Source organism: Streptococcus parasanguinis, assembly GCF_040908565.1.
Lineage (GTDB): Bacteria > Bacillota > Bacilli > Lactobacillales > Streptococcaceae > Streptococcus > Streptococcus parasanguinis_AC.
Map to the genome: position 1 here is coordinate 1 of NZ_JBDGEA010000016.1, position 57,671 is coordinate 57,671.

56 protein-coding genes, 2 tRNA genes and 1 pseudogene (1 of these 59 running past the window's edge) are annotated in these 57,671 nt (G+C 42.5%); 56 read left to right on the forward strand and 3 right to left on the reverse strand.

The features are described from left to right. Positions 1-218 precede the first annotated feature (218 nt). The 43 genes and pseudogenes from AB5Y61_RS08135 (at position 219) to AB5Y61_RS08345 (ending at position 37,838) form a co-directional block, all read left to right on the forward strand. Positions 219-485: an ACT domain-containing protein gene (locus AB5Y61_RS08135; protein WP_003004214.1), complete on the forward strand. Its 267-nt coding sequence runs from the start codon at positions 219-221 to the stop codon at positions 483-485. An 18-nt stretch (positions 486-503) separates the two neighbouring features. Beyond that, positions 504-1,841, forward strand: a complete 1,338-nt coding sequence (locus tag AB5Y61_RS08140) for a PFL family protein (RefSeq protein WP_347089481.1) — start codon at positions 504-506, stop codon at positions 1,839-1,841. A gap of 81 nt (positions 1,842-1,922) precedes the next feature. Beyond that, positions 1,923-2,612, forward strand: coding sequence for a histidine phosphatase family protein (locus AB5Y61_RS08145; protein WP_368403810.1), 690 nt, complete (start codon positions 1,923-1,925; stop codon positions 2,610-2,612). Positions 2,613-2,735: 123 nt separating this feature from the next. Further along, the gene (locus AB5Y61_RS08150) at positions 2,736-3,437 is read left to right on the forward strand and encodes a histidine phosphatase family protein (protein ID WP_368403811.1); all 702 of its coding nucleotides are present in this window, start codon (positions 2,736-2,738) and stop codon (positions 3,435-3,437) included. Continuing rightward, positions 3,421-4,200 (forward strand): M15 family metallopeptidase, encoded by a 780-nt coding sequence (locus AB5Y61_RS08155; RefSeq protein ID WP_368403812.1) that lies wholly within the window; start codon positions 3,421-3,423, stop codon positions 4,198-4,200. Before AB5Y61_RS08150 ends, AB5Y61_RS08155 begins: the two co-directional genes overlap by 17 nt. A 167-nt stretch (positions 4,201-4,367) precedes the next feature. Beyond that, complete coding sequence (hrcA, locus tag AB5Y61_RS08160) at positions 4,368-5,402, forward strand: heat-inducible transcriptional repressor HrcA (protein WP_003004578.1); 1,035 nt, start codon at positions 4,368-4,370, stop codon at positions 5,400-5,402. Between the two features lie 24 nt (positions 5,403-5,426). Beyond that, complete coding sequence (gene grpE / locus AB5Y61_RS08165; RefSeq protein WP_368403838.1) at positions 5,427-5,951, forward strand: nucleotide exchange factor GrpE; 525 nt, start codon at positions 5,427-5,429, stop codon at positions 5,949-5,951. A gap of 381 nt (positions 5,952-6,332) precedes the next feature. Next, positions 6,333-8,156 carry a molecular chaperone DnaK gene (gene dnaK, locus AB5Y61_RS08170; protein ID WP_368403813.1) on the forward strand — a complete coding sequence of 608 codons (1,824 nt, stop codon included), beginning with the start codon at positions 6,333-6,335 and terminating at the stop codon, positions 8,154-8,156. Positions 8,157-8,484: 328 nt separating this feature from the next. Beyond that, positions 8,485-9,627 (forward strand): molecular chaperone DnaJ, encoded by a 1,143-nt coding sequence (dnaJ, locus tag AB5Y61_RS08175; RefSeq protein WP_368403814.1) that lies wholly within the window; start codon positions 8,485-8,487, stop codon positions 9,625-9,627. Positions 9,628-9,772: 145 nt separating this feature from the next. Next, positions 9,773-10,519: a tRNA pseudouridine(38-40) synthase TruA gene (truA, locus tag AB5Y61_RS08180; RefSeq protein ID WP_368403815.1), complete on the forward strand. Its 747-nt coding sequence runs from the start codon at positions 9,773-9,775 to the stop codon at positions 10,517-10,519. After that, the gene (locus AB5Y61_RS08185) at positions 10,512-11,273 is read left to right on the forward strand and encodes a bifunctional hydroxymethylpyrimidine kinase/phosphomethylpyrimidine kinase (RefSeq protein WP_368403816.1); all 762 of its coding nucleotides are present in this window, start codon (positions 10,512-10,514) and stop codon (positions 11,271-11,273) included. The genes truA and AB5Y61_RS08185 overlap by 8 nt, the downstream gene beginning before the upstream one ends. After that, positions 11,263-11,733 carry an ECF transporter S component gene (locus AB5Y61_RS08190; RefSeq protein WP_049514887.1) on the forward strand — a complete coding sequence of 157 codons (471 nt, stop codon included), beginning with the start codon at positions 11,263-11,265 and terminating at the stop codon, positions 11,731-11,733. Before AB5Y61_RS08185 ends, AB5Y61_RS08190 begins: the two co-directional genes overlap by 11 nt. A 3-nt stretch (positions 11,734-11,736) precedes the next feature. Then, entirely contained in the window at positions 11,737-12,300 is a 564-nt protein-coding gene (locus AB5Y61_RS08195; RefSeq protein WP_368403817.1) for a TIGR01440 family protein, read from the forward strand. A gap of 128 nt (positions 12,301-12,428) precedes the next feature. Next, positions 12,429-13,712 (forward strand): trigger factor, encoded by a 1,284-nt coding sequence (tig, locus tag AB5Y61_RS08200; RefSeq protein ID WP_021154454.1) that lies wholly within the window; start codon positions 12,429-12,431, stop codon positions 13,710-13,712. Positions 13,713-13,938: 226 nt separating this feature from the next. Next, positions 13,939-14,523 (forward strand): DNA-directed RNA polymerase subunit delta, encoded by a 585-nt coding sequence (gene rpoE / locus AB5Y61_RS08205; RefSeq protein ID WP_003010182.1) that lies wholly within the window; start codon positions 13,939-13,941, stop codon positions 14,521-14,523. 109 nt (positions 14,524-14,632) lie between these two features. Beyond that, positions 14,633-15,328 (forward strand): B3/4 domain-containing protein, encoded by a 696-nt coding sequence (locus AB5Y61_RS08210; RefSeq protein ID WP_368403818.1) that lies wholly within the window; start codon positions 14,633-14,635, stop codon positions 15,326-15,328. Between the two features lie 173 nt (positions 15,329-15,501). Then, positions 15,502-17,115: a CTP synthase gene (locus AB5Y61_RS08215; protein WP_368403819.1), complete on the forward strand. Its 1,614-nt coding sequence runs from the start codon at positions 15,502-15,504 to the stop codon at positions 17,113-17,115. A gap of 277 nt (positions 17,116-17,392) precedes the next feature. Then, positions 17,393-17,478, forward strand: a tRNA-Leu gene (locus AB5Y61_RS08220). An 81-nt stretch (positions 17,479-17,559) separates the two neighbouring features. Beyond that, a complete protein-coding gene (locus tag AB5Y61_RS08225; RefSeq protein WP_368403820.1) occupies positions 17,560-18,012 on the forward strand; it encodes a hypothetical protein in 453 nt (150 codons plus the stop codon). A 195-nt stretch (positions 18,013-18,207) separates the two neighbouring features. Next, positions 18,208-19,089, forward strand: a complete 882-nt coding sequence (locus AB5Y61_RS08230; protein WP_009732231.1) for a class II fructose-bisphosphate aldolase — start codon at positions 18,208-18,210, stop codon at positions 19,087-19,089. 279 nt (positions 19,090-19,368) lie between these two features. Then, positions 19,369-20,361 (forward strand): ATP-binding cassette domain-containing protein, encoded by a 993-nt coding sequence (locus tag AB5Y61_RS08235; RefSeq protein ID WP_368403821.1) that lies wholly within the window; start codon positions 19,369-19,371, stop codon positions 20,359-20,361. 1 nt (position 20,362) lies between these two features. Further along, positions 20,363-21,181: an ABC transporter permease gene (locus AB5Y61_RS08240; RefSeq protein ID WP_368403822.1), complete on the forward strand. Its 819-nt coding sequence runs from the start codon at positions 20,363-20,365 to the stop codon at positions 21,179-21,181. A 1-nt stretch (position 21,182) separates the two neighbouring features. Next, entirely contained in the window at positions 21,183-21,968 is a 786-nt protein-coding gene (locus AB5Y61_RS08245; RefSeq protein WP_368403823.1) for an ABC transporter permease, read from the forward strand. A gap of 21 nt (positions 21,969-21,989) precedes the next feature. Then, a pseudogene (locus tag AB5Y61_RS08250) lies at positions 21,990-22,301 on the forward strand (GNAT family N-acetyltransferase); the annotation flags it as partial. A 46-nt stretch (positions 22,302-22,347) separates the two neighbouring features. Then, positions 22,348-22,420 (forward strand) — tRNA-Thr (locus AB5Y61_RS08255). A gap of 199 nt (positions 22,421-22,619) precedes the next feature. Beyond that, positions 22,620-22,931 (forward strand): LiaF transmembrane domain-containing protein, encoded by a 312-nt coding sequence (locus tag AB5Y61_RS08260; protein WP_368403839.1) that lies wholly within the window; start codon positions 22,620-22,622, stop codon positions 22,929-22,931. A gap of 299 nt (positions 22,932-23,230) precedes the next feature. Next, complete coding sequence (locus AB5Y61_RS08265) at positions 23,231-23,677, forward strand: LytTR family DNA-binding domain-containing protein (RefSeq protein WP_003004160.1); 447 nt, start codon at positions 23,231-23,233, stop codon at positions 23,675-23,677. A 4-nt stretch (positions 23,678-23,681) separates the two neighbouring features. Continuing rightward, positions 23,682-24,377, forward strand: a complete 696-nt coding sequence (locus AB5Y61_RS08270) for a LiaF transmembrane domain-containing protein (RefSeq protein ID WP_049515809.1) — start codon at positions 23,682-23,684, stop codon at positions 24,375-24,377. Positions 24,378-24,495: 118 nt separating this feature from the next. Next, complete coding sequence (gene rpmB / locus AB5Y61_RS08275; protein WP_001140948.1) at positions 24,496-24,684, forward strand: 50S ribosomal protein L28; 189 nt, start codon at positions 24,496-24,498, stop codon at positions 24,682-24,684. 311 nt (positions 24,685-24,995) lie between these two features. Continuing rightward, positions 24,996-25,361 carry an Asp23/Gls24 family envelope stress response protein gene (locus tag AB5Y61_RS08280; RefSeq protein WP_003004393.1) on the forward strand — a complete coding sequence of 122 codons (366 nt, stop codon included), beginning with the start codon at positions 24,996-24,998 and terminating at the stop codon, positions 25,359-25,361. Between the two features lie 2 nt (positions 25,362-25,363). Then, the gene (locus AB5Y61_RS08285) at positions 25,364-27,028 is read left to right on the forward strand and encodes a DAK2 domain-containing protein (protein WP_013904691.1); all 1,665 of its coding nucleotides are present in this window, start codon (positions 25,364-25,366) and stop codon (positions 27,026-27,028) included. Positions 27,029-27,312: 284 nt separating this feature from the next. Continuing rightward, positions 27,313-27,867: an SP0191 family lipoprotein gene (locus AB5Y61_RS08290; protein ID WP_155169286.1), complete on the forward strand. Its 555-nt coding sequence runs from the start codon at positions 27,313-27,315 to the stop codon at positions 27,865-27,867. Between the two features lie 131 nt (positions 27,868-27,998). Continuing rightward, on the forward strand, positions 27,999-28,190 hold the full coding sequence (locus tag AB5Y61_RS08295) for a hypothetical protein (protein WP_368403824.1): 192 nt from the start codon (positions 27,999-28,001) through the stop codon (positions 28,188-28,190). A 72-nt stretch (positions 28,191-28,262) separates the two neighbouring features. Continuing rightward, positions 28,263-29,180: an ABC transporter ATP-binding protein gene (locus tag AB5Y61_RS08300; RefSeq protein WP_368403825.1), complete on the forward strand. Its 918-nt coding sequence runs from the start codon at positions 28,263-28,265 to the stop codon at positions 29,178-29,180. Continuing rightward, positions 29,149-29,889, forward strand: coding sequence for an ABC transporter permease (locus AB5Y61_RS08305; RefSeq protein ID WP_368403826.1), 741 nt, complete (start codon positions 29,149-29,151; stop codon positions 29,887-29,889). Before AB5Y61_RS08300 ends, AB5Y61_RS08305 begins: the two co-directional genes overlap by 32 nt. Further along, positions 29,886-30,983, forward strand: a complete 1,098-nt coding sequence (locus AB5Y61_RS08310; RefSeq protein ID WP_368403827.1) for a sensor histidine kinase — start codon at positions 29,886-29,888, stop codon at positions 30,981-30,983. The genes AB5Y61_RS08305 and AB5Y61_RS08310 overlap by 4 nt, the downstream gene beginning before the upstream one ends. Position 30,984: 1 nt before the next feature. Further along, the gene (locus AB5Y61_RS08315) at positions 30,985-31,584 is read left to right on the forward strand and encodes a response regulator transcription factor (RefSeq protein WP_368403828.1); all 600 of its coding nucleotides are present in this window, start codon (positions 30,985-30,987) and stop codon (positions 31,582-31,584) included. Between the two features lie 340 nt (positions 31,585-31,924). After that, positions 31,925-33,625, forward strand: a complete 1,701-nt coding sequence (locus AB5Y61_RS08320) for an acetolactate synthase large subunit (protein ID WP_368403829.1) — start codon at positions 31,925-31,927, stop codon at positions 33,623-33,625. Continuing rightward, positions 33,618-34,094: an acetolactate synthase small subunit gene (gene ilvN, locus AB5Y61_RS08325; RefSeq protein WP_302692605.1), complete on the forward strand. Its 477-nt coding sequence runs from the start codon at positions 33,618-33,620 to the stop codon at positions 34,092-34,094. Before AB5Y61_RS08320 ends, ilvN begins: the two co-directional genes overlap by 8 nt. A gap of 66 nt (positions 34,095-34,160) precedes the next feature. Continuing rightward, on the forward strand, positions 34,161-35,183 hold the full coding sequence (gene ilvC, locus AB5Y61_RS08330; RefSeq protein ID WP_195487449.1) for a ketol-acid reductoisomerase: 1,023 nt from the start codon (positions 34,161-34,163) through the stop codon (positions 35,181-35,183). Between the two features lie 76 nt (positions 35,184-35,259). Then, complete coding sequence (ilvA, locus tag AB5Y61_RS08335) at positions 35,260-36,510, forward strand: threonine ammonia-lyase IlvA (RefSeq protein WP_368403830.1); 1,251 nt, start codon at positions 35,260-35,262, stop codon at positions 36,508-36,510. A 110-nt stretch (positions 36,511-36,620) separates the two neighbouring features. After that, positions 36,621-37,514 carry an SPFH domain-containing protein gene (locus AB5Y61_RS08340; protein ID WP_368403831.1) on the forward strand — a complete coding sequence of 298 codons (894 nt, stop codon included), beginning with the start codon at positions 36,621-36,623 and terminating at the stop codon, positions 37,512-37,514. 108 nt (positions 37,515-37,622) lie between these two features. After that, entirely contained in the window at positions 37,623-37,838 is a 216-nt protein-coding gene (locus AB5Y61_RS08345) for a capsule biosynthesis transcriptional regulator (RefSeq protein ID WP_003004771.1), read from the forward strand. 119 nt (positions 37,839-37,957) lie between these two features. Here AB5Y61_RS08345 and AB5Y61_RS08350 read toward each other — a convergent pair whose 3' ends face one another. After that, on the reverse strand, positions 37,958-38,698 hold the full coding sequence (locus AB5Y61_RS08350; RefSeq protein WP_003010256.1) for an amino acid ABC transporter ATP-binding protein: 741 nt from the start codon (positions 38,696-38,698) through the stop codon (positions 37,958-37,960). Next, complete coding sequence (locus AB5Y61_RS08355) at positions 38,698-40,272, reverse strand: ABC transporter substrate-binding protein/permease (RefSeq protein ID WP_368403832.1); 1,575 nt, start codon at positions 40,270-40,272, stop codon at positions 38,698-38,700. Before AB5Y61_RS08355 ends, AB5Y61_RS08350 begins: the two co-directional genes overlap by 1 nt. Before the next feature lie 117 nt (positions 40,273-40,389). On the opposite strand from AB5Y61_RS08355, the gene AB5Y61_RS08360 reads away from it, so the two are divergent. The 9 genes from AB5Y61_RS08360 to sufB all read left to right on the forward strand — a co-directional run bounded on the left by AB5Y61_RS08360 (position 40,390) and on the right by sufB (position 50,606). Next, positions 40,390-42,297, forward strand: coding sequence for a DUF2207 family protein (locus AB5Y61_RS08360; RefSeq protein ID WP_368403833.1), 1,908 nt, complete (start codon positions 40,390-40,392; stop codon positions 42,295-42,297). Positions 42,298-42,405: 108 nt separating this feature from the next. Further along, on the forward strand, positions 42,406-43,242 hold the full coding sequence (locus AB5Y61_RS08365; protein ID WP_118397423.1) for an undecaprenyl-diphosphate phosphatase: 837 nt from the start codon (positions 42,406-42,408) through the stop codon (positions 43,240-43,242). Between the two features lie 135 nt (positions 43,243-43,377). After that, positions 43,378-44,115: an adaptor protein MecA gene (mecA, locus tag AB5Y61_RS08370; protein ID WP_003004768.1), complete on the forward strand. Its 738-nt coding sequence runs from the start codon at positions 43,378-43,380 to the stop codon at positions 44,113-44,115. Beyond that, on the forward strand, positions 44,112-45,269 hold the full coding sequence (locus AB5Y61_RS08375; protein WP_023919310.1) for a glycosyltransferase family 4 protein: 1,158 nt from the start codon (positions 44,112-44,114) through the stop codon (positions 45,267-45,269). Before mecA ends, AB5Y61_RS08375 begins: the two co-directional genes overlap by 4 nt. A 135-nt stretch (positions 45,270-45,404) precedes the next feature. After that, on the forward strand, positions 45,405-46,175 hold the full coding sequence (gene sufC / locus AB5Y61_RS08380) for a Fe-S cluster assembly ATPase SufC (RefSeq protein ID WP_003004238.1): 771 nt from the start codon (positions 45,405-45,407) through the stop codon (positions 46,173-46,175). Between the two features lie 66 nt (positions 46,176-46,241). Continuing rightward, positions 46,242-47,504, forward strand: a complete 1,263-nt coding sequence (sufD, locus tag AB5Y61_RS08385) for a Fe-S cluster assembly protein SufD (protein ID WP_049485794.1) — start codon at positions 46,242-46,244, stop codon at positions 47,502-47,504. A gap of 9 nt (positions 47,505-47,513) precedes the next feature. Beyond that, positions 47,514-48,740 (forward strand): cysteine desulfurase, encoded by a 1,227-nt coding sequence (locus tag AB5Y61_RS08390; protein ID WP_049485795.1) that lies wholly within the window; start codon positions 47,514-47,516, stop codon positions 48,738-48,740. Further along, positions 48,727-49,161: a Fe-S cluster assembly sulfur transfer protein SufU gene (gene sufU / locus AB5Y61_RS08395; RefSeq protein ID WP_003010276.1), complete on the forward strand. Its 435-nt coding sequence runs from the start codon at positions 48,727-48,729 to the stop codon at positions 49,159-49,161. Before AB5Y61_RS08390 ends, sufU begins: the two co-directional genes overlap by 14 nt. A 32-nt stretch (positions 49,162-49,193) precedes the next feature. Next, positions 49,194-50,606, forward strand: a complete 1,413-nt coding sequence (gene sufB, locus AB5Y61_RS08400; RefSeq protein ID WP_003010279.1) for a Fe-S cluster assembly protein SufB — start codon at positions 49,194-49,196, stop codon at positions 50,604-50,606. Positions 50,607-50,662: 56 nt separating this feature from the next. Here the strand turns inward: sufB and AB5Y61_RS08405 are convergent, their stop codons facing one another. Further along, positions 50,663-51,904 carry a serine hydrolase gene (locus AB5Y61_RS08405; RefSeq protein ID WP_368403834.1) on the reverse strand — a complete coding sequence of 414 codons (1,242 nt, stop codon included), beginning with the start codon at positions 51,902-51,904 and terminating at the stop codon, positions 50,663-50,665. 205 nt (positions 51,905-52,109) lie between these two features. On the opposite strand from AB5Y61_RS08405, the gene AB5Y61_RS08410 reads away from it, so the two are divergent. The 4 genes from AB5Y61_RS08410 to AB5Y61_RS08425 all read left to right on the forward strand — a co-directional run. Beyond that, the gene (locus tag AB5Y61_RS08410; RefSeq protein ID WP_021154492.1) at positions 52,110-54,095 is read left to right on the forward strand and encodes a peptide ABC transporter substrate-binding protein; all 1,986 of its coding nucleotides are present in this window, start codon (positions 52,110-52,112) and stop codon (positions 54,093-54,095) included. A 73-nt stretch (positions 54,096-54,168) separates the two neighbouring features. Then, positions 54,169-55,668 carry an ABC transporter permease gene (locus tag AB5Y61_RS08415; RefSeq protein WP_023919303.1) on the forward strand — a complete coding sequence of 500 codons (1,500 nt, stop codon included), beginning with the start codon at positions 54,169-54,171 and terminating at the stop codon, positions 55,666-55,668. Then, positions 55,668-56,594: an oligopeptide ABC transporter permease OppC gene (oppC, locus tag AB5Y61_RS08420; RefSeq protein ID WP_368403835.1), complete on the forward strand. Its 927-nt coding sequence runs from the start codon at positions 55,668-55,670 to the stop codon at positions 56,592-56,594. The genes AB5Y61_RS08415 and oppC overlap by 1 nt, the downstream gene beginning before the upstream one ends. A gap of 11 nt (positions 56,595-56,605) precedes the next feature. Then, positions 56,606-57,671, forward strand: the 5' portion of a protein-coding gene (locus AB5Y61_RS08425; RefSeq protein ID WP_368403836.1) for an ABC transporter ATP-binding protein. 2 nt of this gene lie beyond the right edge of the window; only the first 1,066 of its 1,068 coding nucleotides appear in the window; the start codon lies at positions 56,606-56,608; its stop codon straddles the right edge of the window (only 1 of its three bases is visible, at position 57,671).

Genomic DNA, 57,671 nt, shown 5'->3' on the forward strand with positions numbered 1-57,671 from the left:
GAGTAGGGCTGTGAAAGTTGATGAAATCAGCGTAGTAGAGCCCACTCAACCACTGCGTCTTGCTCGACAATCCAAAACAATAAAGAGGCTAGGACTTTTGTCCCAGCCTCTTTATTGTTTTATACACATTTAAAATATCCGAACGTTCCTAGTTGAGAAGGGCGATTTTAAGGGGAATGTGCTACAATGGAAGCAAATAGATAGAATGGAGCAGTGAAATGAAAGCAATTATTACAGTCGTTGGAAAAGACCAAAAAGGAATCGTAGCCGGTGTCGCAACGAAAGTGGCAGAATTGGGACTCAATATCGACGATATCTCTCAAACGGTATTGGATGAATACTTTACCATGATGGCGGTCGTATCATCGGATGAGAAAAAGGATTTCACGCAGCTTCGTTCAGAGTTGGAAGAATTCGGTCAGTCTCTTCATGTCAAAATCAATATCCAAAGCGCTGCGATTTTTGATGCCATGCACAATTTGTAAGATAGGGGTTGAGAATTTATGGACATTAGACAGGTAACAGAAACCATTGCCATGATTGAGGAGCAGAACTTTGACGTTCGGACCATCACCATGGGGATTTCGCTTCTAGATTGTATTGATCCAGATATCGATAAGGCAGCAGAAAAAGTCTACAATAAGATTGTGACAAAGGCCAAGGATCTTGTGGCTGTTGGAGATGAGATTGCGGCAGAACTGGGTATTCCTATTGTCAACAAGCGGGTTTCGGTCACTCCGATTTCTATTATCGGGGCAGCAACCAATGCGACAGATTATGTACCCTTTGCCAAGGCGTTAGATCGTGCGGCGAAAGAGATCGGAATTAACTTTATCGGTGGCTTCTCAGCCCTAGTTCAAAAAGGCTACCAAAAGGGGGATGAAATCCTCATCAATTCCATTCCTCGCGCTCTTGCAGAGACCGATTTTGTCTGCTCTTCAGTCAATATTGGATCGACTAAGACGGGGATCAATATGACCGCTGTCCGAGACATGGGCCGTATCATTAAAGAAGCTTCCCAAGCGGATCCAATGGGACCAGGGAAACTGGTGGTCTTTGCTAATGCTGTAGAAGATAATCCTTTTATGGCGGGTGCCTTCCACGGTGTCGGTGAAGCGGATGTTGTCATCAACGTCGGCGTTTCCGGTCCTGGTGTTGTCCAACGGGCCATTGAAAAAGTTCCTGGTGCAAGCTTTGATGTCTTGGCTGAAACAGTCAAGAAGACAGCCTTCAAAATCACTCGTGTCGGACAATTAGTGGGTCAAATGGCTAGTGAACGTCTCGGTGTGGAGTTTGGAATTGTAGACTTGTCCCTTGCGCCAACACCGGCTGTTGGGGATTCGGTTGCCCGTGTCCTCGAAGCCATGGGGCTTGAAGTAGTTGGAACCCATGGAACTACAGCAGCGCTAGCTCTGCTCAATGACCAAGTGAAAAAAGGCGGCATTATGGCTTGTAACCAAGTCGGTGGGTTGTCAGGTGCCTTCATTCCGGTCTCAGAAGATGAAGGAATGATTGCGGCAGTCCAGTCAGGTCATATCAACCTGGAAAAATTGGAAGCCATGACAGCTATCTGCTCCGTCGGTCTGGATATGATTGCCATCCCAGCTGATACTCCAGATACGACCATTGCAGCCATGATCGCAGATGAAGCAGCTATCGGGGTCATCAACCAAAAGACAACGGCGGTTCGGATTATTCCTTATGGAAAAGAAGGCGATATGTTAGAACTTGGAGGACTTCTTGGGTCTGCTCCGGTAATGAAGGTCAACAAAGCTTCGTCAGCTGATTTCATTGCCCGTGGTGGTCAAATTCCGGCTCCGGTTCATAGCTTTAAAAACTAAGAGAAATCTAGTATAATAGTAGAAAATAGAAAAGTCTGTGATGATGAAACTCCAGACTTTTTTCTTGCAAAAGGAGACAAGATGGCTAAAACAAGATTATTTGTGATTCGTCATGGGAGAACCATGTTTAATACCATTGGCCGTGCTCAAGGCTGGTCTGATACACCCTTGACAGCAGAAGGAGAAAAAGGCATTGAGGCTCTAGGGATCGGCTTGCGTGAGTCTGGTTTGGAGTTTACTCGAGCATACTCCAGTGATTCAGGTCGTGCCATTCAAACCATGGGGATCATACTTGATCAATTGGGGTTAAAAGAAAAAATTCCTTATCGCTTTGACAAGCGGATTCGCGAGTGGTGTTTCGGAAGCTTTGATGGAGCCTACGGTGGGGAGCTCTTTCATGGTGTCGTGCCGCGTGTGCTAGATGTAGAAGATTATAAGACCTTGACCTTGGAAGACTTGGCCAATGGCATCTGCCAAGTGGACACAGCGAATTGGGCTGAACCTTGGGAAGTTTTGAAAGGCCGAATCTTAGAAGGTTTTGAAGCTATTGCCAAAGAAGTAGAAGAAAATGGAGGAGGCAATGCCTTGGTGGTCAGCCATAGTTGGACCATTCAGACCTTGGTCTGCCTAATTGAAGGAAAACCAAATCTCAATCTGCCTCTTTCAAATGGTAGTGTTACCCTTGTAGAATATGAAGATGGCGCATTGATGGTAAAGGTGTTTGGAGATAGCAGTTACCGTGAAGTCGGTGAAAGCTTGCAAGAATCCTAGTCCGTCGTAAAAGGCTGACCTTTTGGTCATAGCCTTTTCTTTCTCTCAAAACTTGTAAGAGCTTTCCTACTTTCTTTTTGCAAAAAATGATATAATGAAAGAGATACATACGGAGGTAATACAATGACAAAAACCAGATTATATATTGCTCGTCATGGAAAAACCATGTTTAATACCATTGGGCGAGCACAGGGCTGGTCAGACACTCCGCTGACAGAAGCAGGAGAGCGTGGGATTCGAGAATTAGGGCTTGGCCTTAAGGAAGCAGGTCTTTCTTTTAAAGAGGCTGTTTCGAGTGATTCTGGTCGAACTATTCAAACCATGGGAATTGTTCTTCAAGAGCTTGGTTTGACAGGTCAGATTCCTTATCGCTATGATAAACGCATTCGTGAGTGGTGTTTTGGTAGCTTCGACGGTGCCTATGATGGCGAGCTCTTTATGGGGGTTTTACCCCGTGTTTTTAAGGTCGAGGATTTTCATCAGTTGAGCTTGATGGAGTTGGCCGAAGGGATCGTTGAAGTCGACACCACTGGTTGGGCTGAATCTTGGGGTGCCTTGAGTGGTCGGATCAAAGAAGGGTTTGAAGCCATAGCAAAAGAGGTAGAAGCAGCTGGCGGTGGAAATGCGATGGTTGTCAGCCACGGTATGACCATTACGACCTTGATTTATCTCATTGATCCGAAAGCTGTCGAAGAATTGGTCTTGGACAACGGAAGTGTAACGGTTTTGGCCTATGAGGATGGCGCCTTTCAGATTGAAAAGATTGGAGACATGTCCTATCGTAAGGTTGGAGCGAAACTCTTAGAGGATGGCCATGACAAATAAGTATAGACGCGCAAGAAAAAAACGTAAGAAATGGTGGCCTTACCTATTGGGTTTCTTTCTTCTTGTGGTCCTTGGATCAGGAATTGGTGCTTACTTGGCTAAGCCAAGCTTGTTTTCAGGGCTTCAGTTTTGGAAGGCAAAAAAAACAGCTGTAACGACTCCCTCTTCTTCTAAGAAAAAGAAAGAAAAATCAGATTTACCAGCTGTTTCGACAAAAGACTGGCAGTTGATCTTGGTCAATCGTGACAATGTGAAGCCAGAGTTGAACCCACAATTGACAGATGTAGATGCTATCAAAGTGGATAGTCGGATTGTAGAGCCAACTCGTCAATTTCTAGAGGCGGCTCGAAAAATTGCCCCAGAAGAAACCTTGATATCGGGTTATCGAAGCGTGGCGGAACAAACAGAGCTCTATAATGAGCGTGTTGCGCAATTAGAGGCCAGTGGTCTTTCGCACGAGGAAGCTGAAAAGCAGGTACAGACCCAGGTACAGGTTCCTGGTGCTAGTGAACACCAGACGGGGCTTGCGATCGATATGAGTGTCGAAGCTGGTCAAAGTGATGAGTTGGGCATGCAGCTGGCTGCCATCGCACCGCAATATGGCTTTGTCCTTCGCTACCCAGATGGGAAGAGCAACATCACGGGTGTGAATTTTGAGAATTGGCATTTCCGTTATGTTGGCGTAGAAAACGCCCAGTATATGGCCAAACATCAGCTAGTATTGGAAGAATATATTCAACTATTGAAAAAGGCTGGAAAATAGGAGGAGATTCACTTCTCTAGGTCTTCAGAATGATTTTTAGCACTCTTAAAAAAAGAGTGCTAATTTTTTGGATTTTTCTCTTGACTTTCTTTTGGATGGGTGTATAATAGAATCATGGTTTAGCACTTGAGTGTTTAGAGTGCTAAATATGAAAGAGAGGTGAGGTCATGGTTACAGAACGTCAAAATGAGATTCTAAATCTTGTTGTCGATATCTTTACCAAGACCCACGAACCAGTCGGTTCAAAAGCACTGCAAGATGTCATTCAATCCAGTAGTGCGACGATCCGAAACGACATGGCTGCCCTCGAAAAACAAGGCTTACTAGAAAAGGCTCACACTTCGAGTGGCCGAATGCCTAGCCGGGCTGGTTTTCAATATTTTGTTCAGAACTCGCTGGATCTAGAGTTGATTGATGAACAAGATGTCTACCAGGTGGTGAAAGCCTTTGATTTCGAAGCCTTTAAGTTAGACGATATCTTGGATGCTACAGCCAAGTTATTGGCCCAGATGACGGGCTACACCGCAGTCATTCAGGATGTTGAGCCGACGCGGCAGCGCTTGACTGGTTTTGAGATTGTTCCCTTATCCAATCACGATGCTTTAGCGGTTCTGACCTTGGATGAATCAAAGCCTGTCACTGTACAATTTGCCATTCCAAAGAATTTCTTAACCAGTGACTTGGAAATCTTCCATCAGCTGGTTCAAGAACGCTTCATTGGAAATACAGTCTTGGATATCCATTACCGCCTGCGGACGGAGATCCCACAGATTGTCCAGCGCTATTTTAAGACGACAGACAATGTCTTGGATCTGTTTGATTACGTCTTCTCGCAACTGTTTCAAGAACTAGTCTTTGTAGAAGGAAAGGTTTCATCCTTAACCTACGCCGATCTCCAGACTTATCAGTTCTTAGATAACCCCCAACACGTAGCTCTCGAGTTGCGAGGGGGAATGCCAGAGGACCAAATGACCCAGATCCTGGTTGCAGAATCCCAAGAGAAGGCCTTGAAAAATGTGACGGTGATTAGTCACAAGTTCTTAGTTCCTTATCGTGGGATGGCCCTCATGCATGTGATTGGTCCTGTAGAGATGGATTATAGGCGTGTGATTAGCCTGGTCAATGTTATCGGCCGGGTACTGGTCATGAAGTTAACGGATTACTACCGTTACCTCAACAGCAACCATTATGAAGTAAATTAAGACCAAATGAAAGGGGTGTATGCCTTGACAGAAGATATCAAAAAAGAAGACGTGAAAGAAGAGGAAGTTGCCCAAACAACTGAAGAAGTTGTAGAGGAAACCAACCAACCTTCTGAATTAGAAGAAGCACAAGCGCGTGCCGAGGAATTTGAAAACAAATACCTTCGTGCTCATGCAGAAATGCAAAACATTCAGCGCCGTGCCAATGAAGAACGTCAACAATTACAAAAATACCGTAGCCAAGATTTGGCAAAAGCGATCTTACCATCACTTGACAACCTCGAACGTGCCCTTGCCGTTGAAGGCTTGACAGATGATGTGAAGAAGGGCTTGGAAATGGTCCAAGAAAGTTTGGTACATGCTCTGAAAGAAGAAGGAATCGAAGAAATTCTAGCGGACGGATCCTTTGACCATAACTACCATATGGCCATCCAAACCTTACCTGCAGATGACGAACATCCAGCAGATACCATCGCACAAGTCTTCCAAAAAGGTTACAAACTCCATGACCGCATCCTAAGACCGGCTATGGTCGTTGTTTACAACTAGGCGGTAAGTCAGAAATCTGTGATTTCGTTGACGCACCCCCGCAAGGCTGATTAGGCTGGTCACGAGCGTTTGCGAAGTGAACTGCCAATCAGCTACTGCGCACGATTTCGACTCCTCATGTCGTAACATTCATAATAGATAACTTGTCCGAAACGACACTAAACTATGAAAGAAAGATTAACATTGGTTCGGCTTTGCCAATAGTGAGCGAAGCGAACCAAAGACGATACTCTTCGCCGTGGCGCTATTTGCGCAAACTTTGAGACCTTAGGCTCAAAGTTTAGTCAAAGAGATTGACGAAGTCAAGCTCTGACGGCGTCGCCACTTAAGAAGAGTATCAAAAAGAAAAAAAGAAGAAAAAATCAACAAGGAGAAAAACACATGTCTAAAATTATCGGTATTGACTTAGGTACAACAAACTCAGCCGTGGCAGTTCTTGAAGGAACTGAAAGCAAAATCATCGCAAACCCAGAAGGAAACCGCACGACTCCATCTGTTGTGTCATTCAAAAATGGTGAAATCATCGTTGGTGACGCTGCAAAACGTCAAGCAGTTACAAATCCAGATACAGTCATTTCTATCAAATCTAAGATGGGGACTTCTGAAAAAGTTTCTGCTAACGGCAAAGAATACACACCACAAGAAATCTCAGCTATGATCCTTCAATACTTGAAAGGCTACGCTGAAGATTATCTTGGTGAAAAAGTAACGAAAGCAGTTATCACAGTTCCAGCTTACTTCAACGATGCTCAACGTCAAGCAACGAAAGACGCTGGTAAAATCGCTGGTCTTGAAGTAGAACGTATTGTCAACGAACCAACTGCAGCAGCCCTTGCTTATGGTTTGGATAAGACTGATAAAGAAGAAAAAATCTTGGTATTCGACCTTGGTGGTGGTACATTCGACGTATCTATCCTCGAACTCGGTGATGGTGTCTTCGATGTATTGGCAACTGCAGGGGATAACAAACTCGGTGGTGACGACTTTGACCAAAAAATCATCGACCACTTGGTAGCAGAATTCAAGAAAGAAAATGGTATCGACTTGTCAACAGACAAGATGGCTCTTCAACGTTTGAAAGATGCAGCTGAAAAAGCGAAGAAAGACCTTTCTGGTGTCACTTCAACTCAAATCAGCTTGCCATTCATCACTGCAGGAGCTGCTGGACCTCTTCACTTGGAAATGACCTTGACTCGTGCGAAATTCGACGATTTGACTCGTGACCTTGTAGAACGTACGAAAACTCCCGTTCGTCAAGCCCTTTCAGATGCAGGTTTGAGCTTGTCAGAAATCGACGAAGTCATCCTTGTCGGTGGTTCAACTCGTATTCCTGCCGTTGTAGAAGCTGTTAAAGCTGAAACTGGTAAAGAACCAAACAAATCAGTGAACCCTGATGAAGTTGTGGCTATGGGTGCTGCCATCCAAGGTGGTGTCATCACTGGTGATGTGAAAGACGTTGTCCTTCTTGACGTAACACCATTGTCACTTGGTATTGAAACAATGGGTGGTGTCTTCACAAAACTCATCGACCGCAACACTACGATTCCAACATCTAAATCACAAGTCTTCTCAACTGCAGCAGACAACCAACCAGCCGTTGATATCCACGTTCTTCAAGGTGAACGCCCAATGGCAGCGGACAACAAGACTCTTGGACGTTTCCAATTGACAGACATCCCAGCTGCACCTCGTGGTATTCCACAAATCGAAGTAACATTTGACATCGATAAGAACGGTATCGTATCTGTTAAAGCGAAAGATCTTGGAACTCAAAAAGAACAAACAATCGTTATCCAATCTAACTCAGGTTTGACAGACGAAGAAATCGACCGCATGATGAAAGATGCAGAAGCAAACGCTGAAGCAGATAAGAAACGTAAAGAAGAAGTAGACCTTCGTAACGAAGTAGACCAAGCTATCTTTGCGACTGAAAAGACAATCAAAGAAACTGAAGGCAAAGGCTTCGATGCAGAACGTGATGCTGCACAAGCTGCCCTTGATGATCTTAAGAAAGCCCAAGAAGACAACAACTTGGACGAAATGAAAGCAAAACTTGAAGCCTTGAACGAAAAAGCTCAAGGACTTGCGGTTAAACTTTACGAACAAGCTGCAGCAGCGCAACAAGCTCAAGCAGGAGCAGAAGATGCACAAGCAACAGGCAACGCAGGCGATGACGTCGTAGACGGAGAGTTTACGGAAAAATAAAATAGTCCAGTGGACTATTTTATCCCGAGCTTGAAAATCAGGAGAGCGAGGTAGTTAAGAATGACTAAACACTAAAGTGATTGTCCTTCTACGGTGCTTTGCTTAAATGTTAATAATGATAAAAAGAAATCCAGAGGTTGCAACCCAGCCTCTGTTTTTCGGTAAAAAGGGACTGAATCTCAATTATTTAGGTTTTGTCCCATCAATATGAAAGAAAGGAACTGAACCCGACCTAAATTCTCGGAAAAAAGATAAATCTGTCTAGGAGCATCGCTCCTGCGTCAGATTTCCTATTTTTCAGTCGAATTTTACGGTCTTGGTATCTTAAATGAACAATACTGAATTTTATGACCGTTTGGGCGTTTCAAAGAATGCATCTCAAGATGAGATCAAGAAAGCCTATCGGAAATTATCGAAAAAATATCACCCGGATATCAACAAGGAGCCTGGTGCTGAGGACAAGTACAAGGAAGTTCAAGAAGCTTATGAGACTTTGAGCGACGAACAAAAGCGGGCGGCTTATGACCAATACGGTGCTGCAGGAGCCAATGGTGGTTTCGGTGGCTTCGGTGGCGGAGCAGGTGGATTTGGTGGCTTTGATGGTGCTGGTTTTGGTGGCTTTGAAGACATCTTCTCTAGCTTCTTTGGTGGTGGTGCAAGTCGCAATCCAAATGCGCCTCGTCAAGGGGATGACCTCCAATACCGCGTCAATCTCAAGTTTGAAGAAGCGATTTTTGGTGCGGAAAAAGAAGTCAAGTACAATCGGGAAGCTAGCTGTCATACCTGTCATGGTTCTGGGGCTAAGCCAGGGACTAGTCCGGTGACCTGTGGACGCTGTCATGGTTCTGGGGTGATCAATGTGGATACGCAAACCCCTCTTGGGATGATGCGCCGTCAAGTGACCTGTGACGTCTGTCATGGACGTGGTCAAGAAATCAAAGATCCATGTACGACTTGTCGTGGAACAGGTCATGAAAAACAAGCCCATAGCGTAAACGTTAAGATTCCTGCGGGAGTTGAAACAGGTCAACAAATCCGCTTAGCAGGTCAAGGAGAAGCTGGCTTTAACGGTGGCCCTTATGGTGACTTGTATGTCGTTGTCAATGTTGAGCCGAGCGATCGCTTCGAACGAGATGGCTCAACCATCTACTACAAGTTAGACTTGAACTTTGTTCAAGCAGCTCTTGGAGATACGGTCCATGTGCCAACTGTTCACGGAGATGTCGATTTGGTTATTCCTGAAGGAACCCAAACCGGTAAAAAATTCCGTCTTCGCGGAAAAGGTGCTCCAAGCTTACGTGGTGGTGCCATGGGAGATCAGTATGTGTCTGTCAATGTTGTTACCCCAACTGGTTTAAATGACAAGCAAAAAGAAGCCCTTCAAGCCTTTGCGGAAGCAAGTGATTTGAAGGTCAACCCAAAGAAAAAAGGCTTCTTTGATAAGGTCAAAGATGCTTTAGATGACTTATAAGAATAAACGAGTTTCCTTTTGACTAAGGAGCTCGTTTTATTTTGGATCGATTCCAAGAACCTTCTTTTTTGCTTGCAAAACTGTACCCGGACAGTTTTCTTTTTTCACTCTTGAATCCCCTTTTATATCCTGCTAAAATAAAACCATGACACGATACAAAGCAACCATTTCATATGACGGGACCTTATTTGCAGGGTTTCAACGCCAACCGCATGCCCGTAGTGTGCAAGAGGAAATCGAGAAGACCTTGACGCGCCTCAATCAAGGAACCTCTGTTACCGTTCATGGATCGGGTCGAACCGATGCAGGTGTCCATGCTCTTGGACAGGTGATTCATTTTGATCTCCCTCAAGCGAGGGACGAGGAGAAGCTTCGCTTTGCTCTGGATACCCAGACCCCAGAGGATATTGATTTCATCCTAGTAGAGCAAGTAGCAGATGACTTTCACTCACGCTACAAGAAGCACAGCAAAACCTATGAATTCATCGTGGATTATGGTCGTCCCAAGAACCCCATGATGCGCCACTATGCGACCCACTACCCCTATCCTTTGGATGTGGAAAAGATGCAAGTAGCCATCCAAAAGTTGGAGGGAACCCATGATTTCACCGGTTTCACCGCTTCAGGAACCAGTGTGGAAGACAAGGTTCGTACGATTACAGAGGCTCGCTTGGTCGAGGATAGGGCAAATCATCGTCTTGTCTTTACCTTTTCGGGCAATGGCTTTCTCTACAAGCAAATCCGCAATATGGTGGGAACTTTGTTGAAGATTGGAAATGATCGGATGCCGATCGAGCAGATCGATCTGATTTTAGAAAAGAAGGACCGCAATCTAGCAGGTCCAACAGCAGCGCCAAATGGCTTATATTTAAAGGAGATACGTTATGAGTAATGAATTGATTCTCGCAATTTCAGGAAATGATATTTTTAGTGGGGGAGGTCTTCATGCAGACCTTGCTACCTATACGACTAACAAACAGCATGGCTTTGTGGCGGTGACTTGTTTGACAGCCATGACCGAGCATGGTTTTGAAGTGATTCCAGTGGATCCAACGATCTTTGCTCAACAGCTCAACTCTCTCAAAGATGTTCCTTTCTCTGCTATTAAACTTGGCCTCTTGCCAAATGTTGAAGTGGCAGACCTAGCTTTGGACTATGTCAAAGCCCATGCAGATATCCCAGTAGTGCTCGATCCTGTCTTGGTCTGCAAGGAAAGCCATGATGTGGAAGTGTCAGCTCTTCGAGACGAATTGATCAAGTTCTTCCCTTATGTGACCATCATCACACCAAACTTACCAGAAGCTGAGATCTTGACCCAAAGCAAGATTCAATCGCTCGATGATATGAAGGAGGCTGCTCGTAAGCTCCATGAATTGGGAGCAGCGAATGTCGTGGTCAAAGGGGGCAATCGCCTCAACAAGGAAAAAGCCATCGATGTCTTTTATGACGGACAAGACTTTACAATTTTTGAAGAGCCAGTCCTAGAAAAGAACAATACAGGAGCTGGTTGTACCTTTGCGTCTAGCATTTCCAGCCAGTTGGTAAAAGGGAAATCACCGCTTGAAGCTGTTAAAGCCTCTAAAGACTTTGTCTTCCAAGCGATTCAACATTCAGACCAGTATGGAGTAGTACAATATGACATCTAATCGAACTCAACTCATTGCCCGCCTCTCTATTTTATGTGCCTTGACGGTTGTGCTTGGCTACTATACCAAACTCCCAACTCCCACAGGGATTGTCACCCTGCTAGATCTTGGAGTTTATTTCACAGCCTTCTATTTTGGACGCAAGGAAGGGGCTATTGTAGGTGGTGTCGGAGCCTTCCTACTCGACCTCATTTCAGGCTATCCTCAGTGGATGTTCTTTAGCCTCCTTTTTCACGGGGGACAAGGCTATTTCGCTGGTTTCAAGGGAAAAGCTCGTTACCTAGGCTTGCTTCTTGCGACAGTCGTCATGGTAGGCGGTTACGCATTAGCTTCTGCTCTCTTTTTAGGCAATGGCTGGGGAGCTGCTATCTCGGACATTCCAAATAACCTTGCTCAGAATTTTGTCGGAATGGCTTTAGGCTATGTGGTCTATTATGCCTTCCAAAAGAAAGGAAACTAATTCATGGATTTGGAGCAACTGAAGAAGGATACAAAAGAAATCCTGGTAGATGTCTTGGAAAAAAGCCGTCTCCGCCAAGGACAGATTCTAGTGCTCGGGATGTCCTCAAGTGAAGTTGCAGGAGGGCCAATTGGAAAAGCCTCCAACATCGACATTGCAGAAACTATTGTCCAGGCCTTGCTAGATGAATTGAATCCAAGAGGAATTTATCTAGCTGTACAAGGGTGTGAGCACCTCAATCGCGCCTTGGTGGTCGAGCGGGAATTAGCAGACAAGAAGGAGCTAGAAATCGTCAATGTCCTTCCTAGTCTCCATGCAGGGGGAGCTGGACAACTCGCTGCCTTCAAGTATTTCAAGGATCCTGTTGAAGTAGAATTTATCACAGCTCAAGCGGGGTTAGACATCGGAGATACCTCAGTGGGGATGCATGTCAAACACGTGCAAGTCCCAATTCGCCCTGTCTTACGTGAACTAGGGGAAGCCCATGTCACAGCCCTCGCTAGTCGACCAAAATTGATCGGTGGTGCCCGTGCTCTCTATCTAGACGATCCTATCCGAAAATCATAACTAGAACTAGCTTTTAGGGGCTAGTTTTTTTGGATGAAAAGAGAGGCAAAAACGTTTTAAAACTTGCAATTTCAAAGTTTTGTGGTAAAATTATAAGGAATGACTATATTATTTTAAGGAGAGACAGAATGTCTGTATCATTTGAAAACAAAGAAACTAACCACGGTGTATTGACTTTCACCATCAGTCAAGAGCAAATCAAACCTGCTTTGGACCGTGTGTTTGAGTCTGTTAAGAAAACCTTGAATGTACCTGGATTCCGTAAAGGTCATATTCCACGTCCAATCTTCAACCAACGTTTTGGTGAAGAAGCTCTTTACCAAGATGCTTTGAACGATCTTCTTCCAGCAGCATACGAAGCAGCTGTCAAAGAAGCTGGAATCGAAGTTGTAGCCCAACCTACTTTTGATGTTGTATCTATGGAAAAAGGTCAAGACTGGACATTGACAGCAGCTGTTGTAACAAAACCTGAAGTTAAATTGGGTGCTTACAAAGACCTTGAAGTATCAGTAGAAGTTTCTAAAGAAGTAACAGACGCTGATGTGGATGCTCGTATCGAACGCGAACGCAACAACTTGGCTGAATTGGTGGTTAAAGAAGGTGCTGCAGCAGAAGGCGACACAGTTGTAATCGACTTTGTAGGTTCTATCGACGGTGTCGAATTCGACGGCGGTAAAGGTGACAACTTCTCACTTGGACTTGGTTCAGGACAATTCATCCCAGGTTTCGAAGACCAATTGGTTGGACACTCTGCTGGTGAAACAGTTGACGTGATCGTAACATTCCCAGAAGACTACCAAGCAGCTGACCTTGCAGGTAAAGAAGCGAAATTCGTGACAACTATCCACGAAGTGAAAGCAAAAGAAGTACCAGCTCTTGACGATGAATTGGCAAAAGACATCGATGAAGAAGTTGAAACTCTTGCTGAATTGAAAGAAAAATACCGCAAAGAATTGGCAGAAGCAAAAGAAGAAGCATACAACGATGCAGTAGAAGCAGCAGCGATCGATCTTGCCGTTGAAAATGCTGAAATCGTTGAACTTCCAGAAGAAATGATCCACGAAGAAGTACACCGTTCAATCAACGAATTCCTTGGAAATATGCAACGTCAAGGAATCTCACCTGAAATGTACTTCCAAATTACTGGAACAACTCAAGATGATCTTCACAAACAATATGAAGCAGAAGCTGAAAGCCGCACTAAGACAAACCTCGTGGTTGAAGCAGTAGCCAAAGCAGAAGGCTTTGAAGCAACTGAAGAAGAAATCAACGCTGAAATCGAACAATTGGCAGCAGATTACAACATGCCAGTTGAACAAGTTCGCAACCTTCTTTCACCAGAAATGTTGAAACATGACATCACAGTGAAGAAAGCCGTGAACGTGATCACAAGCACAGCAAAAGTAAAATAATTTAGAATAAAAAGAAGAACCGTGAGGCTCTTCTTTTTTCTGATTTCATGGAGAATCCTGGAATTTTCCTTTGACGAAAGGGGAAATTTATCGTACAATAGAGTGTAACGATAAAATGCGTGATAGATTTAGTGACGAGAAGTTTTCAATCTATCATCGAGGATAGGATGAGGTTTAAGACCGGATCCTTCTCCATTTAGGAAATGAAACATAAGGAGATTTACCCTTGGAATTAGAAGTATTTGCTGGACAAGAAAAAAGTGAACTTTCTATGATTGAAGTGGCGCGTGCGATTTTGGAATTACGCGGACGTGACCATGAAATGTACTTTAGCGATCTTGTAAATGAAATTCAAAATTACCTTGAAAAATCAAACAGCGAGATCCGTGAAGCTCTTCCATTGTTCTACACAGAATTGAATGTCGATGGAAGCTTTATCCCACTTGGAGATAACAAATGGGGTCTTCGTTCATGGTATGCCATCGATGAAGTTGACGAGGAAATCATCGCTCTTGAAGAAACAGACGAAGATGAAACTCCTAAGAAACGCAAGAAAAAACGTGTCAATGCCTTCATGGATGGAGACGAAGATGCGATCGACTACAACGATGACGATCCAGAAGACGAAGAAGTTTACGAAGCAGATCCAGCTCTTTCATATGATGAAGAAAATCCAGATGATGAAAAGAGTGAAGTCGAAGCTTACGATGCTGAAATCAATGAAATCGTACCAGATGATTTGGGTGAAGAAGTTGAATTGAGCGAAGAAGACGACGAAGAAGAGGATTCTGAAGACGAGGAAGAAGAATAAATCATATGAAACAAGGAAATTGTTCCTTGTTTCTTTTTGTATGCATTGAAAAAAGTGGCGAAATGGAGTATGATAAACGTGTAAGAATTCCCAAATAGGAGGTGTTCAGATGGACTTTCGTTTAGATCAAAGTTTAGTAGATCTTGGTATTGATACGGTTGTGGTCGGAATTGCTAGAAATGTGGATCCCCAAGCAGTTTTGCCCCCTTCTTTTCTTGAAAAGAAGAAAGCAGTTGAACAATGGGCGCTCCAGTGTCGACTGGAAGAAGTCTCAGATTCAGCGGTTGTTACAGGTTATACAGACCTCTTGCAAAAAGTAGGGCGTAGCATCAAGAAAAATCCACCAACAGTCCTTGCCCTTATCCGAAACATCCAGCATCGTGGTGCTCTGCCTCAGATCAATAGCATCATCGATATCTATAATGTCGAATCTCTGAAGTCTTTTCTCGCGATCGGAGGACATGACCTAGATAAGATTGAGGGACCGATTGAATTTACAGTGAGTCAAAGAGACGATCTCTTTCTCCCGATCCTTTCTAGTGAAAAACATGTCGCACCGACAGATCCTGTCTACCGAGATCAAAAAGGAGTTCTGGCTTGGTTGGATGTACGCGATAGTGACCATTATAAATTTGAGGAGACTACGCAAAACGCCCTCTTTGTCATTCAAGGAAATACCGAGACATCGGTCGAGATGCGTTTAGAAGCACTGGAGCGAATCCACAAGGACCTTGCTCTTTGTATGCCCCAGCTTCAATTTGAGAAATTTCTCGTCACACAAAATGGAGTGGAAAAGGTCGTGTAAACAGCGAAAGTCATTTTCATGAAATTTTCAATTTGACAAAGTAGACCATTTGCGGTAAGATATTGTTCGGGCACCTCATTTTGAGGTCGGAGCTCCCTAACGATTAGGGGGCTATTTTTGTTTTTTCTGCAAAGAGGAATGGTCTCTACAACATTAGAAGAAGAGGAAAGCACATGTCAACAAAATATATTTTTGTAACGGGTGGTGTCGTATCATCCATCGGAAAAGGGATTGTCGCAGCAAGTCTTGGTCGCTTGCTTAAAAATCGTGGATTGAAAGTGACGATCCAAAAATTTGACCCTTATATCAATATAGACCCAGGGACGATGAGTCCTTACCAACACGGGGAAGTATTTGTCACAGACGATGGTGCAGAGACAGACTTGGACCTTGGTCACTATGAACGCTTTATTGATATCAATCTGAATAAGTACTCAAATGTGACAACAGGAAAAATTTATAGTGAGGTTCTTCGGAAAGAACGCCATGGGGAATACTTGGGAGCAACGGTACAGGTCATTCCTCATATTACGGATGCCTTGAAAGAAAAGATCAAACGAGCAGCGACGACGACGGATTCAGATGTCATCATCACAGAAGTCGGAGGAACTGTTGGAGACATTGAGTCCCTTCCATTCCTTGAAGCTCTTCGTCAAATGAAGGCAGATGTCGGTGCTGAAAACGTTATGTACATCCACACCACTCTTCTTCCTTACTTGAAGGCTGCGGGCGAAATGAAAACCAAGCCGACGCAACACTCTGTGAAAGAATTGCGTGGTCTTGGGATTCAACCCAATATGTTGGTCATCCGTACAGAAAAACCAGTTGGTCAAGGAATTAAAAACAAGTTGGCTCAATTCTGTGATGTCGCACCAGAAGCTGTCATTGAGTCACTTGATGTGGAACATTTGTACCAAATCCCATTGAACTTGCAAGCACAAAATATGGACCAAATCGTTTGTGACCATTTGAAATTGAATGTTCCTGCAGCAGATATGACAGAATGGTCTGCGATGGTCGATAAGGTCATGAACCTCAAGAAGCAGGTCAAGATTTCCTTAGTTGGAAAATACGTGGAATTGCAAGATGCCTACATTTCTGTCGTTGAAGCCTTGAAGCACTCAGGTTATGCGAATGATGCTGAAGTCAAGATTAATTGGGTCAATGCCAATGATGTGACAGCCGAAAATGTGGCAGAACTCCTTGGAGATGCTGATGGAATCATCGTCCCAGGTGGTTTTGGTCAACGGGGAACAGAAGGAAAAATTCAAGCCATCAAGTATGCGCGTGAACAGGACGTCCCAATGTTGGGTGTCTGCTTGGGGATGCAGTTAACCTGTATCGAATTTGCCCGTCACGTTTTAGGCTTGGAAGGGGCTAATTCATCCGAATTGGATCCAGAAACCAAGTATCCGATTATCGATATCATGCGAGACCAGATCGATGTGGAAGATATGGGAGGAACGCTCCGTCTCGGTCTTTACCCTTCTAAACTCAAACGAGGATCAAAAGCAGCAGCAGCCTATGACAATCAAGAAGTAGTACAACGTCGCCACCGTCACCGTTATGAGTTTAACAATGCTTTCCGTGAACAGTTCGAAGAAGCAGGATTTGTCTTCTCAGGCGTTTCACCAGACAACCGTTTGGTCGAAATCGTTGAAATCCCAGAAAACAAATTCTTTGTCGCTTGCCAATACCACCCAGAATTGTCAAGTCGACCAAACCGCCCAGAAGGACTTTACACAGCCTTTATCACAGCGGCAGTTGAAAACCACGATAGCAAATAAAAATCAAGGGAGGCTGGGACAAAAGTCCTAGCCTTTCAATTATTTTTGGATTGTTGAGCAAGACGCAGTGGTTGAGTGGGCTCTACTACGCTGATTTCATCAGCTTTTACAGCCCTACTCAACTGTGCGGAGGTGGGACGACGAAATCGAATTCTAACGAATTACCGATTTCTGTCCCACTCTCCCTTTTTGTGAAAAAATGACAAACTTTGAAAAAAGTTTGAAAAAAATCTTGACAAAAAAGTCGTTGATTGATATACTAGTAAAGTACTCAATCGCGGGGATGGCGGAATTGGCAGACGCGCAGGACTAAGGATCCTGTGACCGCTTTAGGTCGTGAGGGTTCAAGTCCCTCTCTCCGCATCGGATAATCAAGACAGCTTCGGCTGTCTTTTTTGTTTTTCAAAACTTTATGATAGAATAGGTGTGAGATGAGGTGTGAACATGAAGAAGAACTATCTGGTTTTGATCGATGGGCTCCTAGCGCTCGTAGGAAGTGCCATTAATTTTTTCGGTCCAGTCATGACTTTAGCGATGGGGCTTGCTGCTCACAAAGATTTCGGCAGTGCCATTATGGCTTTAAATAGTTGGAACCTCTTTGTCTTTATCCTGGCTATCACTTCTAGCTGGCTTCTCAAAGATGAAAAAAGAATCAAAAAATGGATTCCTAACCTTTTTCTGATGGCGGGCCTTATTCTTTTTCTGACAAATTTACTTGTTGTATCCTGGATTTTTCCGTCTCTTGAAGGTCCCTTGATGTGGCTATTTGGAAATATCTTTGGTGAAAAAAATGTATTTGCCTATTTCTTCTATTCTCAATGGGTCGCAGGAGGACTCCTTGTGATTTGCGGGATTGGCTTTCTAGTCTCATTAAAAAATTTTAAAGTAGAGGATTGAAAAGTGGGAGCATAGGCTCCCTTCTTTTGCGTTTCTATGGGCTGTAGAAGTCTTGGGAAAGTAAGCATTCCTCCTCATTTATCATAAGAAAGCGCTTAAAGCTACAGGAAAAGCTAGCATTTTCAATAAAAAAGTGATAAAATAAACAATGTAAGTGGGATCAACCCCGCAAAAATATAGAGGAGGCCTATCCAAATGGCAATCGTTTCAGCAGAAAAATTTGTCCAAGCAGCTCGTGACAATGGTTATGCAGTTGGTGGATTTAACACAAACAACCTTGAGTGGACTCAAGCTATCTTGCGTGCAGCAGAAGCTAAGAAAGCTCCAGTACTTATCCAAACTTCTATGGGTGCTGCTAAATACATGGGTGGTTACAAAGTAGCTCGCAACATGATCGCTAACCTTGTAGAATCAATGGGTATCACTGTACCAGTTGCTATTCACCTTGACCATGGTCACTACGACGATGCTCTTGAATGTATCGAAGCTGGCTACACTTCAATCATGTTTGACGGTTCACACCTTCCAGTTGAAGAAAACCTTAAATTGGCGAAAGAAGTAGTAGAAAAAGCTCACGCTAAAGGTATCTCAGTAGAAGCTGAAGTTGGTACTATTGGTGGTGAAGAAGATGGAATCATCGGTGACGGTGAGTTGGCACCAATCGACGATGCTAAAGCAATGGTTGCTACAGGAATCGACTTCTTGGCTGCAGGTATCGGTAACATCCACGGTCCTTACCCAGCAAACTGGAAAGGTCTTGACCTTGATCACTTGAAGAAATTGACTGAAGCTGTACCAGGATTCCCAATCGTATTGCACGGTGGATCAGGTATCCCTGATGATCAAATTCAAGCAGCGATCAAACTTGGTGTTGCGAAAGTTAACGTGAACACTGAATGCCAAATCGCATTTGCAAATGCAACTCGCCAATTCGTACGTGAATACGATGCAAACGAAGCAGAATACGACAAGAAGAAACTCTTCGACCCACGTAAATTCTTGAAACCAGGTTTCGATGCAATTACAGTAGCTGTTGAAGAACGTATCGACGTATTCGGTTCAGAAGGCAAAGCTTAATTTAGCTGAACAAAACAAAGTAGAAGCCTGTCCCTAAGGGCAGGTTTTTTTGTGTCTTAAGGAAACTATTTAACAGAATTTTTGATTAAAAGTTTCATTTTAAGAGAGAAATCTCTAATTTCATAATCAATAAGCAAACGCTTGCATTCCTATTTTTATTAGATTATAATAGGTTGGTATAAAGCCTTCTGTAATAATATTGAGAAAGTGTAGAAAGTAAGGATTTAGAATATTTGTAGTCAAAAATACAATGTTGCTTCTTACGATAGGGAGATAGATATGGCAATGATAGAAGTGCAACATCTTCGGAAAAATTTTGTGAAGACAGTTAAGGAGCCGGGGTTAAAGGGAGCCTTACGCTCCTTTATTCATCCTGAAAAGCAGACCTTTGAAGCGGTCAAGGATTTAACTTTTGAAGTTCCAAAAGGGCAGATTTTAGGATTTATCGGGGCAAATGGTGCTGGGAAGTCAACCACCATCAAAATGCTGACAGGAATTTTGAAGCCCACATCTGGCTTTTGTCGGATTAACGGCAAGATTCCCCAGGATAATCGCCAAGATTATGTCAAGGATATTGGAGTCGTTTTCGGACAACGCACCCAGCTATGGTGGGATTTGGCTCTGCAAGAGACCTACACGGTTTTGAAAGAGATCTATGATGTACCGGCCTCGCTTTTCCATAAGCGCATGGATTTTTTGAATGAAGTTTTGGATTTGAAGGAATTTATCAAGGATCCTGTGCGGACTCTTTCACTAGGTCAACGGATGCGGGCGGATATTGCGGCCTCCTTGCTTCACAATCCCAAAGTTCTCTTTTTAGATGAACCGACTATTGGTTTGGATGTGTCGGTTAAGGATAACATTCGCCGGGCTATCACCCAGATTAATCAGGAGGAAGAGACAACTATTCTCTTGACTACTCATGATTTGAGTGATATTGAGCAACTCTGTGATCGGATTTTTATGATTGATAAGGGGCAAGAGATTTTTGATGGGACGGTTAGCCAGCTCAAGGAGACCTTTGGCAAGATGAAGACTCTCTCCTTCGATCTGGTGCCAGGTCAAGGTCATCTTGTCTCTCATTATGAGGGCTTGCCTGATATGTCCATTGATAGACAAGGAAATACTCTCAATATTGAATTCGATAGTTCCCGCTACCAGTCGGCCGATATTATCAAGCAAACCTTATCTGATTTTGAAGTCCGTGATTTGAAGATGGTAGATACAGATATTGAAGATATTATCCGTCGCTTCTATCGAAAGGAGCTCTAAGATGGTCAAATTGTGGAGATGTTATAAACCCTTTATCAATGCAGGGATTCAGGAGTTGATTTCCTATCGAGTCAACTTTATTCTCTATCGGATTGGTGATGTCATGGGGGCTTTTGTGGCCTTTTATCTCTGGAAGGCAGTCTTTGACTCCTCCCAGGAGCCTTTGATTCAGGGCTTCAGTATGGCAGATATCACTTTCTACATCATCATGAGTTTTGTGACCAATCTTTTGACCAGGTCTGATAGCTCCTTTATGATTGGAGATGAGGTTAAAGATGGCTCTATTATCATGCGTTTGCTGAGACCAGTGCATTTTGCGGCCTCTTACCTTTTCACCGAACTTGGCTCCAAGTGGTTGATTTTTATCTCTGTTGGACTGCCATTTTTAAGTGTCATTGTTTTGATGAAAATCTTATCTGGGCAAGGTATTGTAGAAGTGTTGGGATTAACTGTCCTTTATCTCTTTAGCTTAACTCTGGCTTATCTGATTAACTTTTTCTTTAATATCTGCTTCGGATTTTCAGCCTTTGTATTTAAAAATTTATGGGGTTCCAATCTACTCAAGACTTCAATAGTGGCCTTTATGTCTGGCAGTTTGATTCCCTTGACGTTTTTTCCAAAGGTGGTTTCAGATATTCTCTCCTTATTGCCATTTTCATCCTTAATTTACACTCCGGTTATGATCATTATTGGGAAATACGATGCCAGTCAGATTCTTCAAGCACTTTTGCTTCAGTTTTTCTGGCTTATAGTGATGGTGGGCTTGTCTCAGTTGATTTGGAAACGAGTCCAGTCATTTATCACCATTCAGGGAGGTTAGGATGAAAAAATATCAACGCATGCATCTGATTTTTATCAGACAATACATCAAGCAAATCATGGAATACAAGGTGGATTTTGTGGTAGGCGTGTTGGGAGTCTTTCTGACTCAAGGCCTAAACCTCTTGTTTCTCAATGTCATCTTTCAACACATCCCCTCGCTAGAAGGTTGGACCTTTCAAGAGATTGCCTTTATCTATGGATTTTCCTTAATTCCAAAGGGATTAGATCATCTCTTTTTTGACAATCTCTGGGCTTTAGGTCAACGACTAGTTCGAAAAGGGGAGTTTGACAAGTATCTGACTCGTCCTATCAATCCTCTCTTTCACATCCTCGTTGAGACCTTTCAGATTGATGCCTTGGGTGAACTCTTGGTCGGTGGCATTCTATTAGGAACAACAGTGACTAGCATCGCTTGGACTCTTCCAAAATTCCTGCTTTTCCTGGTTTGTATTCCTTTTGCGACCTTGATTTACACTTCTTTAAAAATCGCGACAGCCAGCATCGCTTTTTGGACCAAGCAGTCTGGTGCCATGATTTACATTTTCTATATGTTTAATGATTTTGCCAAGTATCCTATTTCTATTTACAATTCGCTCCTTCGTTGGTTAATTAGCTTTATTGTACCTTTCGCCTTTACGGCCTACTATCCTGCCAGTTATTTCTTGCAGGGTAAGAATGGGCTCTTTAATATCGGTGGTTTGATTCTGATTTCCCTTGTCTTCTTTTGTATCTCTTTAAAACTTTGGGACAGGGGGTTAGATGCGTACGAAAGTGCAGGTTCGTAAGAGCTAAAGCAAGACTAAAATCAAGAAAGTGATGTAGTAGGGTTTATAAGTTTATCATATTCGAGTGAAGATTGTGCTGAAATTGACTGTCTAGGAGTGAAAAAATCATTCCAAAGTCAAGGAATTGGAAGGAAATTAATTACGACTATAGAAAGAGAAGCAGTCAAACAAGTGGACTACCTACAGGTCAAAACAGTCGCAGAAGGTTCAAATAAAGATTATGACCGAACAAATGTCTTTTATCGCAGTCTTGGTTTTAAAAAATTAGAGATTTTTCCTCAACTATGGGATCTTAAAAATCCCTGTCAGATTTTGATTAAAAAGATCAACTAAAAGTGCTTGACATCCGCTATCAGAGTGCTATACTAAGAAGGTAATCGCCGATTTAGCTCAGTTGGTAGAGCAACGCACTCGTAACGCGTAGGTCACAGGTTCGATCCCTGCAATCGGCATAGGAAGAAACGACTTTGAAGGAGCGAGACGACGAATGATGGTGATAACCGATTCGTTCTGTCTCGCTCTTTTTTTGACCGCATAGGCGCCATTTTTGACCGCTTAGTCAAAAGTCCTTGTCTCCATAGGGGCTCTCTGCTATCATAGAATCATCAAAGGAAGCAATACTTCCAATTAATGAAAAAGAGGTATATGATGATGAAAAAAATACTTGGACTTGGATTTATTCTGGCAGCTCTTGTGGTTGTCACAATGGGAATGGTTGGCTTTCCAAAGATCGATGTGAATATCTGGCCTTTATTCCCCGTTCTCTTATTTGCTTTCTTTACTCTTGAAAATCTGATGAAACAGGATTACAAGGCAAGTGTCATCTGTGCTTTAATTGCTCTGATGATTGCAAACGCGATCTACGATCTCTTGCCGGTTTCAAATGGCTTAGTGATCACAGCGGGTGTCCTTGCTTGCGTGGGTCTTAGTTTTCTTTTACCAGATAAGGAGAGCAACAAATAAAGAAAGGAGGCTGGGACAAAAGTCCTAGCCTCTTAATTATTTTTGAATTGTCGAGCAAGACGCAGTGGTTGAGTGGGCTCTACTACGCTGATTTCATCAGCTTTTACAGCCCTACTCAACTGTGCGGAGGTGGGACGACGAAATCGAATTCTAACGAATGATCGATTTCTGTCCCACTCTCTCTTTACTTCTCAAAAACTACCTCTTGATGGGCAAAACGTGCCACTTACTGAAAAGCCCTTGTTTTGTTTTCAACAGCTGTTATAATGGTACTATCAAAACGTTGGGAAAGGAGTTTTATGAAAGTTAGAATCGAATTGGATCCATCAATGGACGAGCCTGAGATCTTGATTCGAGCTCCGCGCTTGACACCGGAGTTGACCCAGCTGCAAGAGAGAATCCTAGAACAAAAAGTCGCTCCATTAGCCTTCTACAAGGATCGAAGTGAGTATTTTCTAGATGTAGCATCGATCCTCTTTTTTGAGACGGATGGGGAGAAGATTTTTGGACACACCAAGGATGAGGCCTATGAGGTCAAGCAGAAGCTCTATGAGTTGGAGGAGCTGCTTCCCATCGCCTTTTGTCGGATTTCCAAATCCACCATTGTCAACGCAAAGCAGATCTACTCTCTGGAAAAGTCTTTTTCAGGGACCAGCACGGTCAATTTCTACCAGACCCATAAGCAGGTCCACGTATCTAGACGCTACTATCAACTCTTAAAAGAACGACTAAATGAAATGAGGTAATATTATGAGAAAAAAATTAATCGGAGTATTCTTAATCCTATTAGCAGCCTTACTCCTCTTACAAGGCTATTTTGTAAAATGGGACATCAGCATCTGGACCTTAGCTTGGGTCACCTTGCTTGCAGTCCTGTCCCTCTCTAGTTTCTTGAAACGCCATTTTGGTTGGGGCTTCATCTATGGACTTTTAGCCCTCTTTTGTCTCAATGGGCAATACCATTTCCTTCCGGTGTCCAATTCGGTTGTCATCCTTTCTTCCATTCTCGCTGTGATTGGGCTCAACATCTTGTTCAAACCCTCTAAGAAAACAAAAGCTCGCCTAGCTTCCTATTCTGCTGGGTCCATGAGTAAGTCTGATGGCAATGACATCGATGTCACTTTTTCCACAGTGACAAAATATCTCAATGACCAACACTTTACCCACGGAAGTGCAGATGTGAGTATGGGAGAAGCATCGGTTTATTTTGACAATTGCCACATCGAAGGTCCTTCTGCTCAGTTTGTTGTCGATGTTTCCCTTGGAAGTTTGAGCCTCTATGTGCCAAGTGATTGGCGCGTCCATGTTAATGTGGATAATTCCCTTTCAGCGATCCAACATCAGGAAAATCCAAGTGCTCTCACTAGCAAGGATTTCTACATTACGGGCGATGTTTCCTTAGGAAATCTGGAAATTATCTATGTAGGCACGAATTCGTTTTCTTAAGCCAGAAATGAAAAACTTTGGCCAAAAGCTTGCCAAGAGAGATTTTTTTTGGTAATATAGTACGGTATGTGGTGCTAGCACATCCGTTATATTAGATCTAATAGGAGGAAACACAGAAATGGCTAAAGTATGTTATTTCACAGGTCGTAAGACTGTATCAGGTAACAACCGTTCACACGCTATGAACCAAACAAAACGTGCCGTAAAACCAAACCTTCAAAAAGTAACTGTCCTTATCGATGGTAAACCTAAAAAAGTTTGGGCTTCAGCTCGTGCATTGAAATCTGGTAAAGTAGAACGCGTTTAATAAAGAAAAAAGGCTGGGCATAAAGTGTCCAGCCTTCGCTTTTTGATAGGAATAGTAGCATGACGCAGTGGTTGATTGGAACTACTCATGTTTGAAACATTCGTACTTCCTAATCAACTGTGCGGGGGTGGGAAAATTGAAAAGGTTTGGGGAACCTTTTCAACTTTTTTTATTTTACGGAGTTCTTTCCCACTCCCTTTTCTTTTTCTCCAGAGACAGCTGTCACAGCGGGAGAAGAATAGTCCCTACCCTTTTACAGTTGACCTCTTTTATGGTAAAATAGAATATAAAATACTTTTGAGGTAGAAATTATGACAGTAAAAATCAATACAAAGGACGGTCAAATTGAATTGACTGATGAGGTTATCGCAACTGTTGTAGGCGGTGCTGCTACTGAGATCTTCGGTGTGGTTGGAATGGCCAGCAAAAATGCGATCAAAGATAATTTCCAAGCCCTCCTAGGGAAAGAAAACTTCTCTAAAGGTGTTGTTGTCAAAACAACGGAAGCAGGAACTATCGCAGTTGATGTTTACACTGTTTTGAGCTATGGAACAAAAATTAGCGAAGTCTCAAAAAATATTCAAGAACGTGTGAAATTTAGTTTGGAAAATCAACTTGGAATCACTACGGATACTGTGAATGTCTATATTCAAAATATCAAGATTGTGGGAGAATAATCGTGGCTAATATTACTACAAGTTTATTTCAAGAAATGGTTCAAGCGGGGGCTACGCGCTTAAATAAACAAGCGGAATATGTAAACTCTTTGAACGTCTTTCCTGTACCAGACGGGGACACAGGAACCAATATGGGAATGACCATCGAAAATGGGGCCAAAGAAGTATCGGACCGTTCTGCTTCAACTGTTGGTGAAGCAGCAGGGATCTTCGCTAAAGGACTCTTGATGGGCGCGCGTGGGAACTCAGGAGTCATCACTTCTCAATTGTTCCGTGGATTTTCTCAAAGTGTCAAAGACAAAGAAGAATTGGATGGAGCAGCACTTGCAGCAGCCTTCCAGTCTGGTGTAGAAGTCGCTTATAAAGCCGTTATGAAGCCGGTTGAAGGTACTATTTTGACGGTTTCTCGTGGGGCAGCCATCGGTGCCAAGAAAAAAGCAGAATCTACCAATGATGCGGTAGAAGTCATGCGTGCAGCTCTTGAAGGTGCTAAAACAGCTCTTGCGAAGACTCCAGATATGTTGCCGGTTTTGAAAGAAGTTGGTGTAGTAGACTCTGGTGGTCAAGGTTTGGTCTTCATCTATGAAGGATTCTTGTCAGCCTTGACAGGAGAATTCATTGCTTCTGAAGAGTTCCAAGCAACACCTGCAACCATGTCAGAAATGATCAATGCAGAACACCACAAGTCAGTCGCTGGGCATGTCGCAACTGAAGACATCAAGTTTGGTTACTGTACAGAAATCATGGTCGCTTTGAAACAAGGTCCAACTTATGTCAAAGACTTCGATTACGATGAATTCCGTAACTATTTGAACAACCTTGGGGATTCCCTATTGGTGGTGAATGACGATGAGATTGTAAAAGTTCACGTCCATACAGAAGATCCAGGTCTTGTCATGCAAGAAGGTCTTAAATACGGAAGCTTGGTCAAGGTCAAAGTCGACAACATGCGTAACCAACACGAAGCGCAAGTTGAAAAAGAAGAACGTCAAGCCAAACCAGTTGAAGAAAAAGAATATGCGATCATTGCAGTCGTTGCGGGTGACGGATTGGCGGATATCTTTAAAGCACAAGGGGTGGATTACATCATCTCTGGTGGTCAAACCATGAACCCATCAACAGAAGACTTTGTTAAAGCGGTTGAAGAGTTGAATGCGCGCAACATCATTATCTTGCCAAACAATAAAAATATCTTGATGGCCGCTCAATCTGCAGCAGAAGTGATTGATCAACCAGCAGCAGTTGTAGAGACCAAGACCATCCCTCAAGGATTGACCAGTCTTCTTGCCTTTGATGAAAGCAAATCGATCGAAGAAAACTACGAACGAATGAGCGCTTCATTGGGCGATGTTGTGTCTGGTAGTGTGACGACAGCGGTTCGCGATACCACTATCGACGGCCTTGAAATCCATGAAAATGACAATCTTGGAATGGTCGATGGTAAGATCGTCGTTTCAAACCCAGATATGATGGAAACCTTGGAAGAAACCTTCGCTCATATGTTGGACGAAGATAGTGAAATTGTGACCATCTATGTTGGTGAAGACGGCAGTGAGGAGTTGGCAAACGAATTGGCCCAAGCCCTTGCTGAGAAGTATGAGGATGTAGAAGTGGAAATCCACCAAGGTGGCCAACCAGTCTACCCATACTTGTTTAGTGTAGAATAATTGAACAGAAGGTTCCTTTCGGAACCTTTTTTTGTAGATAGAAAAAGGAGGAGATTCCCTATGAAATCGGAGTGATTTGGAGAAATTGAGACGGAAGTGAGCCCTCCAATGAGGCTTTATTAGTGAAGAAAAGGGGACTTTGCAAAAAGTATCAAATTCATCAGTTTTTTATTCAAACTGAAGGGCTTGAAATGAGGGGAAAATGGTTTGAAAAGTGGAGTTTTTAGACAAGAAAGACGCGATATGTTATACTGATAACAGTATGTGAAAGGAGAGTTATAAAAATGAAGAAATTTTTTGTAACCCTTGGGCTAGCCATTTTGGTATTGACTGGTTGTTCGCAATCCCAAACAAAGAAAACAACACCCGCTAGCTCATCTAGCAGTTCCTCTGTTAAAAAAGAAGTAAAAAATGTAGAAAAAACCACAACCTTAGTTGGAGATATCAAGGGAACAAAACACCGGGATATCATCAAATCAAAGGGAGATAAGGTTGAAAACCTTCGTATCGAAGTGACAGCTGATCTACCCCAACAACTTGGGACTATCGCAGCAGAGAAGTCACCTGAAGAACTCACAGCAGCCATTCAAGCTTTGTTGGAACAAAATGAAGACTACAAGAAGTTAAAAAACGTTCCTGGTTTTAGCTTGGAATATAGTGTTACACCAGAGAAGAAATTGCTCTCAACCAGTGTGATTGACCTCAACCAAATTGATACCAAGTCTCTAGAAGAAATTTCTTACTTCAAAGATGCTGGTCTCAATGACTTGAAGAATATGAAGGCGGATGCCTTGATCAAGGCCCTGAAGTTGCATGGCATGAAAGAAGAAGGCCAGTAAGAAGAGAAAAAGTCGAGTGAAGTCACTTGGCTTTTTTTAGTGACTTTTGTCATGTGAGCGAGTGACAAAATCATCTAGTGGCCGTTATTTTCTTTTCATATAATAAAGTCAGAAAGTAAGAGGAAAGAAAAATGAAACAATGGTTCTATAAAGTGTTTACATTAACAGTGGTTGGGATGGTCGTCTATTTGATCTTTTCAAAGGATGATAGCCTCTATTACCATTTCCCTTGGGAATTATTTGCTGGGCTTGGCATCATGAGCTGGGCGGTTCAAGAAGGATTGAAAATGCTCAAGGCTGTTAAAAAGGAAATGGAGCAATGAAAAAAACGGGAGTGACCTTGTTTGTTTTTGTCATCATTCCGGCTGGCCAAGCCTGGTTGAAAGGAGAGTATCATGAGTGTCATTAGAGTAGAAAACTTGAAAAAAAGGATCAAAGGAAAAGTGATTCTAGAAGATCTTTCTTTTGCGGTTGAACGGGGGGATTGTCTGGCCTTGATCGGGCCTAACGGAGCAGGGAAGACGACCTTGATGAATTGCCTCCTAGGGGATAGGAAGGTGACTTCTGGAATCATTGAAGTAGAAGGGAAGGCTCCTGGTCATCCTCGATTAAAGGCTAGTGTCTCTTATCTCCCTCAAGAGAATGCTATCGTGCAAAAGCTAACCGTGCAGGAATTGATCAGTTTCTTTCGCTCCGTTTATCCCAACCCTTTAACGGTCAATGACATCGATGATCTATTGCGTTTTACTCCAGAACAAAAGAAACAATTGGCCAGTAAGCTGTCTGGTGGGCAAAAGCGTCTCCTATCCTTTATCCTGACCTTGATTGGTCGTCCTAGTTTACTTTTCTTAGATGAGCCTACTGCGGGAATGGATACGTCCACTCGCCAACGCTTTTGGGAGATTGTCGGGGATTTAAAGGAACAAGGCGTCACTATTGTCTATTCTTCCCATTACATTGAGGAAGTAGAGCATACAGCTGACCGGATCCTGGTCTTGCATCAGGGGCGTTTGCTTCGAGATACGACGCCACTAGCTATGAGAAGTGAAGAGGTAGAAAAACATTTTACCCTGCCTTTGCGATACCAAGCTCTAGTGGCAGGGATGGACGGAATTGGTCAAGTGACGGTCAAACCTGATGCCCTTCAAGTTGTGACAGGCGATGCCAATCGTTTGTGGACTCGATTGCAAGAAGAAGGCTGTTCGATCCAAGAGATCGAAGTGACCAATCGAAGTTTATTGGATTCTATTTTTGAAAATACAAAGGAAGTAGGTAGAGAAGATGAAACGCATGAAAGCTCTCGGCGTGGTTGAGTGGCATTTGACCAGACGCCAAGCCATTTATTATTTATTATCAATAGGGATGCCCACGGCCTTTTATCTCTTCTTTTCAGGGATGTACCAGGACACACCAGGGGCACCCGCTCACTTTATGAGGGATTATCTTCTCTCCATGACGGCTTTTTCCATGATGTCTACGGCTCTATTTTCCTTTCCAACAGTTCTTGAAACCGATCGACTCAATAATTGGCAAAAAGTCTTGCGCCATACCCCGGTATCTATGGTAGAATATTATCTAATAAAGGTTGCGGGTCTCTTTGTAGACTTTCTCCTATCCATTGGGGTCGTCTTTACCGTGGGTCATGTGGTGCGGCATGTGAACATGTCTCTACAGGATTGGGTCTTAGCAGCCTTCCTTCTCATCCTAGGAAGTCTAGCTTTTGTAGCTATCGGTCTGGTCTTGACCTTGCTTCCTTCCAGTCAATTGATGTCGGTTGTGGGCAATCTCCTCTATATGGGACTGGCTGTCATGGGTGGCCTATGGATGCCTATTAGTGTCTTTCCAGAATGGATGCAAGCCATCGGCAAATGCCTACCAACCTATCAATTGATGGAACTGATCAAGACCTTTTTAAACAAGGGGCAGGTCAATGGCTTTGCTAGTGTCTATTTAATCTTGTTTACCCTGGTCTTGTTTACCCTTGTAATCGTCTATCGTCGTCATTCTGAGGTTCGTTCATGATCGAAAAACTCAAGCGTATTCATTATATGTTTTACGCTAGCCTAGTCTTTATGGGATTCCCATTTATCTCTATTTTATTGGGTGAGGTTCCCTACTGGCACTTCTTTTTAGCCCTCTTGTTTATTGCTTCCTATTTAGGAATCTTGATTACTGAAAACAAAAAGCTGATCTGGATTTGTTGGCTGTACCTCCTAGCCTATGTAGCAGGAAATACTCTTTTTATTAACGCCAACTATTTTTGGTTTTATTTCTTCATCAGTAACCTGTTAGTCTATCACTTTGAGATTAGCAATTTTCGCTCTCCTTATCTTTGGACAGTTTTTCTATCGCAATTCCTACTTTTTGGAGTTATCTTTTTCAAACAGAATGCGATGGAGTATGAATGGGTATTTTTAATCATCATTTTCTTTTTTACCCATGCCATGACCTACGGCATGATCCGGATTCGGATGGTGGAAGAATTGAAAGCTGACCATGCCAAGCAAAATGCCCAGATCAATCTTTTGCTGGCAGAAAACGAGCGCCATCGGATTGGCCGTGATCTGCATGACAGTCTGGGACACACCTTTGCCATGCTCAGTGTCAAGGCAGACTTAGCCGATCAATTCTTAGCATTGGGTCAAGTTGAGAAGGCCCAGGAGCAGGTGCAAGAGATTCAAGCCATCAGTCAAGAGTCCATGCATCAAGTCCGAGAGATTGTGGAGAACTTGAAGCAGCGAACCCTAGCAAGAGAGCTAGAAACCGTCCAGCAAATGCTAGAAGTGGCTCAAGTCAAAGTGGAGATCCAAAACGATCTCGATACAGCCAGCATCTCGCCGATCCTAGAGTCTGCTCTGGCCATGGTGTCTCTGGAATTAGCCACTAATATGATCAAACATGCCAAAGCGACGCAAGCCCTTCTCTCTTATCGCTCCACAGATATAGGTGTAGAAATGATCGCAGAAGATGATGGGATCGGCTTTGCCAAAGTTTCCGATAAGGACCTGCACTCGATTCGCGAACGGATTGCCTTGTTGGGAGGAGAGCTAGATATCAGTCATCAATACAAGCCGACCCGGATAGAAATACGGATCCCCTATCAAGAAAGGAAATAAGATGCGCTTACTAGTTGCTGAAGACCAAAGTATGTTGCGCGATGCCCTCTGCCAGCTCTTGCTTTTGCAAGAGGATGTAGAAGAAGTCTTGCAGGCTGGAGATGGGCAAGAAGCCATTCGCTTACTCGAAACCCATCCAGTTGATATTGCTATCTTAGATATTGAGATGCCCATCAAAACAGGGCTAGAAGTGTTGGAGTGGGCCAAAAATCAACAACCCCAGCTCAAGGTCGTCATCGTTACCACCTTTAAGCGACCGGGTTACTTTGAGCGGGCCCTGAAGGCTGGAGTCGATGCCTATGTCTTAAAAGAACGCCGCATCACAGATTTAATGGCGACTCTTCATGCAGTTTTAGCAGGGCAAAAAGAATATTCGCCTGAATTAATGGAAGGCATCTTGACCCATCCCAATCCTCTCAGCTCTCAGGAGCAGGCGGTTCTAAAAGAAGTCGCTAAAGGAGCCTCTAACCAAGAAATTGCTGATCGTTTATTTCTCTCTAATGGAACCATCCGCAATTATATGTCAGCTATTCTGACCAAGTTGAATGCAGAAAATCGGACCGAGGCAGCCAGGATTGCCCAAGAAAAGGGTTGGTTATAAGGAAGAAAAGAGAGTGGGACAGAAATCGGTCATTCGTTAGAATTCGATTTCGTCGTCCCACCTCCGCACAGTTGAGTAGGGCTGTAAAAGCTGATGGAATCAGCTTAGTAGAGCCCACTCAACCACTGCGTCTTGCTCGACAATCCAAAAACAAAAAAGAGGCTAGGACTTTTGTCCCAGCCTCTTTTTTGTGATAGACTTAGCAATTCTAGAGAAACTCTCATTATTCGGATTTGGATAGAAAATTCAGAAAATTTACTATTTTTCCTTGAAATATTTTCCAAAAATGGTATGATAGTAGCATGCTAATTTGAACTACAAAGTACTGGAAAGGAGAGACATGGAGAAAATTACCTTAGAAACTTCAAAAACCGGTTCAGATCTCGTTCTTGAAACCCTACGTGATTTAGGCATTGATACAATTTTTGGTTATCCTGGTGGAGCAGTTTTACCTTTATACGATGCTATCTATAGCTTTGAGGGTATCAAGCATATTCTTGGACGACATGAACAAGGGTGCTTACATGAAGCTGAAGGATATGCCAAATCAACTGGAAAGCTGGGTGTCGCAGTCGTCACTAGTGGACCGGGGGCAACCAATGCCATTACAGGAATTGCAGATGCCATGAGTGATAGTGTTCCCTTGTTGGTCTTCACTGGTCAAGTCAATCGAGCTGGTATCGGAAAAGATGCCTTCCAGGAGGCAGATATCGTGGGAATTACCATGCCCATTACCAAGTACAACTACCAAGTACGTGAGACGGCAGATATTCCACGGGTCATTACAGAAGCTGTTCATATTGCGACGACAGGTCGTCCAGGTCCGGTGGTAATTGACCTTCCAAAGGATGTGTCTGCTTTAGAGACAGATTTCATCTATGAACCAAGTGTCAATCTTCCAAGTTACCAGCCAACCATTGAGCCTAATGAATTGCAGATCAAAAAGATTTTGAAACAATTGGGTAAAGCTAAAAAACCGGTTCTTATTGCTGGTGGTGGCGTAAGTTACGCGGAAGCGGCTGATGAGCTGATCGCTCTCGCTGAACGTTACCAGATCCCGGTAGTGACAAGCCTTTTAGGTCAAGGGACGATTGCGACCAGTCATCCTCTTTTTCTAGGAATGGGTGGCATGCACGGTTCCTTCGCGGCCAATATCGCCATGACCGAGACAGATTTCATGATCAGTGTTGGTTGTCGATTTGATGACCGTTTGACAGGAAATCCAAAGACCTTCGCTAAGAATGCTAAGGTTGCCCACATCGATATTGATCCTGCAGAGATTGGGAAGATCATTGCCGTTGACATTCCTGTGGTTGGCGATGCAAAGAAAGCTCTACAACAGTTGTTGGCAGAGCCAGTGGTTCACAATAATACGGAGAAATGGATCGAGAAGGTGACCCAAGATAAGAACCGGGTTCGTTCTTACGATAAGAAAGAACGGGTTGTGCAACCACAAGCTGTCATCGAACGCATCGGAGAGTTGACCAAGGGGGACGCTATTGTCGTCACAGACGTTGGACAACACCAAATGTGGGCAGCTCAATACTATCCTTACCAAAATGAGCGACAATTGGTGACATCTGGTGGTCTAGGAACGATGGGATTCGGTGTTCCTGCAGCTATCGGAGCGAAAATTGCCAATCCAGATAAAGAAGTTGTTCTCTTTGTCGGAGATGGTGGTTTCCAAATGACCAACCAAGAGCTAGCGATCTTAAATGTCTATAAGATTCCAATCAAAGTGGTTATGCTCAACAACCATTCGCTTGGAATGGTCCGCCAATGGCAAGAAGCTTTCTATGATGGTCGAACATCAGAGTCAGTCTTTGATAGCCTTCCGGATTTCCAATTGATGGCGCAAGCCTACGGGATCAAGAATTATAAATTTGATAATCCTGAAACCCTAGAGAAGGATTTGGAAGTCATCACAGAAGATGTACCAATGTTCATCGAAGTAGACATTTCTCGGAAAGAGCATGTCTTACCGATGGTACCAGCTGGTAAGAGTAATCATGAAATGTTGGGGGTGAAGTTTAATGCGTAGAATGTTAACAGCCAAACTTCAAAACCGCTCAGGTGTTCTCAACCGCTTTACAGGAGTTCTATCGAGACGTCAAGTCAATATCGAAAGCATCTCTGTGGGCGCAACAGAAAACCCAAATGTATCACGGATTACTATTATCATTGATGTTGCTTCACATGAAGAGGTAGAGCAAATCATCAAACAGCTTAACCGTCAGGTGGATGTGATTCGAGTTCGCGACATCACAGATAAACCACACTTGGAGCGCGAAGTGATCTTGGTGAAAGTTTCTGCACCTGCTGAGAAGCGAGCAGAAATCTTGGCCATCATTCAACCTTTCCGTGCGACCGTGGTCGATGTAGCCCCAAGCTCTATCACCGTTCAAATGACGGGAAATGCAGAAAAGAGCGAAGCTCTTATTCGTGTCATTCGCCCTTATGGAATTAAAAACATCGCCCGTACCGGTGCAACCGGATTTACTCGAGATTAATTCTCGACTGAAAATTGTTATCCTCGCCTTAAAAAGGCAAATTAAAATAGAAAAGAGATTTTACTTATGGCAGTTCAAATGGAATATGAAAAAGACGTTAAAGTTGCAGCATTAACTGGAAAGAAAATTGCTGTGATCGGTTATGGTTCTCAAGGACATGCACACGCACAAAACTTGCGTGATTCAGGTCATGATGTCATCATCGGTGTGCGCCCAGGGAAATCATTTGATAAGGCAAAAGAAGATGGTTTTGATACCTATACAGTAGCAGAAGCAACTAAATTGGCTGATGTTATCATGATCTTGGCACCAGACGAAATCCAACAAGAATTGTATGAAGCAGAAATTGCTCCAAACTTGGAAGCTGGAAATGCTGTTGGTTTTGCCCATGGATTCAACATCCACTTTGAATTTATCAAAGTTCCTGCAGATGTCGATGTCTTTATGTGTGCTCCAAAAGGACCTGGTCACTTGGTACGTCGTACTTACACTGAAGGATTTGGTGTACCAGCGCTTTACGCAGTTTATCAAGATGCTACTGGTAATGCGAAAGATATTGCTATGGACTGGTGTAAAGGTGTAGGATCAGCACGTGTTGGTCTTCTTGAAACAACATACAAAGAAGAAACTGAAGAAGATTTGTTCGGAGAACAAGCAGTTCTTTGTGGTGGTTTGACTGCCCTTATCGAAGCTGGTTTTGAAGTCTTGACGGAAGCTGGATATGCTCCAGAATTAGCATACTTCGAAGTGCTTCACGAAATGAAATTGATTGTTGACTTGATCTATGAAGGTGGCTTCAAGAAAATGCGTCAATCAATCTCTAACACTGCTGAATACGGTGACTATGTATCAGGCCCACGTGTCATCACTGAGCAAGTGAAAGAAAATATGAAAGCTGTTCTTGCTGACATTCAAAATGGTAACTTCGCTAACGACTTTGTTAACGACTACAAAGCTGGACGTCCAAAATTAACTGCTTACCGTGAAGAAGCTGCTAACCTTGAAATTGAAAAAGTTGGTGCTGAATTACGTAAAGCAATGCCGTTCGTTGGTCAAAACGACGATGACGCCTTCAAAATCTACAACTAATTGTCTGTAGAAGACTAAGCAAGTTGGGACACCCTGGCTTGCTTTTTTCATCAAAACACAGCAACAGAGGTATGAAATGATAACAGCAAAAGATGTGGCTAAGGCCCATAAAATATTAAGAGGGGTCGTTGTTAATACGCCTCTTGAATACGACCACTATTTATCTGAAAAATATGGGGCAAAGATTTATTTGAAAAAAGAAAATGCCCAACGCGTTCGCTCTTTCAAGATTCGTGGAGCGTATTTTGCAATTTCTCAACTATCAAAAGAAGAGCGTGAGCGTGGGGTTGTCTGTGCTTCAGCAGGAAACCATGCCCAAGGGGTTGCCTATACTTGTAATGAAATGAAGATTCCTGCGACTATCTTCATGCCGATTACAACACCGCAACAAAAGATTGGACAAGTCCGCTTCTTTGGTGGGGACTATGTAACGATCAAGTTGGTCGGGGATACCTTCGATGCTTCAGCTAAGGCAGCACAAGAATTTACGCTTGCAGAAAAACGAACCTTTATTGACCCATTTGACGATCCACATGTACAGGCAGGTCAAGGGACAGTAGCTTATGAAATCCTTGAGGAAGCTCGAAAAGAGTCGATTGACTTTGATGCTGTCCTCGTTCCTGTTGGTGGAGGAGGGCTCATTTCAGGTGTGTCTACCTACATCAAAGAAACGGATCCTCGGATTGAAGTCATTGGGGTAGAGGCTGAAGGAGCCCGCTCCATGAAGGCGGCTTTTGAAGCAGGTGGTCCCGTCAAACTACCAGAAATTGATAAGTTTGCAGACGGGATTGCTGTGCAAAAGGTGGGACAATTGACTTATGAAGTGACCCGCCAGCATGTAGAAACCCTTGTTGGGGTCGATGAAGGCTTGATTTCAGAGACCTTGATTGATCTTTATTCCAAACAAGGGATCGTAGCTGAACCAGCGGGAGCGGCCAGTGTGGCATCCCTTGAAATCTTGCGCGAATACATCAAGGGGAAAACCATTTGTTGTATTATTTCAGGTGGGAATAATGACATTAACCGCATGCCTGAAATGGAAGAACGGGCTTTGATCTACGATGGAGTAAAACACTACTTTATCGTCAACTTCCCACAACGTCCAGGAGCTCTTCGAGAATTTGTAAATGATATCTTAGGGCCAAATGATGATATCACACGTTTTGAATACATCAAGCGCGCTAGTAAGGGAACAGGCCCTGTCTTGATTGGGGTTACTTTAGCCAATAAACATGACTATGCAGGCTTGGTCAACCGTATCGAGCGTTTTGATCCGTCTTTCATTAACTTGAACGGCAATGAAACACTCTATAATATGCTCGTCTGAGTATCATACAGAAACAGTCGACCATTTAAGCAATATATTTGTATGGAATATATTGCTTTTTTATAAAGACTTGTGATATGATATGCGTAAATGAAAAGGAGGAACTTTTTATGCCTGGATTTTTTATTTTTATTTTATTCTTGCTACTGGTTGCAGGATTCATTGTAGTTAGTTCACTGTATGTGGTCAAGCAACAATCTGTTGCTATCATCGAGCGCTTCGGTCGTTATCAAAAAATTAGCGATAGTGGTATACATATGCGAGCGCCTTTTGGTATCGATAAAATTGCAGCGCGTGTTCAATTACGTGTCTTGCAGAGTGAGATTGTGGTTGAAACAAAAACTCAGGATAACGTGTTTGTTACCATGAATGTGGCGACGCAATACCGAGTGAACGAAAGCAACGTAAAGGATGCCTACTACAAACTCATGCGTCCAGAATCACAGATTAAATCATACATTGAAGATGCTCTTCGTTCTTCTGTGCCTAAGTTGACCTTGGATGAATTGTTTGAGAAAAAAGATGAAATCGCCCTTGAAGTTCAAAAACAAGTGGCAGAAGAAATGTCAACTTATGGATATATTATTGTTAAGACCTTGATCACCAAAGTTGAGCCAGATGCCGAAGTGAAACAATCCATGAATGAGATCAATGCGGCACAAAGAAAACGTGTGGCAGCTCAGGAATTGGCAGAAGCAGACAAGATCAAGATCGTTACTGCTGCCGAAGCTGAGGCGGAAAAAGACCGCTTGCATGGGGTCGGTATTGCCGAGCAACGGAAGGCTATTGTCGATGGATTGGCAGACTCTATTAAAGAGTTAAAAGGAGCCAATGTAGACTTGACCGAAGAGCAAATCATGTCTATTCTCTTAACCAATCAGTACTTAGATACCTTAAATAATTTTGCAGATAAGGAAGGGAATAATACGATTTTCCTACCAGCTAACCCAGATGGTGTCGAAAACATTCGTACACAAATATTATCAGCCCTGAAAGCAAAATAAACTTTTTCTCATTTTTTAAAAAAGGTTCGTATTTTCAGCGATTTTAGTTGACAAAATGTGCAAAACAATTTATATTAGTATTGGAAATAATAATATAGGAGAAAGATAATGGCTAAATCGAACTTTGAAAAAGTAGAATCAGTTGTTGGATGGGTACGCGATAAGAAAATTACGGGATATCGTATCAGTAAAGAAACAAATGCCCGTGAAATGTCTATCATTGCCTTGGCTCAAGGACGTGCAAAAGTGAAGAACATCTCGTTTGAAACTGCACTCGGATTGATTGATTTTTATGACAAAAATCATCAAAAATTCGAAGATTAATTTGTTGTTCCAATTGAAAACCAGAGAGTTTCCTCTCTGGTTTTTTTCTATGCCTTAAAAGAAGAGGAGGTACAAAAAACAGCTTGCTTCCATACTGGTAAGCAAACTGTTTCAAGAGATTAGTGTAGGAAGCGTTGAAGGAATTCCTTGGTCCGTTCTTCTTTGGGATTACTAAAGATTTCTTTTGGATCTCCCTGCTCCGCAATGACCCCCTTGTCCATGAAGATGACACGGCTAGAGACATCGCGAGCAAATTCCATTTCGTGGGTTACGACGATCATGGTCAAACCTTCTTTAGCGAGGTCTTGCATGATCTTCAAAACTTCCCCAACCATTTCAGGGTCCAGGGCGGAAGTTGGTTCATCAAAGAGGATGGCATCAGGATCCATGGATAGGGCACGCGCGATAGCCACCCGTTGCTTTTGACCACCTGAAAGTTGTTTCGGACGGGCAGCCCAATATTGAGATCCCATACCGACTTTTTCAAGGTTTTCTTTGGCAACTTTTTCTGCGGTTTCACGATCACGCTTGAGGACGGTCGTTTGTGCAACGATCGTATTTTCCAAGACATTTAAATTTTCGAAGAGATTAAAGCTTTGGAAAACCATCCCTAATTTCTCGCGGTAGTGGGTAAGATCATACTCAGGATCAAGAACATTTTGTCCACGATAGAGAATCTCTCCAGCTGTAGGAGTTTCTAGAAGATTGATGGAGCGAAGGAAGGTTGATTTTCCGCTACCAGAGCTCCCGATGATGGAGATCACCTCTCCTTTTTCAACCGTAAGGGAAATATCTTTCAAAACCTCATTTTGACCATAAGATTTTTTTAAATGTTGGATTTCAAGAATTTTTTCTGCCATTATTTCACCTCATTGACTTGCATTTGATTGGCACCTGTAGTATAAGTATCAGAATCTAAGCGACGTTCGATGTAGCGAAGAATTCGTGTGATGGTAAAGGTGAGAACGAAGTAAATCACTGCAATGATAGTAAAGGTTGGGAAGTATTTGAAGTTCTGTGTTGCAACCGTATTTCCTGTGAAGTAAAGTTCAACTACAGAAATAACGTTCAAGACAGAGGTGTCTTTAATGTTAATGACGAATTCATTCCCCGTTGCTGGCAAGATATTGCGAATAACTTGTGGAAGTACAACCTTGCGCATGGTTTGTCCATGGGTCATTCCCAGTGCCGTAGCTGCTTCAAATTGCCCCTTATCCACAGCGTAGATCCCACCACGAACAATTTCACTCATGTAGGCACCTGTGTTGATAGATACGATGACGATGGCAGCGAGAGTCCGGTCGATTGAAATACCAAAGGCTTGAGCTGTTCCGTAGTAAATAACCATGGATTGTACAATCATAGGTGTCCCACGGAAGATTTCAATATAGACGTTCAAGAACCAACCAAAGGCAGTTTGGAATCCAGCAAGGACTTTATTTTTTGCTTTTGGAGCTGTCCGGTAAACTCCAATCAATAACCCAATAATCAAACCGGCAATTGTCCCAGTCATAGAAATCAAGAGGGTCATTCCGGTTCCGCGTAAGAACTGTGGACTACTTTCTTTTAAGATGTTTACAACTTGGTCAAAGAACGATTCTTTACTCTCAGTAGTATCTGTTGAAACAGGTTGTTTTGTCACCATGTCGTCCATTAGTTTGACCTGTTCTTTAGTGGAAATGTTTGCTAAAGCAGCATTGACTTTGTCAATCCGGCTATCACCTTTTTTCATACCGATAGCGATCGCGGCATCTTCTTCGCCAACTTTAAAACCATTTTTGAATTGAATCATTTTAAAATTTGAATTGGCAGATTCAGCTGTCAATGCTTCGGGACGTTCTGAAACATAGGCATCGATGACACCAGATTCTAAAGCTTGGCGCATTTGGGCAAAGTCGCCCATAGCAGTTACTTTTTTAGAACCTTTTAGTTGTGAAATAAGATTATATAGGTAGACACCTTGTTGAGAGGTGACCTTTGCATCTTTAAAGTCATCTAAGGTAGTAGCATTTGCATATTTTCCATCTTTGCGAACGAGCATAACTGGCTCACTGGTATAGTAGCTGTTAGAGAAAGCTATTTCTTTTTTTCGTTCTGCGGTAGGACTCATCCCTGCAATAATCATGTCAATTTTTCCAGATGACAGAGCTGGGATTAGTCCATTCCAAGATGTTTTAACAATAAGTGGTTTTTTTCCAAGTTTCTCTGCTACCTTTTTGGCGATTTGAACATCATATCCATTGGCATATTGGTTGGTACCATCAATCTTAACAGCCCCATTTGAATCGTCTTTTTGAGTCCAGTTAAAAGGTGCATAGGCAGCCTCCATACCAATGCGCAGATAACCTTCTTCTTTTACAGAGTGAGTGATCGCCAGAAAAATTAACAAAACAGTTACTATTCCGACAAAGACTCCAATGATTGTTTTTTTCATTTTTTCTCCTCTTCCTTATTTTAACTCTTCCTATTGTACGGTAAAATAGGTTGCATTTCAAGCATGCTCCTCTTTTTATTTAAAAAATGCTATAATAATACAAAGGAGCGTGATCAAATGAAAAAGTATTTGTATGTTTTTTTCGCCTTTCTGGCCTGCCTTTTTGTCAGTCAGAACGTCCATGCATCTAGCCCCTCTTATGATGTATTGTACTATGGTGGAACCTTGACCTTGGACAACTGGGACGACGCCACCTATGAGGAGGAGTTAGTCTATTATTTCAAAGATTCTTACAGAGGGCAGTATGTTAGTCTAGGAACGGCGGGGAATATGCCACAAGGCTTTGCAATTGAGATGCCGCCAAAGGTTGAGGTGGAAGGCCGTGATCTTCAAAGAGAACCCGAGATTACGAATCTAGGTGATGGCTACCGAGTGAAAATTTATAACAGTGGTGTGGCGACAGATACAGTCAAAATTAAAGTCACATGGAAATTAAAAAATCTTCTTTATTCACACAAGGATATCTTGCAGTTAAACTGGAAACCAATTACTGATGGTGATCAGAAGGTGGATGAAGTTCAGTTTCGTGTCATCCCTAAGTTTGCACCAGCTAATGCCCAATCGGAACTGTATATCCATACAGCCTTTATGGGACCGGATGTGACTGTAAAGAAAGAAGATGGAATCTATTCTGCCACCTTCTATAACCTAGGCAAAGGAAAGGCTGTGGAGTTGTATGGTTACTGGTTGAAGTCAGACCTAACTACTTTGTATGATTCTGGTCGAAATACAGGATTGACCAAATTGGATGAATTTCACAAGAACCAAGCTAAAATTGAACAGGAAAAATACTGGACACGCATGTTTTGGAACTGGATCTTGCCAGCCTTCATTATTGCACTCTGGCTTCTTTCTCTCTTGGGTCGCAATCGGTTCAAAAAAATGATTTGGCCTGGTGTGACCTATCCGACCGATACTCGTCTTTATGAAATTCCACAGGATATTGCACCTCTTGTCATGAGCTCGGTTGTTTATTCAGCTGAATTAGACGAGGCCTCCCCGACTAATAAAGAGAAGGCGACTCCGCCGGTGTTTACATTTGAAAAAATGCTTCAAGCTACTTTGCTGGATCTGATGGACCGTGGAGTGATTGTCTACGAGCAACAAGGAAATGAAGTCGTTTTGACGAGAAAGTCTCATGGACATGTGGATGATTTTGAACGCTCCTTTATGAATATGGCTTTTGGGGATCAAGTTTCCTGTCCTGTTAACCGTCTCTTTGAGAATTATAAATTTAGTGATGATGTATACAAACATGCCAAAAAAGCAGATCAAGATGCCATTCGTTCACTAGGAAGTTGGGCTCAGGGCCGCTTTGATACGGCTGTCAACCAAGTGGCCCGAGATGTTCATCGCAAGGTGGAAGATCTCCATTTGCCAAGCTACTATCGCCCTTTAGAAGCAAAAGAAGAAGCGCAAGCTAGACGAAGTCTCTTCTTTGGTTGGGCTGCTTGTTTTATCGCTCTTGGAGCAGAAATCTTTGCTATCTTTGGGATGGGGTGGTTCTCTGTTCCTTGTTTGATAGGGATCCTCATACTTTGGTTTATGCCAGTGCGCTTCAATGGTGTCTTTAAAGCCTGCCTACGAGATGGAGTTGTCAATCTTGCGGGTGCTGAGCAACGCTATTACTGGGATAGTTTTGGTCGGATGTTGAAAGAGATTGCTCACCTCAACGATGCAGAGTTGCAGTCTCTGGTCCTATGGAACCGCTTATTGGTTTATGCGGCCTTGTATGGTGCAGCCGATCAGGTCACAAAGGTCATGAAACTTCGGAATATTCAGTTAGAAAATCAAGCCTTAAACGCCTTCGTTTACACCCCGTTCTATCATGATGTGACCCACTCAAGTCATGCCATGTCTACTTATGGATCGACAGCATCGACAGCTAGTCATTTCACGGTTTCTTCTGGTAGTGGAGGAGGTTTCTCTGGCGGAGGAGGCGGAGGAGGCTTTGGTGCCTTCTAAGTAGCACTAAGAATGGTCTTGGTCGCTCTTTCCCTTCTAGTTTAGAAGGCCTGGTCCAGTCCATAGATTTATGATATAATAGAGCAAATGTAAGTTTAGGAGAAAAAGATGTTTCTGATCGAATTAATCAAGGCGGTTCTTTTTGGGATTGTCGAGGGGATTACAGAATGGTTACCGATCTCAAGTACAGGTCACTTGATTCTGTTACAGGATTTTGTGCAGTTTAAAAATCAAGATCCAGCCTTTATGGAGATGTTCAATGTTGTGATCCAATTGGGAGCGATCCTAGCGGTTGTGGTGATTTATTTCGATAAATTGTATCCCTTCAAACCTGGTAAATCTCCACTAGAAGTACGTCGGACCTGGCAATTATGGGCAAAAGTTGCGGTTGCAACCCTCCCGCTTGTCTTTGTTTTTAAATTAGATGATTGGTTTGAGGCGCATTTCCACAATTCGATTTCCGTTGCGATTATGTTGATCACCTACGGGATTGCCTTTATCTATCTAGAAAGACGGGAACAAGTTGAGCCAGCAGTAACGGAATTGCATAAGTTACCTTATCGAACAGCTCTTTATATTGGACTCTTCCAAGTTTTATCGCTATTTCCAGGAACAAGCCGTTCAGGTGCTACGATTGTAGGTGGTTTGATCAATGGTGTTAGCCGCCCAGTGGTGACAGAATTTACCTTTTATTTGGGGATTCCAGCCATGTTTGGGGCTAGCCTCTTAAAGGTTGGGAAATTCGCTCTTGGCGGACATTCACTAGCACTTGGGCAATTCTTTATTCTACTGGTAGCGATGGGAGTGGCCTTTGTGGTCAGCATGTACGCCATCCGCTTCTTGACAGATTATGTGAAAAATCATGATTTCACTGTCTTTGGGAAATACCGGATTGTTCTTGGTTCCATCTTGCTATTGTATGGACTCTTCCGTGTTATTTTCTAAGAGAAGGCTTGAACTTGATCAAATTATTTTCTGAGGTTGGAGACTTTTGTCCCGACCTCTTTTCTATGCATCCTTTTTTTGAATTCTATTCAATTTTTTAGTATAATAGTAAGACTAGAAGTATGAGGTTATGCTATGAAGATGAAGCAAATTAGTGATTCAACCATTAAGATCACGATCCAACTAGAAGACTTAGAAGAACGTGGGATGGAAATTGCTGACTTCCTTGTCCCACAAGAAAAAACAGAAGAATTTTTCTACGCCATTTTGGATGAACTCGAAATGCCAGAAAGCTTCCTGGATAGCGGGATGCTGAGTTTTCGTGTGACGCCAAAACCAGATAAATTGGATGTTTTTGTTACCAAATCAAAAATTGACCAACAATTGGATTTTGAGGATTTGTCAGATCTTCCTGATATGGAAGAGTTGTCGCGCATGACGCCAGATGAATTTATCAAAACCCTAGAAAAAACAATCTCTGATAAGACAAAAGGGGATGCAGAAGCCATTCACCATTTGGAACAAGAAGAGTTACGTGACAATCAAGAACAAGATCCTACATCTGAAGCTCCAGTAAGTCAGTATATTTATTACATTTTGCGTTTTTCAAATATCCAACAAGCAGTTGCCTTTTCAAAAACGGTCAGCTTTCCAGTGGATACTTCTGAATTATACAAAATGGGGTCTGATTATTATTTAACTGTCTTGATCGATACAGAGGATCAACCAAATCAATATCCAACCTGGTTACTTGCTATCATTCGGGAGTATGCGGATGATTCAGAAGTGACACGGGCCGTTCTGCAGGAACATGGTCATTTATTAATGGTGTCTGGTGCGATTGAGAATTTGAAGAAAGTTGCTAGCTTATGATGTCCTTTTCCTTGCAATTTGTTCTGGTGCTGATTGGAACTTTTATGATTGCCTTGGTATTGACGCCCTTGGTTCGCCTATTCTCCTTTAAGATTGATGCCGTAGATTATCCGAATGCGCGTCGGATCAATACCAAGCCCATGCCAAGCGCGGGTGGACTGTCTATTGTGATTGCTTTTTCAATTGCGACTCTTGTGTTTATTCCTATGCTGACATCCACTACCGCACCAATCAAAAGTTACCTATCCTATACCTTGCCGGTCGTGGGCGCAGGATGGATTATCGCGCTCACAGGCTTGATCGATGATGTAAAAGAATTGTCTGCCAAGAAAAAGATGATCGGTATCCTGCTGGCAGCGAGTCTGGTCTGGTTTTTGACAGATTTTCGTCTAAATGATTTTAAGATTCCATTCGGTGGGCCCTTACTTCATTTTGAACCATGGCTATCGTATCTTTTGACGGTGATTTGGATTGTTGCCATTACCAATGCGGTCAATCTGATTGATGGATTAGATGGCTTGGTGAGTGGGGTCTCTATTATTTCCCTAGTAACAATGGGGATTGTGTCCTATTTCTTTCTACCAGTACCCAATCTCTTTCTGACCATGACGATCTTTGTCTTGGTTGCGTCCATCGCAGGTTTCTTTCCCTTTAACTACCATCCAGCCATTCTCTATCTGGGAGACACCGGTGCCTTGTTTATCGGATTCATGATTTCTGTCTTGTCCTTGCAAGGTTTGAAAAATGCAACGGCAGTTGCGGTAGTCACCCCAATGATTATCCTCGGAGTACCGATTACAGATACCTTTTTAGCCATTATCCGTCGGACTCTTTCTGGTCAAAAATTTTATAAACCGGATCGCAATCACTTGCACCACCGACTTCTTTCTCTGGGCTTGACACATCGGGGAACTGTATTGGTGATCTATGGAATTTCGATGATTTTCTCCTTGATTTCTCTCTTGCTCAACATCTCGAGTCGCATTGGGGGTGTCCTACTTGTGATCGGGCTCTTGTTTGGAGTAGAGTTGTTAGCAGAATTGATTGGGGTTCTGGGGCCACATCATAGTCCTTTGTTAAATGTTCTGCGCTATATAGGGAATTCTTCCTATCGGGAGGAAGTTCGTCAAAAACGAAAAGAAAAAACTAAATAAGAATAGTTCTAATCAAAAGAAAAGCCATTTAGGCTTTTTTTTGATATACTTGAAAGGTAAAAAAATACTTTGTGATGAAGGAATATTTGCTTTGAGAAATCTTCCAGACTTCAAAGTAAAAAGAAAGGGAATGCAATGTCGACATTAGAAATTAAAGACCTTCACGTTGAAATTGAAGGCAAAGAAATTTTAAAAGGTGTAAACCTGACCCTAAAAACTGGTGAGATCGCAGCCATCATGGGACCAAACGGAACAGGGAAATCTACTCTGTCAGCTGCCATTATGGGAAACCCAAATTATGAAGTAACCAAAGGGGAGATTCTGTTTGATGGTGTCAACATCTTAGAATTGGAAGTAGACGAACGTGCACGGATGGGCTTGTTCCTTGCCATGCAATACCCTTCAGAAATCCCAGGGATTACCAATGCAGAATTTTTACGTGCAGCCATGAATGCTGGTAAAGAAGAGGACGAGAAGATCTCTATTCGTGATTTCATCAAAAAATTGGATGAAAAGATGGAATTGCTCAACATGAAAGAAGAAATGGCAGAACGCTATTTGAACGAAGGGTTCTCAGGTGGTGAGAAAAAACGCAATGAAATCCTTCAATTATTGATGTTGGAGCCAACTTTTGCGCTTTTGGATGAAATTGACTCTGGTTTGGATATCGATGCTCTTAAGGTCGTATCTAAAGGGGTTAATGCAATGCGGGGTGAAGGTTTTGGAGCGATGATCATCACCCACTACCAACGTTTGTTGAACTATATTACTCCTGACGTCGTTCATGTGATGATGGAAGGTCGTGTTGTGCTTTCAGGTGGACCAGAATTGGCTGCACGCTTGGAACGTGAAGGCTATGCCCAACTCGCAGAAGAACTCGGTTACGACTATAAAGAAGAACTATAACCTGATGACAAGTGATCTAATGTTGTCATAAAATCAAACAGATAGTATCTTTATTAGGAGAAAAAAATGAGTATTGAAAATATTACCCTCTTTTCGGAACTGCATGCTGAGCCAAGCTGGCTGCAAGATTTACGAAAAAAAGCTTTTGATAAGATCGATCAGTTGGAATTGCCAGCTATCGAACGCGTCAAATTCCACCGCTGGAATCTTGGGGATGGGACGATCACAGAAAGTGAGGCTTCTGCCAATGTTCCCGATTTTACAGCCCTCGATTCAAACTTAAAATTGGTCCAAGTTGGAACTCAGACTGTTTTTGAACAGGTGCCACAAGCCTTGGCAGACCAAGGAGTCCTTTTTACAGATTTCCATTCTGCCCTAGAAGAAATTCCGCAGGTGGTAGAAGACTACTTTATGTCTTCGGTTAAATACGATGATGATAAACTAGCAGCATACCACACAGCTTATTTTAATAGTGGGGCTGTCCTCTATATTCCAGATAACGTCGAAATTTCAGAACCAATCGAAGGCATTTTCTACCAGGATAGCGACAGTGATGTACCTTTCAATAAACACATTTTGATTATTGCAGGCAAAAACAGCAAGTTCAGCTATTTGGAACGCCTAGAATCAAAAGGTGATGGCTCAGCAACAGCAACTGCTAATGTGACGGTTGAGGTGATTGCCCGCTCAGGTGCCCAAGTGAAATTTGCGGCGATTGACCGTCTGGGTGAAAATGTCACAGCCTACATCAGTCGACGTGGGAAACTAGGTCAGGATGCCAGCATTGATTGGGCTATCGGTGTTATGAACGAAGGTAACGTGGTTGCAGACTTTGACAGTGACTTGGTTGGAAACGGAAGTCATGCAGATTTGAAAGTCGTTGCTTTATCAAGCGGTCGTCAGGTTCAAGGAATTGACACCCGCGTGACCAACTTTGGTTGCAACTCGATCGGAAATATCTTGCAACACGGGGTTATTCTTGAAAAAGGAACCTTGACCTTCAACGGAATTGGTCATATTATCAAGGGGGCTAAAGGAGCAGATGCTCAGCAAGAAAGCCGTGTCTTGATGTTATCGGATCAAGCGCGTTCAGATGCCAATCCAATCCTTTTGATTGATGAAAATGATGTCACAGCAGGCCATGCTGCATCGATCGGTCAAGTGGACCCAGAAGACATGTATTACCTCATGAGTCGTGGTCTGGATCAACACACAGCGGAACGATTAGTGGTGCGTGGTTTCTTGGGATCTGTTATTGTTGAAATCCCAGTTAAAGAAGTACGTGATGAAATGATTGCCACCATTGAAGAAAAGTTATCTCAACGCTAAGGAGAAACAATGCTAGATAAAAATACGATTGCTCAAGATTTTCCCATTCTCGATCAACTAGTTCACGATGAGCCTTTGGTTTATCTAGATAATGCAGCGACGACGCAAAAACCTAAACGTGTTCTTGAAGCAGTTAATCACTATTATTTGCAAGATAACGCCAATGTTCATCGTGGAGTCCATACTTTGGCTGAACGAGCGACAGCAGCCTATGAGGCAGCGCGTGAGAAAGTCAGAAAATTTATCAATGCTTCATCAACCAAGGAAGTGCTCTTTACAAGAGGGACAACGACTGGACTCAACTGGGTAGCCCGCTATGCAGAAGAAGTCCTAAAGGAAGGGGATGAAGTCCTAATTTCCATCATGGAACATCACTCCAACATCATTCCTTGGCAGCAAGCCTGCAAGAAGACGGGAGCGAAACTGGTCTATGTCTATCTAAAAGATGGCTTACTGGATATGCAGGACTTAAAGAGCAAGCTTAGTGAGAAGACAAAATTTGTCTCCATCACCCATGCTTCGAATGTCTTAGGGGTGGTCAATCCGATCAAGGAAATTGCTCGATTAGCTCATGAAGTTGGAGCGATCATGGTTGTAGACGGGGCTCAATCAACCCCTCATATGGCCATTGATGTACAAGACTTAGATGCGGATTTCTTTGCTTTTTCTGGCCACAAGATGGCTGCACCAACAGGGATTGGTGTCCTCTATGGGAAAGAAGAAATCTTAGAGCAAATGTCTCCGATCGAGTTTGGGGGCGAGATGATTGACTTTGTTTACGAGCAATCTGCCTCTTGGAAGGAATTGCCTTGGAAATTTGAAGCTGGAACACCTAATATGGCGGGCGCAATTGGTCTTGGTGCAGCGATCGATTACTTAGAAGAGCTGGGGATGGACCAGGTAGAAGCGCATGAGCAAGAATTGATTGCCTATGTGTTTCCAAAATTACAGGCTATCGAAGGCTTGACCATCTATGGTTCCCAAGACTTAGCCCAACGTTCTGGCGTCATTTCCTTCAATCTAGGAGATCTCCATCCGCATGACTTAGCAACAGCATTAGATTATGAAGGGATTGCTGTTCGTGCAGGTCACCACTGTGCACAACCGCTCCTTCAATACCTACAAGTCCCAGCGACAACGAGAGCAAGTTTTTATATCTACAACACCAAAGCGGACTGTGATAAATTAATTGAGGCATTGATCAAAGCAAAGGAGTTTTTCAATGGCACTTTCTAAATTAGATTCGCTGTACATGGCGGTCGTAGCTGACCATTCAAAACACCCCCACCACCAAGGACAGATTGAAGATGTTGATCAGATCCAACTCAACAATCCAACTTGTGGAGATGTGATCCAGTTAAGTGTGAAATTTGATGAGAATGACAGGGTGGAAGATATTGCCTTTGTGAATTCAGGCTGTACGATCTCAACCGCTTCAGCTAGTATGATGACGGATGCTGTAATGGGAAAAACAAAAGAGGAAGTTGAAGAATTGGCACAGGTCTTTTCAGAAATGGTCCAAGGCCAATCAGATCCTCGGCAAGAGGAGTTGGGAGATGCAGCCTTCTTATCTGGAGTCTCAAAATTCCCACAGCGGATTAAATGTGCGACCCTCTCCTGGAATGCTCTCAAAAAAGCGATCGAACGTAGCAAATAATTAAAAGAAGAAACAGAGAAAGAAAGGAAATTATGGCTGAAGAAAGAGTCGAACCGAAACCAATTGATCTCGGTGAATATAAATTTGGATTTCACGATGACGTTCAACCCATTCTCTCTACCGGGAAGGGATTGAATGAAGCGGTTATTCGTGAATTGTCTGCAGCAAAAAATGAACCAGAATGGATGCTCGAATTCCGTTTGAAATCTTTTGAAACCTTCAAAAAGATGCCCATGCAAACCTGGGGAGCCGATCTATCAGAAATTGACTTTGATGATTTGATCTATTATCAAAAACCTTCGGATAAACCTGCCCGTTCATGGGACGAAGTTCCAGAGAAAATCAAGGAAACCTTTGAGCGTATCGGGATTCCTGAAGCGGAACGTGCTTACTTAGCGGGGGCTTCTGCTCAGTATGAATCAGAAGTGGTTTACCACAATATGAAAGAAGAGTTTGAAAAGTTGGGGATTATCTTTACCGATACGGATTCTGCCCTAAAAGAATACCCAGACCTTTTCAAACAGTATTTTGCGAAGTTAGTACCACCAACGGATAACAAATTGGCTGCCCTCAACTCAGCAGTCTGGTCTGGTGGAACCTTCATTTATGTACCAAAAGGCGTAAAAGTAGATGTTCCCCTTCAAACTTACTTCCGTATCAACAATGAAAATACAGGTCAGTTTGAGCGTACCTTGATTATCGTGGATGAGGGAGCAAGCGTTCACTACGTAGAAGGCTGTACAGCACCGACCTATTCAAGCAATAGCTTGCATGCTGCAATTGTTGAGATCTTTGCCTTGGATGGAGCTTATATGCGTTACACGACCATCCAAAACTGGTCTGACAATGTCTACAACTTGGTCACCAAGCGGGCCAAGGCTCAAAAAGATGCCACAGTTGAGTGGATCGACGGAAATCTAGGTGCCAAGACAACTATGAAGTACCCATCTGTTTATCTAGATGGAGAAGGAGCGCGTGGGACCATGTTGTCCATTGCCTTTGCGAATGCAGGTCAACACCAAGATACAGGTGCCAAGATGATCCACAATGCCCCTCACACTAGCTCGTCTATCGTATCCAAATCCATCGCGAAGGGTGGCGGAAAGGTAGACTACCGTGGACAAGTGACTTTCAACAAGAACTCTAAGAAATCAGTTTCTCACATTGAGTGTGACACTATTATCATGGATGATTTATCTGCATCAGACACGATTCCATTTAATGAAATCCACAACTCACAAGTTGCTTTAGAGCACGAGGCCAAGGTTTCAAAAATTTCAGAAGAACAACTTTATTATTTGATGAGTCGTGGTTTGTCTGAATCAGAAGCGACAGAAATGATTGTCATGGGATTTGTAGAGCCCTTTACAAAAGAACTTCCAATGGAATATGCGGTTGAGTTAAACCGACTCATTAGCTACGAAATGGAAGGATCTGTAGGATAATTCATTTTCATCAATCAAAAATCACAATGGATTTGACTCCATTGTGATTTTTTTACTTATAATTTTTCGTTGACATAACGAACAAATTCATTCCACCAAACCTTTAAGAAAAAGCTTTTCTCAATGGTTCTTCCTGCTACCATATCGACTGTTGGTTCTTGATCTTCTAAGTAGCCACGTCCGATTTTATCTGGATCAGTGTAGTGTAATTTTCCAAGATTTGTGCCTGATTTGACAGGTGCTCGGAATGATTCTTGGTCACTCTTGAATTGAATTTTTGGTTCTGCTTGACTGCCTTGCTTTTCAACGATATAGAAGTCTTTTTTTGCAACAGCTAAAACAGTCTCAGACTTCCCATCCATAACACTTGCCTTACTTTTCCCGTAAGGATCTCCTTTTTTGACGACAATGGAAGAAACAAAGGTTCTGACCACGTAGTTCATCAGAGAAGAAGTAGCCACAAAGCGTGCATATGGATCACCGTCAACGGCCTCTACTCCTAGGACAACAGTAATCATGTGGATGCCATTTTGCGTCGTCGATGCAGCAAAGGTGATACCACCTTTGGTAGAGTTGCTGACCCGAAGGCCGTCGACTCCCGAACGGTAATTCGGCATGCCTTCTAGCATCAGATTGGGGTTTTCAATCTGCGTGTTTGAAAAAAGAGCAGTGGGCTTTGAAGTATATTTGGTCACTTCAGGAAAATCCTGGAGTAAGTGCTTGGCAATAACAGCAATATCATAAGCACTCAATTGATTTTCGTCTTCTTTCCCGTCAGGATCTCCACTGATGGTTTGAGTATTTAATCCGGTAGCATTGATTAAATGAGGAGATTGAATGCCCCATTCAGCAAGTTTTTGCTTCATTTTTTCAACGAAGCTTTTCTCAGAGCCACCCACTTTCTCAGCTAAGGCCAAGGCAGCAGTACTAGAATTTCCAACTAAAAGAGCAGTCAATAACTGTTCAACCGTATATTGGTTCGCTTCCATAGGAAGAGTACCAGCACCTTTGATATCATTTAAGGCCAGAGCTTTCTCAGACAATTTGATAGGATCTTTTAGAGAAAGTTTTTTTTCATGAATAGCTTCGAAAATCAGATAAGTGGTCAAGAGTGTAGATAGTCCCCCCACATCTCGTTTTTTCTCTGAATCCTTTTCATATAAAATTTTACCTGTATCAGCTTCAACAGCAATAGCACTTTGAGCAGGAAGTTCTAGCTCATCTGCCAGAACGACTTGATAAGGTAAACTGCATAACAGCAGCATGAAGGTTAAAAAAGAAAGAAAGAATTTTTTCACAGTTGTTTCCTCGTTGCTTAGTCCTCTCTATTGTATCATACAAATGATCAATGGAAAATCGTAAAATCATCAATTAGGCTAAAAAGTCAATCATAGCAAGGCTTTTGGATGGGGTTGAAGCGAATATTCAGAAAATTTAGTTTACTTTTTTTTCTACTTGTGATATAATCTTAAACAAATCTAAAAAAACTATTGGAGAATTCCTATGAAAAAAGGTAAAGTATTCGCAGTTGCCGGAGTAACACTCCTTGCAGCTGGATTGTTGGCTGCATGTTCTGGTTCAAATACTAGTAAAGCAAGCTCAGGTGAAGACAAAAACTATGGTTATGTCTACACAGATGATCCTCAAACTTTGGACTACACTGTATCTTCTAAAGCTGCTACACATGATATCACTACAAATGTCGTAGATGGTTTGATGGCAAATGACAAGTATGGAAATCTTGTGCCATCACTTGCAGAAGATTGGTCTGTTTCAAAAGATGGTTTGACTTATACCTACAAGATTCGTAAGGGTGTTAAATGGTACGATGCAGATGGTGAAGAACATGGTGAAGTGACTGCCAAAGACTTCGTAACTGGTTTGAAACACGCTGCTGATAAAAAATCTGAAACCCTTTCACTTGTTCAAGGTTCTGTCAAAGGCTTGGATGATTATGTACAAGGAAAAACTACAGACTTTAGCCAAGTTGGTGTCAAAGCTGTTGATGATTACACACTTCAATATACATTGAACAAACCTGAAACCTTCTGGAACTCTAAAACAACAAACGGAATCTTGTTCCCAATTAGCACAGAGTTCTTGAAGAGTAAGGGAGATGATTTTGGTCAACCAAACGATGTGAAATCAATCCTTGCAAACGGACCTTTCCTTCTTAAATCAATCACTTCAAAATCATCTGTTGTATTTGAAAAGAATGACAACTACTGGGATAAGAAAAACGTTCACCTTAAAGAAGTGAAACTCACTTATTATGATGGATCAGACCAAGATTCATTGGCGCGTGGTTTCTCTGATGGTGCTTATACAGCTGCTCGTCTTTTCCCGGCAAGTTCAAACTTTGCAACTGTATCTAAAAAATACAAAGACAACATCTATAATACACCGGCTGGTTCAGGGGTAGCGGTTCTTGGTTTCAACATTGACCGTCAATCATACAAACACACAGCTAAGAAATCAGATGCTGAAAAATCTTCTACTAAGAAAGCAATCTTAAACAAAGATTTCCGTCAAGCTATCACCTTTGCCTTGAATCGTGAAAACTATTCAGCGCAAGTAAATAGTAAAGCATTTGCTAAACCAGCTATCCGTAATACCTATACAGCTCCAGCTTTTGTACAAGTTAATGGGAAAGACTTTGGAGATGTGGTTGCAGATAAGTTGACTACTTATGGAGACCAATGGAAAGGTGTCAACCTTGCAGATGGTCAAGACGGTCTTTACAACAAAGACAAAGCAAAAGCACAACTTGAAAAAGCAAAAGCTGAACTTCAAAAAGATGGCGTTCAATTCCCAATTCATATTGACGTACCAGTAGCACAAAACTCTACAAACTTTGTTTCACGGATGCAATCATTGAAACAAACAGTGGAAGATACTCTTGGTAAAGACAATGTCGTTCTTGACCTTCAAATGATGGACCAAGATGAAGTGTTGAACATCACATTGAATGTTCCATCAGCTGCAGATGCAGATTGGGATCTTCAAGGATTGGTCGGATGGAACCCAGACTACGATGATCCATCAACTTACCTTGATACTCTTCAACCATCATCAGAAGACCAAACAAAAGTTTACCTTGGTTTTGCAGGTGGTGTAGATAATGCTTCAGCGAAAGCAGTTGGCTTGGATGAGTATGCGAAACTTCTTGCAGACGCTAATAGCGAATCACTTGATGTAGCTAAACGTTACGAAAAATATGCTACTGCTCAAGCTTGGTTGAGTGACAGTGCCTTGGTAATCCCAACAATGTCAAGCACAGGCGCAGCAACAGTTGTTTCTAAAGTGGTTCCATTCTCTGGCCCATCAGCTCAAACAGGTAACAAAGGATCTGCTTACTTCAAATATGTAGAAGTTCAAGATGAACCTGTTACTAAGAAACAATACGAACAAGCACGTGAAAAATGGCAAAAAGAAAAAGCTGAGTCAAACAAAAAAGCTCAACAAGATCTTGAAAAACACGTTAAATAATTAAATTATTGCTTTTCATTAGAACTTTCTCTTCTAGGGGAGAAAGTTCTTTTGGACATTAAAGGAATGAAATATGAAAAAATATGTTTTTATGCGTATTTTGCGTTCGTTAGTGTCGATCTTTCTCGTCACGACATTAACCTACATGATTATCTATACGCTAACACCGAGAAATCTCATCTTTAAAAATGACCCCAACTACAATAAAGTAGCGAAGACAAAAGATTCGAAGATCAACTACGAAAATACTGTCTACGATCGCATGGGTTATTTGGAATACATGGATTCAAAGAGCTTGCAACAAAAAGCAAGTAAAGAAGATTCTTCTGTAACAGTTGATGCGACAACTGCCAATGAAAAGATCTATAAAGAATACATTAACAAATTAGGTCATGGTTGGCAGTTGAAACGTTTCCCAGAAAGTAAGTCTTTCTATGCGGTGCGTGAAATTCCAGTTTTTGAACGTGTCGTCAGCTTCTATGCGAATTTGATTCAGTTTGATCATCCAGGTTGGGTGAAAGATGCTTCAAATCCAAACCTCAAACGCTATATCCGTATTGAAAATGATCCGTCTATTGGATGGTCTGTAGTGGGTTCTGGTACGAAACACAAATACCTCTTGTACTTTAATGGTCAATTCCCATATGTACACCAAAACTTTGTAACCTTAAACCTTGGAAATTCATATCCAACTTATTCTAATACCCCAGTTCTTCAAGTTATCACGCAAGGACAAGGAACGACTAAGAAGAGTGAAGTGAACTTCCCAACAGGTAAAAAGACATCTTCAATCGATATCTACTCACGTACCTACAAATCACCAAGTAAGGCAGACTCACAAGATATCAGTCGATTTGGTAAAGGGGACGCTTATACAGCAACTTTGAGCAACTATGAGAATCCATCCATGATTGCATCTTCTTCAATCATTGGTTTGATTGGTATTGCAATTTCTTATTTGATTGCGATCCCATTAGGATCTTACATGGCTCTGTTCAAGAACTCATGGTTTGATAGCATCTCAACAGCTGCTTTGACATTTATGATGTCTCTTCCAACCATTGCTTCGGTCTACATTGTCCGTTTAGCAGGTTCATTCTTTGGGCTTCCAGACTCATTCCCAGTTCTTGGAGCACAGGATTGGCGTTCATATGTATTGCCGTCTCTGATTCTTGGTTTGCTGAGTGCACCATTTAACGCCGTTTGGATTCGTCGTTACATGATTGATATCCATTCACAAGATTTCGTCCGTTTTGCTCGTTCAAAAGGATTGTCAGAACGTGAGATTTCAAAAAAACACATCTTCAAAAATGCGATGGTTCCATTGGTATCTGGTATCCCGACATCTATTATTGGAGTTATCTCAGGTGCGACACTTACTGAAACAGTCTTCGCTTTCCCAGGTATGGGTAAAATGTTGATTGACTCTATTAAAGCATCAAATAACACCATGGTTATCGGACTTGTCTTTATCTTCACATCGCTTGGTATCTTTGCTGCCATGTTAGGTGATATCTTGATGACGGTACTTGACCCACGGATTAAATTAACGAATACGAAAGGAGGCAAATAATGACTACAATCGATAAAAATAAATTTCAGTTTGTAAAACGCGATGACTTTGCCTCTGAAGTAATCGATGCTCCAGCATATTCATACTGGAAATCTGTATTCAGACAATTCTTTAAGAAAAGAACCACTATCATTATGCTTGCTGTTTTGATTGGGATTCTCTTGATGAGTTTTATCTACCCGATGTTTTCAAATTTTGATTACAATGATGTTAGTAAGGTAAATGACTTTTCAGCACGTTTGAATCCACCAAGTGGGAAAGCACTATTTGGTACAGATAATAACGGTAAATCCCTCTTTGATGGAGTTTGGTTTGGTGCTCGAAATTCTATTATCATTTCCTTTATCGCAACTGTTATTAACGTGGTGGTCGGAGTCATCGTTGGTGGAGTTTGGGGAATCTCAAAATCCATCGACCGTATCATGATGGAAGTTTATAACGTTATTTCAAACATTCCATTTATGTTGATCGTTATCGTCTTGACTTACTCAATGGGATCTGGTTTCTGGAACTTGATTCTTGCCATGTCCTTAACAGGATGGATCGGAATTGCCTACATGATTCGTGTTCAAATCATGCGTTACCGTGACTTGGAATACAACTTGGCCAGTCGAACATTAGGAACGCCAACTTTGAAAATTGTTACGAAAAATATTTTACCTCAATTGGTATCTGTAATCGTGACCCAAACATCACAAATGTTACCAAGTTTTATTTCTTACGAAGCTTTCCTTTCCTTCTTCGGACTTGGTCTTCCAATCACAGTTCCAAGTTTGGGACGGTTGATTTCTGACTATTCTCAAAACGTAACTACAAATGCCTACCTATTCTGGATTCCGCTTACTGTTTTGATTTTAGTATCCTTGTCATTCTTTATCGTCGGACAAAACTTGGCCGATGCCAGCGACCCACGTACACATAGATAGGAGGAGTAGATATGACATCAAATAACAATATTATTTTATCTGCTCAAGATATCGTAGTGGAATTTGACGTGCGCGATCGCGTATTGACAGCTATTCGTGGCGTATCGCTTGAGCTAGAAGAAGGTGAAGTTCTTGCCTTAGTTGGTGAGTCAGGTTCAGGGAAATCAGTTTTGACAAAAACGTTCACCGGAATGTTAGAAGATAACGGCCGTATTGCCCAAGGTTCGATTAAATACCGTGGTCAAGAATTGACAGATTTGAAATCGAATAAAGATTGGGAAAATATTCGTGGATCTAAGATCGCTACAATTTTCCAAGACCCAATGACAAGTTTGGATCCAATCAACACAATTGGTTCCCAAATTACAGAAGTCATTATCAAACACCAAGGGAAAACAGCTAAAGAAGCCAAAGAAATGGCTTTGGACTATATGGAGAAAGTTGGAATTCCAGATGCTGAACGTCGTTTTGATGAGTATCCATTCCAATATTCAGGTGGGATGCGTCAACGGATCGTTATTGCCATCGCCTTGGCCTGCCGTCCAGATATCTTAATCTGTGACGAACCAACAACAGCCCTAGACGTAACTATTCAAGCGCAAATCATTGATTTGTTGAAATCCCTTCAAAAAGAATACCAATTTACAGTTATCTTTATCACCCACGACTTAGGTGTGGTTGCAAGTATTGCTGATAAAGTAGCCGTTATGTATGCTGGAGAAATCGTTGAGTTTGGTAAAGTAGAGGAAATTTTCTACGATCCGAAACATCCATATACATGGAGCTTACTTTCGAGCTTACCACAATTATCTACCTCGAACGGAGACCTATACTCTATTCCAGGTACACCACCATCATTGTATGCTCCAATCAAAGGAGATGCTTTTGCTCTTCGTTCAGACTATGCGATGCAAATTGATTTCGAAGAAGCGGCACCAGCCTTCAAAGTGACAGATACTCACTGGGCGAAGACCTGGTTACTCCATCCGGATGCACCAACGGTTCATAAACCAGAAGTAATCGATAACCTTCACGAAAAGATTGGCTCAAAAATGGGCTTCACTCACATTACAGAAT

Coding starts and splice junctions, on each gene's coding strand:
- ilvA (WP_368403830.1), top strand. CDS start 35,260: ATGATAACAGCAAAAGATGTGGCTAAGGCCCATAAAATATTAAGAGGG.
- AB5Y61_RS08265 (WP_003004160.1), top strand. CDS start 23,231: ATGAAAGTTAGAATCGAATTGGATCCATCAATGGACGAGCCTGAGATC.
- AB5Y61_RS08140 (WP_347089481.1), top strand. CDS start 504: ATGGACATTAGACAGGTAACAGAAACCATTGCCATGATTGAGGAGCAG.
- rpmB (WP_001140948.1), top strand. CDS start 24,496: ATGGCTAAAGTATGTTATTTCACAGGTCGTAAGACTGTATCAGGTAAC.
- ilvC (WP_195487449.1), top strand. CDS start 34,161: ATGGCAGTTCAAATGGAATATGAAAAAGACGTTAAAGTTGCAGCATTA.
- sufB (WP_003010279.1), top strand. CDS start 49,194: ATGGCTGAAGAAAGAGTCGAACCGAAACCAATTGATCTCGGTGAATAT.
- AB5Y61_RS08230 (WP_009732231.1), top strand. CDS start 18,208: ATGGCAATCGTTTCAGCAGAAAAATTTGTCCAAGCAGCTCGTGACAAT.
- AB5Y61_RS08390 (WP_049485795.1), top strand. CDS start 47,514: ATGCTAGATAAAAATACGATTGCTCAAGATTTTCCCATTCTCGATCAA.
- dnaK (WP_368403813.1), top strand. CDS start 6,333: ATGTCTAAAATTATCGGTATTGACTTAGGTACAACAAACTCAGCCGTG.
- AB5Y61_RS08360 (WP_368403833.1), top strand. CDS start 40,390: ATGAAAAAGTATTTGTATGTTTTTTTCGCCTTTCTGGCCTGCCTTTTT.
- ilvN (WP_302692605.1), top strand. CDS start 33,618: ATGCGTAGAATGTTAACAGCCAAACTTCAAAACCGCTCAGGTGTTCTC.
- sufD (WP_049485794.1), top strand. CDS start 46,242: ATGAGTATTGAAAATATTACCCTCTTTTCGGAACTGCATGCTGAGCCA.
- AB5Y61_RS08290 (WP_155169286.1), top strand. CDS start 27,313: ATGAAGAAATTTTTTGTAACCCTTGGGCTAGCCATTTTGGTATTGACT.
- AB5Y61_RS08225 (WP_368403820.1), top strand. CDS start 17,560: ATGAAGAAGAACTATCTGGTTTTGATCGATGGGCTCCTAGCGCTCGTA.
- oppC (WP_368403835.1), top strand. CDS start 55,668: ATGACTACAATCGATAAAAATAAATTTCAGTTTGTAAAACGCGATGAC.
- AB5Y61_RS08135 (WP_003004214.1), top strand. CDS start 219: ATGAAAGCAATTATTACAGTCGTTGGAAAAGACCAAAAAGGAATCGTA.
- AB5Y61_RS08155 (WP_368403812.1), top strand. CDS start 3,421: ATGGCCATGACAAATAAGTATAGACGCGCAAGAAAAAAACGTAAGAAA.
- AB5Y61_RS08320 (WP_368403829.1), top strand. CDS start 31,925: ATGGAGAAAATTACCTTAGAAACTTCAAAAACCGGTTCAGATCTCGTT.
- AB5Y61_RS08190 (WP_049514887.1), top strand. CDS start 11,263: ATGACATCTAATCGAACTCAACTCATTGCCCGCCTCTCTATTTTATGT.
- AB5Y61_RS08240 (WP_368403822.1), top strand. CDS start 20,363: ATGGTCAAATTGTGGAGATGTTATAAACCCTTTATCAATGCAGGGATT.
- AB5Y61_RS08235 (WP_368403821.1), top strand. CDS start 19,369: ATGGCAATGATAGAAGTGCAACATCTTCGGAAAAATTTTGTGAAGACA.
- AB5Y61_RS08340 (WP_368403831.1), top strand. CDS start 36,621: ATGCCTGGATTTTTTATTTTTATTTTATTCTTGCTACTGGTTGCAGGA.
- AB5Y61_RS08295 (WP_368403824.1), top strand. CDS start 27,999: ATGAAACAATGGTTCTATAAAGTGTTTACATTAACAGTGGTTGGGATG.
- AB5Y61_RS08365 (WP_118397423.1), top strand. CDS start 42,406: ATGTTTCTGATCGAATTAATCAAGGCGGTTCTTTTTGGGATTGTCGAG.
- AB5Y61_RS08195 (WP_368403817.1), top strand. CDS start 11,737: ATGGATTTGGAGCAACTGAAGAAGGATACAAAAGAAATCCTGGTAGAT.
- AB5Y61_RS08410 (WP_021154492.1), top strand. CDS start 52,110: ATGAAAAAAGGTAAAGTATTCGCAGTTGCCGGAGTAACACTCCTTGCA.
- AB5Y61_RS08280 (WP_003004393.1), top strand. CDS start 24,996: ATGACAGTAAAAATCAATACAAAGGACGGTCAAATTGAATTGACTGAT.
- AB5Y61_RS08260 (WP_368403839.1), top strand. CDS start 22,620: ATGAAAAAAATACTTGGACTTGGATTTATTCTGGCAGCTCTTGTGGTT.
- sufC (WP_003004238.1), top strand. CDS start 45,405: ATGTCGACATTAGAAATTAAAGACCTTCACGTTGAAATTGAAGGCAAA.
- dnaJ (WP_368403814.1), top strand. CDS start 8,485: ATGAACAATACTGAATTTTATGACCGTTTGGGCGTTTCAAAGAATGCA.
- sufU (WP_003010276.1), top strand. CDS start 48,727: ATGGCACTTTCTAAATTAGATTCGCTGTACATGGCGGTCGTAGCTGAC.
- AB5Y61_RS08150 (WP_368403811.1), top strand. CDS start 2,736: ATGACAAAAACCAGATTATATATTGCTCGTCATGGAAAAACCATGTTT.
- AB5Y61_RS08185 (WP_368403816.1), top strand. CDS start 10,512: ATGAGTAATGAATTGATTCTCGCAATTTCAGGAAATGATATTTTTAGT.
- AB5Y61_RS08355 (WP_368403832.1), bottom strand. CDS start 40,272: ATGAAAAAAACAATCATTGGAGTCTTTGTCGGAATAGTAACTGTTTTG.
- hrcA (WP_003004578.1), top strand. CDS start 4,368: ATGGTTACAGAACGTCAAAATGAGATTCTAAATCTTGTTGTCGATATC.
- AB5Y61_RS08315 (WP_368403828.1), top strand. CDS start 30,985: ATGCGCTTACTAGTTGCTGAAGACCAAAGTATGTTGCGCGATGCCCTC.
- mecA (WP_003004768.1), top strand. CDS start 43,378: ATGAAGATGAAGCAAATTAGTGATTCAACCATTAAGATCACGATCCAA.
- AB5Y61_RS08300 (WP_368403825.1), top strand. CDS start 28,263: ATGAGTGTCATTAGAGTAGAAAACTTGAAAAAAAGGATCAAAGGAAAA.
- AB5Y61_RS08145 (WP_368403810.1), top strand. CDS start 1,923: ATGGCTAAAACAAGATTATTTGTGATTCGTCATGGGAGAACCATGTTT.
- AB5Y61_RS08345 (WP_003004771.1), top strand. CDS start 37,623: ATGGCTAAATCGAACTTTGAAAAAGTAGAATCAGTTGTTGGATGGGTA.
- AB5Y61_RS08375 (WP_023919310.1), top strand. CDS start 44,112: ATGATGTCCTTTTCCTTGCAATTTGTTCTGGTGCTGATTGGAACTTTT.
- AB5Y61_RS08415 (WP_023919303.1), top strand. CDS start 54,169: ATGAAAAAATATGTTTTTATGCGTATTTTGCGTTCGTTAGTGTCGATC.
- AB5Y61_RS08245 (WP_368403823.1), top strand. CDS start 21,183: ATGAAAAAATATCAACGCATGCATCTGATTTTTATCAGACAATACATC.
- AB5Y61_RS08210 (WP_368403818.1), top strand. CDS start 14,633: ATGGACTTTCGTTTAGATCAAAGTTTAGTAGATCTTGGTATTGATACG.
- tig (WP_021154454.1), top strand. CDS start 12,429: ATGTCTGTATCATTTGAAAACAAAGAAACTAACCACGGTGTATTGACT.
- truA (WP_368403815.1), top strand. CDS start 9,773: ATGACACGATACAAAGCAACCATTTCATATGACGGGACCTTATTTGCA.
- AB5Y61_RS08310 (WP_368403827.1), top strand. CDS start 29,886: ATGATCGAAAAACTCAAGCGTATTCATTATATGTTTTACGCTAGCCTA.
- AB5Y61_RS08215 (WP_368403819.1), top strand. CDS start 15,502: ATGTCAACAAAATATATTTTTGTAACGGGTGGTGTCGTATCATCCATC.
- AB5Y61_RS08350 (WP_003010256.1), bottom strand. CDS start 38,698: ATGGCAGAAAAAATTCTTGAAATCCAACATTTAAAAAAATCTTATGGT.
- AB5Y61_RS08270 (WP_049515809.1), top strand. CDS start 23,682: ATGAGAAAAAAATTAATCGGAGTATTCTTAATCCTATTAGCAGCCTTA.
- AB5Y61_RS08305 (WP_368403826.1), top strand. CDS start 29,149: ATGAAACGCATGAAAGCTCTCGGCGTGGTTGAGTGGCATTTGACCAGA.